56 protein-coding genes and 1 pseudogene (2 of these 57 cut by a window edge) are annotated in these 55,971 nt (G+C 62.2%); 20 read left to right on the top strand and 37 right to left on the bottom strand.

All coding sequences use genetic code 11. The annotated features are described in order from the left end of the window. The 5 genes from LB513_RS04690 to LB513_RS04670 all read right to left on the bottom strand — a co-directional run. A protein-coding gene (locus tag LB513_RS04690; RefSeq protein ID WP_224662300.1) for an ABC transporter permease crosses the window boundary here: on the bottom strand, positions 1 to 479 show its 5' portion. 460 nt of this gene lie to the left of the window's left edge; 479 of the gene's 939 nt are visible here — the first part of the coding sequence; the start codon lies at positions 477 to 479; the stop codon falls past the left edge of the window. Further along, complete coding sequence (locus tag LB513_RS04685) at positions 476 to 1,345, bottom strand: ABC transporter permease (RefSeq protein WP_411962682.1); 870 nt, start codon at positions 1,343 to 1,345, stop codon at positions 476 to 478. The genes LB513_RS04690 and LB513_RS04685 overlap by 4 nt, the downstream gene beginning before the upstream one ends. Before the next feature lie 97 nt (positions 1,346 to 1,442). Further along, positions 1,443 to 2,933, bottom strand: coding sequence for a sugar ABC transporter ATP-binding protein (locus LB513_RS04680; RefSeq protein ID WP_224662298.1), 1,491 nt, complete (start codon positions 2,931 to 2,933; stop codon positions 1,443 to 1,445). 13 nt (positions 2,934 to 2,946) lie between these two features. Next, positions 2,947 to 4,035 (bottom strand): ABC transporter substrate-binding protein, encoded by a 1,089-nt coding sequence (locus LB513_RS04675; protein WP_224662297.1) that lies wholly within the window; start codon positions 4,033 to 4,035, stop codon positions 2,947 to 2,949. 57 nt (positions 4,036 to 4,092) lie between these two features. Further along, entirely contained in the window at positions 4,093 to 5,340 is a 1,248-nt protein-coding gene (locus LB513_RS04670; protein ID WP_224662296.1) for an enolase C-terminal domain-like protein, read from the bottom strand. Positions 5,341 to 5,481: 141 nt separating this feature from the next. On the opposite strand from LB513_RS04670, the gene LB513_RS04665 reads away from it, so the two are divergent. Further along, positions 5,482 to 6,243, top strand: coding sequence for a GntR family transcriptional regulator (locus tag LB513_RS04665; protein WP_224662295.1), 762 nt, complete (start codon positions 5,482 to 5,484; stop codon positions 6,241 to 6,243). A gap of 70 nt (positions 6,244 to 6,313) precedes the next feature. On the opposite strand, the gene LB513_RS04660 is transcribed toward LB513_RS04665, so the two are convergent. Next, positions 6,314 to 6,901 carry a TetR/AcrR family transcriptional regulator gene (locus LB513_RS04660; RefSeq protein ID WP_224662294.1) on the bottom strand — a complete coding sequence of 196 codons (588 nt, stop codon included), beginning with the start codon at positions 6,899 to 6,901 and terminating at the stop codon, positions 6,314 to 6,316. A 100-nt stretch (positions 6,902 to 7,001) separates the two neighbouring features. On the opposite strand from LB513_RS04660, the gene LB513_RS04655 reads away from it, so the two are divergent. Together LB513_RS04655 and LB513_RS04650 are read left to right on the top strand one after the other, a co-directional pair. Continuing rightward, entirely contained in the window at positions 7,002 to 7,913 is a 912-nt protein-coding gene (locus LB513_RS04655) for an alpha/beta fold hydrolase (RefSeq protein WP_224662293.1), read from the top strand. A 112-nt stretch (positions 7,914 to 8,025) separates the two neighbouring features. Further along, positions 8,026 to 9,030 (top strand): aldo/keto reductase, encoded by a 1,005-nt coding sequence (locus tag LB513_RS04650; RefSeq protein ID WP_224662292.1) that lies wholly within the window; start codon positions 8,026 to 8,028, stop codon positions 9,028 to 9,030. 90 nt (positions 9,031 to 9,120) lie between these two features. Here LB513_RS04650 and LB513_RS04645 read toward each other — a convergent pair whose 3' ends face one another. The 7 genes from LB513_RS04645 to LB513_RS04615 all read right to left on the bottom strand — a co-directional run bounded on the left by LB513_RS04645 (position 9,121) and on the right by LB513_RS04615 (position 17,584). Next, positions 9,121 to 10,110 (bottom strand): substrate-binding domain-containing protein, encoded by a 990-nt coding sequence (locus tag LB513_RS04645; protein WP_224662291.1) that lies wholly within the window; start codon positions 10,108 to 10,110, stop codon positions 9,121 to 9,123. 68 nt (positions 10,111 to 10,178) lie between these two features. Further along, positions 10,179 to 11,228, bottom strand: coding sequence for an ABC transporter permease (locus LB513_RS04640; RefSeq protein ID WP_224662290.1), 1,050 nt, complete (start codon positions 11,226 to 11,228; stop codon positions 10,179 to 10,181). Continuing rightward, the gene (locus tag LB513_RS04635; protein WP_224662289.1) at positions 11,228 to 12,745 is read right to left on the bottom strand and encodes a sugar ABC transporter ATP-binding protein; all 1,518 of its coding nucleotides are present in this window, start codon (positions 12,743 to 12,745) and stop codon (positions 11,228 to 11,230) included. The genes LB513_RS04640 and LB513_RS04635 overlap by 1 nt, the downstream gene beginning before the upstream one ends. After that, positions 12,742 to 13,785 (bottom strand): LacI family DNA-binding transcriptional regulator, encoded by a 1,044-nt coding sequence (locus LB513_RS04630; protein ID WP_224662288.1) that lies wholly within the window; start codon positions 13,783 to 13,785, stop codon positions 12,742 to 12,744. The genes LB513_RS04635 and LB513_RS04630 overlap by 4 nt, the downstream gene beginning before the upstream one ends. 196 nt (positions 13,786 to 13,981) lie before the next feature. Further along, the gene (locus LB513_RS04625; protein ID WP_224662287.1) at positions 13,982 to 15,127 is read right to left on the bottom strand and encodes an alanine racemase; all 1,146 of its coding nucleotides are present in this window, start codon (positions 15,125 to 15,127) and stop codon (positions 13,982 to 13,984) included. Further along, on the bottom strand, positions 15,124 to 16,404 hold the full coding sequence (locus LB513_RS04620; protein ID WP_224662286.1) for a D-arabinono-1,4-lactone oxidase: 1,281 nt from the start codon (positions 16,402 to 16,404) through the stop codon (positions 15,124 to 15,126). Before LB513_RS04620 ends, LB513_RS04625 begins: the two co-directional genes overlap by 4 nt. 10 nt (positions 16,405 to 16,414) lie before the next feature. Next, positions 16,415 to 17,584, bottom strand: coding sequence for an MFS transporter (locus LB513_RS04615; RefSeq protein ID WP_224662285.1), 1,170 nt, complete (start codon positions 17,582 to 17,584; stop codon positions 16,415 to 16,417). A 139-nt stretch (positions 17,585 to 17,723) separates the two neighbouring features. Here LB513_RS04615 and LB513_RS04610 point away from each other — a divergent pair, with 139 nt between their 5' ends. Next, positions 17,724 to 18,350 (top strand): TetR/AcrR family transcriptional regulator, encoded by a 627-nt coding sequence (locus tag LB513_RS04610; RefSeq protein ID WP_224662284.1) that lies wholly within the window; start codon positions 17,724 to 17,726, stop codon positions 18,348 to 18,350. A 1-nt stretch (position 18,351) separates the two neighbouring features. Here the strand turns inward: LB513_RS04610 and LB513_RS04605 are convergent, their stop codons facing one another. After that, positions 18,352 to 19,119 carry a hypothetical protein gene (locus LB513_RS04605; RefSeq protein WP_224662283.1) on the bottom strand — a complete coding sequence of 256 codons (768 nt, stop codon included), beginning with the start codon at positions 19,117 to 19,119 and terminating at the stop codon, positions 18,352 to 18,354. 73 nt (positions 19,120 to 19,192) lie between these two features. Between LB513_RS04605 and LB513_RS04600 the strand changes: the two genes are divergently transcribed. The 4 genes from LB513_RS04600 (at position 19,193) to groL (ending at position 23,586) form a co-directional block, all read left to right on the top strand. After that, positions 19,193 to 20,086, top strand: coding sequence for a class I SAM-dependent methyltransferase (locus LB513_RS04600; protein WP_224662282.1), 894 nt, complete (start codon positions 19,193 to 19,195; stop codon positions 20,084 to 20,086). A gap of 330 nt (positions 20,087 to 20,416) precedes the next feature. Further along, positions 20,417 to 21,340 carry a hypothetical protein gene (locus LB513_RS04595; RefSeq protein ID WP_224662281.1) on the top strand — a complete coding sequence of 308 codons (924 nt, stop codon included), beginning with the start codon at positions 20,417 to 20,419 and terminating at the stop codon, positions 21,338 to 21,340. Between the two features lie 231 nt (positions 21,341 to 21,571). Beyond that, complete coding sequence (groES, locus tag LB513_RS04590; protein ID WP_224662280.1) at positions 21,572 to 21,868, top strand: co-chaperone GroES; 297 nt, start codon at positions 21,572 to 21,574, stop codon at positions 21,866 to 21,868. Positions 21,869 to 21,930: 62 nt separating this feature from the next. Then, entirely contained in the window at positions 21,931 to 23,586 is a 1,656-nt protein-coding gene (gene groL / locus LB513_RS04585) for a chaperonin GroEL (protein WP_224662279.1), read from the top strand. 123 nt (positions 23,587 to 23,709) lie between these two features. Here the strand turns inward: groL and LB513_RS04580 are convergent, their stop codons facing one another. From LB513_RS04580 to LB513_RS04545, 8 genes are all read right to left on the bottom strand, one after another. Beyond that, positions 23,710 to 24,321 carry a LysE family translocator gene (locus tag LB513_RS04580; protein WP_224662278.1) on the bottom strand — a complete coding sequence of 204 codons (612 nt, stop codon included), beginning with the start codon at positions 24,319 to 24,321 and terminating at the stop codon, positions 23,710 to 23,712. Positions 24,322 to 24,396: 75 nt separating this feature from the next. Beyond that, entirely contained in the window at positions 24,397 to 24,756 is a 360-nt protein-coding gene (locus LB513_RS04575; RefSeq protein WP_411962679.1) for a YkgJ family cysteine cluster protein, read from the bottom strand. A 4-nt stretch (positions 24,757 to 24,760) separates the two neighbouring features. Beyond that, a complete protein-coding gene (locus tag LB513_RS04570; protein ID WP_224662277.1) occupies positions 24,761 to 24,928 on the bottom strand; it encodes a hypothetical protein in 168 nt (55 codons plus the stop codon). Position 24,929: 1 nt separating this feature from the next. After that, positions 24,930 to 25,337: a hypothetical protein gene (locus LB513_RS04565; RefSeq protein WP_224662276.1), complete on the bottom strand. Its 408-nt coding sequence runs from the start codon at positions 25,335 to 25,337 to the stop codon at positions 24,930 to 24,932. Further along, complete coding sequence (locus tag LB513_RS04560) at positions 25,337 to 25,564, bottom strand: hypothetical protein (RefSeq protein ID WP_224662275.1); 228 nt, start codon at positions 25,562 to 25,564, stop codon at positions 25,337 to 25,339. The genes LB513_RS04565 and LB513_RS04560 overlap by 1 nt, the downstream gene beginning before the upstream one ends. Positions 25,565 to 25,893: 329 nt before the next feature. Continuing rightward, a complete protein-coding gene (locus LB513_RS04555) occupies positions 25,894 to 26,103 on the bottom strand; it encodes a cold-shock protein (RefSeq protein ID WP_010915421.1) in 210 nt (69 codons plus the stop codon). Between the two features lie 342 nt (positions 26,104 to 26,445). Next, positions 26,446 to 27,099 carry a glutathione S-transferase family protein gene (locus LB513_RS04550; protein WP_224662274.1) on the bottom strand — a complete coding sequence of 218 codons (654 nt, stop codon included), beginning with the start codon at positions 27,097 to 27,099 and terminating at the stop codon, positions 26,446 to 26,448. Between the two features lie 126 nt (positions 27,100 to 27,225). Further along, positions 27,226 to 28,356, bottom strand: a complete 1,131-nt coding sequence (locus LB513_RS04545; protein ID WP_224662273.1) for a metallophosphoesterase — start codon at positions 28,354 to 28,356, stop codon at positions 27,226 to 27,228. A gap of 136 nt (positions 28,357 to 28,492) precedes the next feature. Here LB513_RS04545 and LB513_RS04540 point away from each other — a divergent pair, with 136 nt between their 5' ends. Further along, positions 28,493 to 29,083, top strand: a complete 591-nt coding sequence (locus LB513_RS04540; protein WP_224662272.1) for a hypothetical protein — start codon at positions 28,493 to 28,495, stop codon at positions 29,081 to 29,083. Positions 29,084 to 29,173: 90 nt separating this feature from the next. On the opposite strand, the gene LB513_RS04535 is transcribed toward LB513_RS04540, so the two are convergent. Beyond that, positions 29,174 to 30,124: a glycosyl transferase family 90 gene (locus LB513_RS04535; RefSeq protein WP_224662271.1), complete on the bottom strand. Its 951-nt coding sequence runs from the start codon at positions 30,122 to 30,124 to the stop codon at positions 29,174 to 29,176. A gap of 232 nt (positions 30,125 to 30,356) precedes the next feature. Between LB513_RS04535 and LB513_RS04530 the strand changes: the two genes are divergently transcribed. Then, positions 30,357 to 31,130 carry an SDR family NAD(P)-dependent oxidoreductase gene (locus tag LB513_RS04530; protein WP_224662270.1) on the top strand — a complete coding sequence of 258 codons (774 nt, stop codon included), beginning with the start codon at positions 30,357 to 30,359 and terminating at the stop codon, positions 31,128 to 31,130. A 95-nt stretch (positions 31,131 to 31,225) separates the two neighbouring features. Next, positions 31,226 to 32,206, top strand: a complete 981-nt coding sequence (locus tag LB513_RS04525; protein ID WP_224662269.1) for a glycosyltransferase family 10 domain-containing protein — start codon at positions 31,226 to 31,228, stop codon at positions 32,204 to 32,206. Positions 32,207 to 32,224: 18 nt separating this feature from the next. Here LB513_RS04525 and LB513_RS25230 read toward each other — a convergent pair whose 3' ends face one another. Both LB513_RS25230 and LB513_RS25225 read right to left on the bottom strand, forming a co-directional pair. Further along, the gene (locus LB513_RS25230; RefSeq protein ID WP_318011172.1) at positions 32,225 to 32,989 is read right to left on the bottom strand and encodes a HAMP domain-containing sensor histidine kinase; all 765 of its coding nucleotides are present in this window, start codon (positions 32,987 to 32,989) and stop codon (positions 32,225 to 32,227) included. Between the two features lie 18 nt (positions 32,990 to 33,007). Beyond that, positions 33,008 to 33,313: pseudogene (locus LB513_RS25225) on the bottom strand (GAF domain-containing protein); the annotation flags it as partial. A gap of 289 nt (positions 33,314 to 33,602) precedes the next feature. Between LB513_RS25225 and fumC the strand changes: the two are divergent. The 3 genes from fumC to LB513_RS04505 all read left to right on the top strand — a co-directional run bounded on the left by fumC (position 33,603) and on the right by LB513_RS04505 (position 36,056). After that, positions 33,603 to 35,000: a class II fumarate hydratase gene (gene fumC, locus LB513_RS04515; protein WP_224662267.1), complete on the top strand. Its 1,398-nt coding sequence runs from the start codon at positions 33,603 to 33,605 to the stop codon at positions 34,998 to 35,000. Positions 35,001 to 35,138: 138 nt separating this feature from the next. Further along, positions 35,139 to 35,555 carry a DoxX family protein gene (locus tag LB513_RS04510; RefSeq protein ID WP_224662266.1) on the top strand — a complete coding sequence of 139 codons (417 nt, stop codon included), beginning with the start codon at positions 35,139 to 35,141 and terminating at the stop codon, positions 35,553 to 35,555. 96 nt (positions 35,556 to 35,651) lie between these two features. After that, positions 35,652 to 36,056, top strand: coding sequence for a DoxX family protein (locus tag LB513_RS04505; RefSeq protein WP_224662265.1), 405 nt, complete (start codon positions 35,652 to 35,654; stop codon positions 36,054 to 36,056). A 2-nt stretch (positions 36,057 to 36,058) separates the two neighbouring features. On the opposite strand, the gene ppx is transcribed toward LB513_RS04505, so the two are convergent. Together ppx and LB513_RS04495 are read right to left on the bottom strand one after the other, a co-directional pair. Then, a complete protein-coding gene (ppx, locus tag LB513_RS04500; protein ID WP_224662264.1) occupies positions 36,059 to 37,594 on the bottom strand; it encodes an exopolyphosphatase in 1,536 nt (511 codons plus the stop codon). Continuing rightward, complete coding sequence (locus LB513_RS04495; RefSeq protein ID WP_224662263.1) at positions 37,594 to 39,795, bottom strand: RNA degradosome polyphosphate kinase; 2,202 nt, start codon at positions 39,793 to 39,795, stop codon at positions 37,594 to 37,596. The genes ppx and LB513_RS04495 overlap by 1 nt, the downstream gene beginning before the upstream one ends. 144 nt (positions 39,796 to 39,939) lie before the next feature. Between LB513_RS04495 and LB513_RS04490 the strand changes: the two genes are divergently transcribed. Both LB513_RS04490 and LB513_RS04485 read left to right on the top strand, forming a co-directional pair. After that, entirely contained in the window at positions 39,940 to 40,185 is a 246-nt protein-coding gene (locus LB513_RS04490) for a zinc-finger domain-containing protein (protein WP_015318409.1), read from the top strand. 16 nt (positions 40,186 to 40,201) lie between these two features. Next, the gene (locus LB513_RS04485; protein ID WP_224662262.1) at positions 40,202 to 41,422 is read left to right on the top strand and encodes an FAD-dependent monooxygenase; all 1,221 of its coding nucleotides are present in this window, start codon (positions 40,202 to 40,204) and stop codon (positions 41,420 to 41,422) included. 42 nt (positions 41,423 to 41,464) lie between these two features. Here LB513_RS04485 and LB513_RS04480 read toward each other — a convergent pair whose 3' ends face one another. From LB513_RS04480 to LB513_RS04460, 5 genes are all read right to left on the bottom strand, one after another. Further along, entirely contained in the window at positions 41,465 to 42,133 is a 669-nt protein-coding gene (locus tag LB513_RS04480) for a TIGR02117 family protein (protein ID WP_224662261.1), read from the bottom strand. A 123-nt stretch (positions 42,134 to 42,256) separates the two neighbouring features. After that, positions 42,257 to 43,006 (bottom strand): amino acid ABC transporter ATP-binding protein, encoded by a 750-nt coding sequence (locus tag LB513_RS04475; protein ID WP_031213892.1) that lies wholly within the window; start codon positions 43,004 to 43,006, stop codon positions 42,257 to 42,259. 137 nt (positions 43,007 to 43,143) lie between these two features. Then, complete coding sequence (locus LB513_RS04470) at positions 43,144 to 44,301, bottom strand: amino acid ABC transporter permease (RefSeq protein WP_224662260.1); 1,158 nt, start codon at positions 44,299 to 44,301, stop codon at positions 43,144 to 43,146. A gap of 4 nt (positions 44,302 to 44,305) precedes the next feature. Then, the gene (locus LB513_RS04465) at positions 44,306 to 45,493 is read right to left on the bottom strand and encodes an amino acid ABC transporter permease (protein ID WP_224662259.1); all 1,188 of its coding nucleotides are present in this window, start codon (positions 45,491 to 45,493) and stop codon (positions 44,306 to 44,308) included. A 58-nt stretch (positions 45,494 to 45,551) separates the two neighbouring features. Next, positions 45,552 to 46,580 carry an amino acid ABC transporter substrate-binding protein gene (locus LB513_RS04460; protein ID WP_224662258.1) on the bottom strand — a complete coding sequence of 343 codons (1,029 nt, stop codon included), beginning with the start codon at positions 46,578 to 46,580 and terminating at the stop codon, positions 45,552 to 45,554. Positions 46,581 to 47,167: 587 nt separating this feature from the next. On the opposite strand from LB513_RS04460, the gene LB513_RS04455 reads away from it, so the two are divergent. The 3 genes from LB513_RS04455 (at position 47,168) to LB513_RS04445 (ending at position 50,504) form a co-directional block, all read left to right on the top strand. Continuing rightward, positions 47,168 to 47,914 carry a sulfite exporter TauE/SafE family protein gene (locus LB513_RS04455; protein ID WP_224662257.1) on the top strand — a complete coding sequence of 249 codons (747 nt, stop codon included), beginning with the start codon at positions 47,168 to 47,170 and terminating at the stop codon, positions 47,912 to 47,914. 137 nt (positions 47,915 to 48,051) lie between these two features. After that, positions 48,052 to 49,236 (top strand): cystathionine beta-lyase, encoded by a 1,185-nt coding sequence (locus tag LB513_RS04450; protein WP_224662256.1) that lies wholly within the window; start codon positions 48,052 to 48,054, stop codon positions 49,234 to 49,236. 203 nt (positions 49,237 to 49,439) lie between these two features. Further along, the gene (locus tag LB513_RS04445) at positions 49,440 to 50,504 is read left to right on the top strand and encodes an HPP family protein (RefSeq protein ID WP_224662255.1); all 1,065 of its coding nucleotides are present in this window, start codon (positions 49,440 to 49,442) and stop codon (positions 50,502 to 50,504) included. A gap of 24 nt (positions 50,505 to 50,528) precedes the next feature. Here LB513_RS04445 and LB513_RS04440 read toward each other — a convergent pair whose 3' ends face one another. Further along, entirely contained in the window at positions 50,529 to 51,398 is an 870-nt protein-coding gene (locus LB513_RS04440) for a crotonase/enoyl-CoA hydratase family protein (protein ID WP_224662254.1), read from the bottom strand. Positions 51,399 to 51,478: 80 nt separating this feature from the next. On the opposite strand from LB513_RS04440, the gene LB513_RS04435 reads away from it, so the two are divergent. After that, positions 51,479 to 52,063, top strand: coding sequence for a TetR/AcrR family transcriptional regulator (locus LB513_RS04435; protein ID WP_224662253.1), 585 nt, complete (start codon positions 51,479 to 51,481; stop codon positions 52,061 to 52,063). Positions 52,064 to 52,098: 35 nt separating this feature from the next. Here LB513_RS04435 and LB513_RS04430 read toward each other — a convergent pair whose 3' ends face one another. From LB513_RS04430 to LB513_RS04415, 4 genes are all read right to left on the bottom strand, one after another. Next, on the bottom strand, positions 52,099 to 53,325 hold the full coding sequence (locus LB513_RS04430; RefSeq protein WP_224662252.1) for an anion transporter: 1,227 nt from the start codon (positions 53,323 to 53,325) through the stop codon (positions 52,099 to 52,101). 187 nt (positions 53,326 to 53,512) lie between these two features. Then, on the bottom strand, positions 53,513 to 54,301 hold the full coding sequence (locus LB513_RS04425) for a GGDEF domain-containing protein (protein WP_263481968.1): 789 nt from the start codon (positions 54,299 to 54,301) through the stop codon (positions 53,513 to 53,515). 144 nt (positions 54,302 to 54,445) lie between these two features. Beyond that, entirely contained in the window at positions 54,446 to 55,858 is a 1,413-nt protein-coding gene (locus LB513_RS04420) for a sensor histidine kinase (RefSeq protein WP_224662250.1), read from the bottom strand. Further along, positions 55,855 to 55,971 carry the 3' end of a response regulator transcription factor gene (locus LB513_RS04415; RefSeq protein WP_224662249.1) on the bottom strand. Its footprint extends 549 nt past the window's final position, so the window shows 117 of its 666 coding nt (coding positions 550-666); the start codon falls outside the window, past its right edge; the stop codon is at positions 55,855 to 55,857. Before LB513_RS04415 ends, LB513_RS04420 begins: the two co-directional genes overlap by 4 nt.

The following is a 55,971-nucleotide window of genomic DNA, read 5'->3' as shown; positions in this document are numbered from 1 at the left end:
CCGCCGAGGCTCATCGCGGTGAAGCGGGACAGGCCCGCCGGCGGCTTGAGGGTCGCTTGGCCGCCGAGATTGTACGCAAGCGACTGAAAGACGAAGCTCCAGGCAAGCGTGGCGATGATCGGCGGCAGGCGCAACGCGACGATTGCGAGGAAGTTCGCAGCGCCGGCAACAGTTCCAACCGCCAGCGCGGCAGCGAGGCCTGGCAGCAGCATGCCGTCCGACCCTTGCATGACCGTCATCGACAAATAGGCGGCGAGTGTCAGCACGGACGGCACGGACAGATCGATATTGCCTGGACCGGATGCGACGACGAACATCTGCCCGGTTCCAACAAGAACGCTGAAGGCGCCGAAGGCCAGTGCCCCCGAAAGAGTGGCGCCGGCGCTGCCGAAGCCCGAATACGCCGTCGTCGCCGCCCACATTGCGAGCGCCACGATGAAGCCATAGGTCCACGGCGCGAGGCTCAGTCGTCTTGTCATCGCGTCCGCTCCGACAAAAGCACGCGCCCGGCCAGCACCAGAAACAGGATCACGCCCTGGGCGCCGATCTGCCATGTCGGCGGCACCTGCAGGAACGACAGCAGCGAGCCCGCAAGCGACAGGGTCAGCGCACCGATCACCGTGCCGACCGGCGAGACGACGCCGCCGGTGAAAGAACCGCCACCAAGGATGACCGCACCGACGCCGAGCAGCGTATAGGCAGGAGCGACATTGGCGTCGCCCGACGTGGTGAGGCCGGTCAGCGTCAGCCCGGCCAGACAGGCGAGCACGCCGGCGGCGGCATAGACCGCGACGCGGATGCCGATGACAGACCATCCGGCGCGCTCGACAGCGCGCGGATTGCCACCTGCCCCGCGCAGCACGGCGCCGTAGGAAGAACGCGAGATGACGAGATGGCCCGCGAGGGCTGCCAACAGGGCCAGCCAGATCGAAAGCGGCATCAAAGGGGGCTGCCAACTCATGAACGCGGCAAGCCAGGCCGGTGCGGATCCACCCGGCGCCGGCAGCAGGATGACGGCCATGCCGAGCCAGATGAAGGACATGCCCAGCGTCACGATGATCGACGGCAATTGCCGCGAATGGATGAGCAGACCGAAGCCGGCATAGGCGGCGACGAGCACCAGATAGCACAGCACGGCGAAGGCCGGCGCATCGCTGAGATAGAGGGCGGTGACACAGGTGATCAGCCCGACAAAGGCGCCATTCGACAGGTCGATGTCGCCCAGCATGATCACCATCATCTGCGCCAGCGCCGCGAAGACCAACGGCACCGAGAGCTTGAACAGCAGATGGACGCCAAAATAGCTCATCGCAGCCGGGCGAATGCTGAAGATGATGGCAAGCATGACCAGAAGCGCGATCGCCGGCAGGCCGACCTGCAGGACATTGAGCAAGGCAGGCCGCGCCTGTGAGGAGAAACGGGCCGGAACACGGGCAGCCGCGTCAGACATTCTCGCCTCCGAACGACGCCTGCAGGATGCGGCCGGTATCGATGGCGTCGCCTACCAAACTGGTCGCGGCGCGCCCCTCGCGGAAGACATAGATACGCTCGCAGTTGGTCAGTTCTTCGAGCTCGGTGCTGTACCACACGAAGGAACGGCCCCTCTCGGCCTCCGCACGGATCAGCCGGTAGACCTCCTGCTTTGTCCCGACGTCGACGCCACGCATCGGGTCGTCGAGGAAAATGATCTGCGCGTCGGAGGCCAGTGCGCGGGCAAACAGCACTTTCTGCTGGTTGCCACCCGAAAGCGAGAGGATGGGCGTATCGATCGAAGGCGCCTTGACCTTCAGCTTGTCTGACCAGCTGCCGGCCAGCTTACGGGCCGCGGCGCTCGAAATCATGCCGCCGCGGGTCAGCGCATTGAGGCTGCGGATGGTCAAATTGTCGGCAATCGACCAAAGCGCGAACACGCCCTCCGAGCCCCGGTCGCCCGCGACATAGGCGCCCGGCAGGGCTTGGCGTTGGCCACGCGCGGCATGGAACATGGCTCGCAGCCGCTCTCGCTGGCCGTGGCCGTCGAGCCCGGCGAAGCCGATGATCTCGCCCTTGCGGACCTCGATCGTCAGATCTGCTGCGTCACGGCCGGCATGCCGCATGACCGGAGCCGCCACGGATGCAATCTTGCCGGCCGTCCGCTCGCGCGGCCGTTCGATACTGCCCATCAGCTCGACCAGTGCCGACCGAGAAAGGCCGGCAGTTTGCCGCTCGGCGACGACCTTGCCGTCGACCATGACCACGGTACGGTCGCAGACGGCGAGGATCTCGTTCAGGCGATGGGTGATCAGGATGCAGGCGATGCCGCGTCCGGCCGCGCGGCGGATATGGGCGAGCAATTGTTCCGTCGCCTCGTGGCCGAGCGCCGATGTCGGCTCATCGAGGATGACGCAGCGCAGCCCGATATCGGTCTGGGTGAAGGCGCGGGCGATTTCGACCATCTGTCGTTCGCCGATTGGCAGGTCGGCGACCTTCCTGTCGAGATCGATGCCATGGCCGGGGAATATCTCGTCCAACACTGGGCCGATCATATGACGCGCGCGCCGACGCCAGCCTATGCCGCGCAGCGGCCTGTGCACGATCCGGGTATTTTCGGCCGCCGTCAGGTTGGTGCAGAGCGACAGCTCCTGAAAGATGCAGCGTAGTCCAGCCTGCTGTGCAAGGGCAGCGCTCCAAGGCCCAATCGGATGCCCGCCGAGGTTGAAGTCGCCGCTGCTGCGTTCGACCGTGCCGGCAAGCACGTTCATCAGCGTCGACTTGCCCGCTCCATTGTGGCCCACCAGCCCAACCACCTCGCCGGGCTTGAGATGAAAATCCACGCCGCCCAAGGCATGCACGGCATCATAGCTTTTGCGGACATCGCGCACCTCGATAAAGGCGATGTCGCTATCGGCTCTCGGTGCTGCGTCCGTGCCGGGCGGCGTGGGATTATTCATCATTCGGCCATGCTGCTCATTTCGGCGCGGGAACGCCCGGCAGAGGCTCCTTCTTTACGTTGGCGTCGATGATCTTGGCCACCAGTTCCTGCGGATACTCCGCATTGACCACGCCGCCCTCGGGAACGGTTTTAAGCCAAGCGTCAAGGTCGGGCTGGTTGATCTGGAGCAGCGGCACCTCAACGAATTTCGGCACCTGCTTGCCGGCCAGAATCTGCTGCGCCACCCAGAATGCGACCTGCGAGACGCTGGGCGTCGCGCCGAGCGAGAAGGTCTGGTAGCCGCTTGCGTCGTGCTCCTGCTTCCATAGCGCCAGCTCGTCCTGGCGGTTGCCCATGATGATGATCGGAAGCGGCCTGTTGGCGGCCTTGAATGCCTGCGCCGCGCCATAGCCGTCGCCGCCCTGCGTCAGCACCGCATCGACTTGCGGCAGCGATGGCAGGATGCCCGACACTTCCTTCTGCGCCACCGTCGCCGTCCATTGTCCGTAGACCTCGCCGACAGGCTTGTAGCTGGGATGGTCTTTCATCGCCTTGACGAAGCCCTCATGCAGGCGTTTGTCGAAACCGTCGCCTGCCATGCCACGGATTTCGAGGACGTTGGCCGGCTTGTCGCCCAGCTTGCCCGAGATGAAATCGAGCTCGGCCTTGGCGTAGGAATCGAGGTTGTAGTCGACGACATAGGCGCAGGGCTCGGTGACGCCGCTTGCAAAGGCCACGACCGTGATGCCGGCATTGCAGGCATCCTTGATGGCGCCGTTGAGCGCGGTGTCGGATCCGGCAAGCACGATGATGGCGTCATAACCCTGCAGGATCAGGTTCTCGATCTGCGACGCCTGCTCGGTCACCGAATTGTTGGAGCTGACAACGGCGGTGGCGGCGACCTGCTTGTCGGCCACGGCCTTGGCGCCCATCTCCTCGAAACTCTTGATCATCACCTGGCGGAAAGAATTGCCGGCGTAGGAATTGCTGAAGGCGATTTTCTTGCCCGACGTATCGCCCTTGGCGACGCCGTCGTCGGCCTGCGCGCCTGTCGTGGCAAAGGCCGTGCAAGAAAGCAGCGCCGCGGTAAGCCAGGCCCTGCCAGTCATTCTGGTTCTGCTCATGTCGTTCTCCTCCTGTTGAAAGTCATAGCGTCCTCCCGTCAGCCATTCGAACGAAAATCACCCGAGCCCGAGGTCGGGCACGGCGGCGTCTCGATGGTCGGCGAAATTCGTGTTGGGCAAGAGCGGATACCAGCCCGGACGGCCGGGATCGCGGTCATAGGGATAGCCGCCGAGCGAGCGATAGAGCTCGGCATATTCCTGCAGCTTGTCGCGGTCGAGTTCGACGCCGAGGCCCGGCGCCTCCGGCACGGCGATGGCACCGTTCTCGTATCGCATCTTACCGCCGACGATTATGTCGTCGGCGAGATGGTGATAGTGCGCGTCGGCCGTGAAGACGAGATTGGGCAGGACGGCGCCAAGATGCAGCATGGTGGCGAGCTGGATGCCGAGTTCGCCCGAGGAATGCACCGCAATGCCGAGGCCGAATGTGTCGCAGATCTGTGCGGCCCGCACGCAGGCGCGGATGCCTCCCCAGAAGGTGGTGTCGAGCAGGATCACATCGACGGCAGGATCGCGCACATTGGTGGCGAGCTGTTCGAAATCGATGACGATGGTGTTGGTGGCCAGCGGGATCGACAGCTTCTCGCGCAACCGGCGCATGCCGGCCAAGCCCCAGGTCGGGTCCTCGAAATAATCGTTCCTGAGATCGGAGACGGCCTGGCCGAAGCGTAGCGCCTCTTCGACCGACAGGGCAGCGTTCGGATCGTAGCGCAGCGTGTCAGCAGGGAATTCAGCCGCGAGCGCCCTGAAACACTCCAGTTCATAGTCGGGATGGAACACGCCGGCCTTGAGCTTGTGGGCTGAAAAGCCGTGCGATGCCTTGAGCGCGCGGGCATGGTCGAGCAATTGCTCGATGGTGCGAACCTCGCCCTTGCCGGTGCGACGGTCGGCATAGCGGAAGAAGAGATAGGAGGCGAAGCCGATCCGGTCGCGCACGCGCCCGCCGAGCAATTGGTAAACCGGCACGCCGAGCTTCTTGCCGATGATATCGAGGCAAGCGAATTCGAGCGCCGCGTGCAACTGCGTGCGGTTGTTGTAAAGGGAGGCCGTCGGATTGCAAATGGCATAGCGCATGCGGTTGAGATCGAACGGGTCGTGCCCGACGAGGTAGGACTTCAAGCCGGCGAAAGCCAATTCGGCGCCGGCGCCGCCGCCACCCATTTCGCCGAGGCCGACAATCCCCTCATCCGTCTCGACCTCGACCACGGTCCGGACAAAGCGCCCCCAATGCGTGCCGTTGCTGTGCCGCAATGCTGCTTCCAGCGGGACGGTAACAGTGGTGGCCTTGATGTCCGTGATTTTCATGCGGCTCCTCTCCCCTAGCCAAGAGCGTTCTACACACTACCATGGTAGTATGTCAACGCTCCGTTGCCTTGACGCTTGAGTTGCGGACTGGGCGGTGTCATGACCGGAGCCGTGGACTGACATCACAGCAGCGGGTTCGTCATGGCGACCAAAATTTCAGGAGAGCCGAGCTCTCCAACCAATGCTCCGAAGCCGAGGGCTGAAGGTCAGCGCGGACCGGCGCGGGCGCTGGAGCCGGTCAACAACCGCATGCCGATCTCACCGCAGATCTACGAGCGGTTGCGCCGCGCCATTACGACCCTGACGATGCTGCCGTCCGAAGCCTTGAGCGAACAGGACCTGGCCAAGCAACTTGGTGTCAGCCGTACGCCGGTGCGTGAAGCGCTGATCCGGCTTGCCGACGAGGGCCTGATCGACATCCTGCCGCAACGCGGCAGCTTCGTTGCGCCTATCCGGCTGAGCGACGTCGAGGAAGCGCAGTTCATTCGCGAGGCGCTCGAGGTGTCGGTTGTGCAAAAGCTTGCCGGACACGGCTCGCAGGAGTTTCTAGCCACTGCCAGAGCCAATCTCGCAAGGCAGGCGAAAGCTGTGGCGGAAGGTGACCGCGAGTTGTTCCTCGAACTCGACGAGGCGTTCCACCGCAGCCTGAGCGAGGAAGCGGGCCTGCCGAAAAGCTGGCGGGTCATCCAGGTGGTCAAGCTGCAGATGGACCGCGTGCGCTATCTCAGCCTGCCCGAGCCCGGCCATCTCGAGACGCTGCTGGCCCAGCACGTGGCGATCTTCGAGGCAGTGGAGGCCGGCGAGGCCAAGCAGGCCGGCGCACGCATGACAGCGCATCTGCGCGAAGTCTTGCGCACGGTACAGCGCCTGAGCGTAGCGCGACCTGACCTTTTCGGGCGATGACCCGGCGAGGCCGGTGACTTATGCCAGGGTCCACGGTCGACGATATTTCAGGCGATGAGCCGAAGATCCCTTAGCCCGGCCAGGCCGCCATCGCCACGGTTGCGATGCCTTTGAGGTCGGCCGGACTAGCGCCGCTGGCGGCCTCGACCGCCATCCCCCGTAAGACCGCGACCAGGTATCCCGCAAGTGCAGCAGGATCCGTGCTCTGTGGCAAGTCGCCTTCAGTCTGCGCCTGCTTGAGACGCTGGGTTATTCGGTCCTTCAGGCCGCCGCGCCGGAGGCTGGTTTCCTTTCGCATTGCAACGCTTTCATCGCTACCCACCAACGCGCCATGCACCATCAAACAGCCTGCCGGGTTGTGCTTGTCTGAATGGAAGGCGCAGGCTCCAAAGACCAATCCTTCGGCCACCGAGCGCGCGCTGGGTGCATCGAGGGCTGCCTGGATGAAGGAAGACGTCTCACGGTCGTACCTGTCCAGTACTTTGAGAAACAACTCCTCCTTGTTCCCAAAGGCCGCATAGAGGCTGGGGCGGGTAATGTTCATTTCATCCGTCAGGTCGGACAGCGACGTCCCCTCATAGCCTTTGCGCCAGAAGAGCCGCATCGCCTTGGTAAGGGCCGCTTCCGTGTCGAACTCTCGAGGTCTGCCCAGTGTCATCTTTGCCTCCATAATTTACCGGTCGGTATATTATTCCTTGACGATCTCTTCGGCCTGTAGCTTTATATACCGATTGATACACAATAGGGAACATAATTCGATGTTGATGCGAATAATCGCCTGTGCGGCAGTTTTGATCGCGACGCAGTCGGCCGGCGCCGCGGTCAAGCCCTTCCCGCCGTCCTTTGAGATGAGAGAAGTGCAGACTAGTGACGGGACGATCCACGTCCGTGTCGCAGGCACGGGTCCCGCCGTTCTGATGCTTCATGGCTATGGCGAGACCGGCGACATGTGGGAACCGCTCGCGGTTGAAATGGTGAAGCATCACACAGTCATCGTGCCGGATCTTCGGGGTATGGGTCTGTCGTCTCATCCTGCGGGCGGTTATGACAAGAAAAACCAGGCCGGTGACGTCGAAACGGTTCTGCGAAGCCTCAACGTCGGGAGTGTGGACCTTGTCACCCACGACATCGGCAACATGGTCGGTTTCGCGTTCGCGGCTCAACATCCCGAGCAAGTGTCCAGGTTTGTCATAATTGATGCCCCGGCGCCGGGCGTCGGCCCATGGGAAGAAATTCTGAAGAACCCTCTGCTTTGGCATTTCAGGTTTGGCGGACCGGATATGGAGCGGCTGGTTGCCGGCCGCGAGAGGATATATCTCGATCGCTTCTGGAACGAGTTTTCGGCCGATCCGTCGCGATTCGACGAAGCGTCACGGGAACACTACGCGGCTCTCTATGCGCTGCCAGGTGCAATGCACTCGGGCTTTGCGCAGTTTGCGGCCTTCGATCAGGATGCAATCGACAACAAGGCGTTTCTAGAAACCTCGGGAAAGCTGAAGATGCCTGTCCTGGCCCTGGGAGGTGAGAAGTCGTTCGGTCTGCAGATGGCGGCGGTTATGCGCTTTGCCGCTGACAATGTGGCGGAGGGCGTGATCCCCCATTCCGGTCATTGGATCATGGAGGAAAACCCCGAAGCGACCGTGAAGGCCGTCACCACCTTTCTGAAATAGATGCCGGTTGCGGACAGAGCCTTCGCATAATCATTCGCGGGGTCTGGACTGCAAGCGCCAATCCTGACAGCGTTGGACGTACAATCGTGCAGGTCGGGACAAAGATATTGCGATGAGCATCAAGGATATATTGCCGAGCAAGCTCGGCTTCGGCGCGGCGCCGCTGGGAAACATGTTCCGCGACATTCCGCAACAGGAGGCGCTTGCGACTGTTCAAGCCGCCTGGGATGACGGCATTCGCTATTTCGACAACGCGCCCTTCTATGGCGCGGGTCTGGCGGAGCTTCGTATGGGTGAGGCGCTTGCCGGAAAGCCGCGCGGCGAATACGTCATTAGCACGAAAGTCGGGCGGGTCATCCTCGACGAGATCGAAGAGGTTTCGCCCGCCGGCAGGGGCGAGGTCTTCAAGCACGGCCGTCCCAACAAGGTGGTCAATGACTATTCGTCCGACGCGACCCTGCGTTCAATCGAAGACAGCCTCAAGCGGCTGAGAACCGATCACATCGAGATCGCCTTCGTCCATGACCTCGCGCAGGATTTCTGGGGCGATCAATGGCTGGGAAAATTCGAGGAAGCGCGCACGGGCGCCTTCAAGGTGTTGGACCGCTTGCGAGACGAAGGCGTCATCAAGGGATGGGGCCTCGGGGTGAATCGGGTCGAGCCGATCGAACTCCTTCTGGAGCTGGACGAACCTCGCCCAGACGTCTTTCTGCTTGCTGGGCGCTATACGCTGCTGGACCACGAGCATGCTCTACAGCGGGTCATGCCCATGGTTGCCGAGCGTGGTCTTGGTATCGTCGTCGGCGGTCCTTACAGCTCCGGCGCCTTGGTCGGCGGCCCGAATTTCGACTACGCGCCAATCACGCCTGCGATCCGTGACAAGGTCGCCCATATCAAATCCATCGCCGATCGATTTGGGGTCTCCATGAAAGCCGCTGGGCTGCAGTTTTCCTTGGCGAACCCGGCCGTTGCAGCTGTCATACCTGGTGCCAGTCAACCCAGCCGCATTGCGGAAGATCGCGCCGCGCTCACCGAGACCGTATCCCCCGACTTCTGGAACGAGTTACGCGAGGCAGGCCTTGTCAGCCCCGCTGCGCCATTGCCCGGCATTTCATAAGGTTCGCTCACGGACGCCGCCCCCTAACACGAACAAGGCCCCTTCCCGGGGCCTTGCCGTATAAACCTCAGGAGCGTGCTAGCTTGCCCGTCACTTCCCCATCATCTGTTTGGCATTCTCCGGCGTGATCGCTGTCGTATCCACGGTCACGGTCTTGTCCACGGAGGTTGCACAATCGAGCAGGATTTTCTTCGACATCTCGATCGCTTCCTTCGCGCCCGTCGGGTAGGTGAAGGTCGCCGCCCAGTCGCCCTTGGCAACCGCCTCGATACCGCCAGCCGGGCCTGGCAGGCCATCGGTGCCGATGATCTTGACGTCCTTGCCGGCGCCCTTGGCGGCGAGCAACGCGCCGGCGGCCATCATGTCATTGGAAGCATAGAGCACCTTGATGTCCGGATGCGCCTGCAGCATGGCCGAGAAGGCCGTCTGGGCTTTGTCCGGCACCCAGTCGGCGGCCTGCTCGGCGACAACCTGGATCTTGGTGTTCTCCTTGACGCCATCCTTAAAGCCATTCAGCCGCTCGACGGCCGGGGTCGAGCTCGGCAAGCCCTCCAGAACGGCCGCTTCGCCGCCGTCGGGCATCAGGGTCTTGGCGGTGTACTTGCCGGCCTCGAGTGCGATCTTGTAATTGTCGCCGCCGATGAACGCCGTGTAGTCCTTGCCGGGATCGCCAACGGTCTTGCGGTCGAGTTCGATGACCGGGATGCCGGCATCCATGGCACGCTTCACCGCCGGCGTCAGCGGTGCCGCCTCGAAGGGGGAGATCAGCAGGAGGTCGACCTTCTGGGTGATGAAGTTGTCGACCTGCGAGGTCTGCGTGTTGACGTTGCCCGCACCGTCGGCGATCTGCAATGTGAAGCCGGGCACCTCCTTCACAGCTGCCTCAAGCTCGTCATTGACGTGCTGACGGTAGGGCTCGGCGTTGTTGGCCTGCGAAAAGCCGATGACGAACTGGCCGTCCTTGGCGCAGGCCTTGACCAAGGGCTCGGCGGCCTGGGCGGTTCCCGCTACGCACAGGCCGGCGCCTGCCAGAAGCGCGGCATTCAGCGCGCGCCTCGTTGCTTGTCTCATGGTGATCATAACTACTCTCCTCCTTGTCGGGCCGTGGGCCTGACCTTGGTTTAAGTCTAGCGTTTGCCGCCTTCCTCCTAACGACCCAAACCCTCGCGGCGGCGAACAAGGGATTGAAGCACCGCCGCCAGGACGATGATCGCCGCTGTGGCGAGCAATTGCATGGCGGGCGTGATGTTGTTGAGCTGCAGGATGTTGGCGAGCGCGCCCAACATGATGGTGCCGGCAACGGTTCCGACCATCGAGCCAGCGCCGCCGAACAGGCTGGTGCCGCCGATGACCACGGCGGCGATCGCCGTCAACTCATAGCCCATGCCGTCATTGGCGCTGCCGAAATTGAACTGACCGGCATGCACGATCCCGGCAAGCGCGGCAGCGAACCCCGTGATGGCGTAGACCGAAATCTTGACCATCGATACCGGCACGCCGGAAATGCGTGCAGCGCGTTCATTGCCGCCGACAGCAAAGACATAGCGGCCGAAGCGCGTGGTGTTGAGCACGATCGTCGCAATTGCCGCGAAAACGATGAAGACGATGGTCGCCACCGGCACGGTGTTATTGAACAGGCGCTCGCCCAGCACAGCGAACACCGGCGGCGCCAGGCCGGGCCCCTCACCATAGGAAATGTTGATGTACTGGTTGCCCGAAACCACCAGAGCCAGTCCGCGGGCCGCCTGCAGGCCGGCCAGCGTGACGATGAACGGCTCCAGGCGGAAACGGGTCGAGATGGTGCCCTGGATGGCGCCGAAGACAATGCCCATCACCAGCACGGCAAGGATGGTCGGGATCAAACCGAAGCCGCCCGAGATCATCATCGAAGCGGTGACGACGCTGGACAGACCGAGCACCGCACCGACCGAAAGATCGATGCCGGCCGTTATGATGACGAAAGTCATGCCGATGGCGATGATGCCGGTTTCCGAGACGGCGCGTACGATGTTGGCGATGTTGTCTGGATCAAGGAACAGGATCTGGCCATGACGGCGCGGCGAGAAGATGATGCCGCCGATCGCCACGACGACCAGGCCGATCAGGCTTTGGAAGCGCACCACCAGGGCCAGCGGATCGCGATGCACGGGCGCTGCGGCCACCGGGCCGCCTGCCTCCGAAACCTTCTCTCCAGACATCAGGCCTCCCTGCCATTTGCCGCGGCAAGCACTGTGTGCTCGTCGACGCCGCCGGTGAATTCCGCCACATTGCGCCCCTGGCGCAGCACCACGATCCGGTCGCATAGGCCGATCAGTTCGGGCATCTCGCTTGAAGCGACGAGGATGCCGAGCCCCTGCGCTGCCAGCTGGCGCAGCCTTGCGTAGATTTCACCCTTGGCGCCGACATCGACGCCACGCGTCGGCTCGTCGAGCAGCAGCAGACGCGGATTGCCGAGGATTTCCTTGGCCAGCACAACCTTCTGCTGGTTCCCGCCTGACAGCGCGCCGACCGCGATGTTAGGATTCTTCGGCCTGATGTCGAACTGCCCGAAAGACTGCTTGATCGCGTCGGCCTGCCGGCGCGCCGACATCAGCCCGAAGGGCGATATGCGGCGGATCACCGACATCACCAGGTTCAGGCCAACCGCCATTCTGAGCATCAAGCCGCTGCCGCGCCGGTCGTCGGTGACGAAGGCGATGCCGGCTGCGCGGGCCGCATTGATCGAGTCCAGCTTCACCGGGCGGCCGTCGACAGCGACCTCGCCCTCCCAGCGGCCGGACAGGCCGGTGCCATAGAGCGCGCTCAGGAGCTCGGTCCGCCCTGCTCCCATGATGCCGGCCAGCCCGACGATCTCGCCGGCCTTGACGTCGAGGGAGATGCCGGCTGGCGGCTGCCACCCAGCGCTTTCATGGGCAAGCCTGAACCGCGCATCGCGCAGGCTGAGCAGGGTCTTGCCGGGGGCCTTGGCGCGTTCGGGATAAAGCTCGTCCAGCGGCCGTCCAACCAGCAGCCGGACCAGTTCGGCCTGCGGTGCGTGCGGCTCGGTCACGCCGGCGACCCGGCCGTCGCGCATCACCGTCACCCGGTCTGCGATCTGCGGCACCTCTTCCAGCCGATGCGAGATATAAACGATGCCAACGCCGGTGGCGGCGAGCTTGCGCATAATGTCGAACAGCCGGTCCACCTCGCCCACCGTGAGGGCCGCCGTCGGCTCGTCCATGATCAGCACACGCGAGGCGTAAGAGAGCGCCTTGACGATCGCCACCACCTGGCGCTGGCCGATCGACAGGTTCGAAACCATGCTCGCCGGATCGATGGCAAGCTCGATGGCCTCGAGCCGCTTCCTTGCCTCGTTGCGCATTGCCGGCACATCGAGGAAGCCGCCCGGCCGCATCAGTTCGCGGCCAAGGAACAGGTTGGCCGCCACATCGAGGGTCGGCACAAGATCCAGCTCCTGGAATATGGTTGCGATGCCGGCGGCTTGCGCTTCGCGCGGGTTGTTAAATTGGACCGGCTTGCCGTCGATCTGAATGGTGCCCTCGTCGGGCGTGTAGACGCCGGACAACAGGTTCATCAAAGTCGACTTGCCAGCGCCGTTTTCGCCGAGCAGCGCGTGGATTTCGCCGGGCTTGAGATCGAAGTCGACGCCACGCAGCGCCTGGACGCCGCCGAAGCGCTTGACGGCGCCGGTGACGACGAGCAGCGGCGCGCTCATGCCAGCCTCACTGGGGCCAGCCGCACCGTGGTAGACCTCTTTGAGGCCGGCCTCGCGCAGGATTCTCGCACCTGCAGTGCGGCCTGCAGGCGCACCGCCTGCGGCTCCAGGCCGGCAGAAGCAATGCGGGCGCACAGCAACGAAGCGGCCTGGCGGCCGATCTCCGTGCAAGGCTGCGCTACGAGCGTCAGCCGGGGTTCGAAGCAATCGGCCCATTCGAAATCATCGAAGCCGGCGAGCGAGATGTCGCCAGGGATCGACAGTCCTCGTTCGCGGATCGCCCTCACCGCTCCGATCGTCGTCATGTTGTTGCCGGTGATCAGGGCCGTGGGCGGTGAAGGCTGGGCGAGAATGGCGTGGGTTGCAGCCGTCGCGCTCGCCGTATCGATGTTCTCGGGCGATATATGCTGCGGCAGCAGGGCCAATCCGTGGCCCGCCACCGCACTGTGAAATGCCTCGATGCGTTCGCGTGTAGTCGCCAGGCCCGGCTGACCCGCAACATAGCCGATGCGCTTGTGGCCGAAGGACACGACGTGATCGATCAACGCCCGCATCGACGACTGGTTCTCGACGCCGATCTGGTCGAAGCGCGCATCGGCGAAGCGGTCGATCAGGACGCAGGGCAGTTTCTTTTCGGCGAGATAGTCGACTGCGCGCTGCGGCGCCCCGGAAGGCGCCAATATGACGCCATCGACCCGCCGTTGATGGAAAGCCCGCACGACCGAGAGCTCGCGGTCGGGATCTTCCTGGGTATCGGAGAGAAACACCATGAGGCCGAGGCGCGCGCATTCCGCTTCCACCGCACAGATGATGTCAGTGAAATAGGGATTGGAGATGGCCGAGATCGCCAGGCCGACACTGTTTGTGGAAGCCACTTTCAGCGACCGGGCCAGCTCGTTGGTCTGATAGCCCATTGCGGCGATCGCGTCATTGATCAGGCGCGCCTTCTCCGGCGAGACGAAGCGGGTGCGGTTGATGACATGCGAAACGGTCGAAACCGACACGCCGGCGCGGCGCGCGACCTCAGCCATTGTGGGCATGGTGGCTCGAACAGAGTGCTGGCAAGCGCTCCTCCCTGATGATGCGTTTCCGGTCCGCTCTCTCTTTGTTTCGGCGGATTTCAATGAAAGCCTAATGCCATCGAAACGTTTGCGCAATCGCTTCGATGGCCGTTTTCCAGAAAATTCAAATCCTAGCAGGGCTGCGGAATTGATGCGCTGTCGGCGGGAGTGCCGCTCAGGCCATCGGCAATGCCGGCCAACGCTCGACGATCCTGCCGCCGGAAAACACGGCGATCGAACCGAACTGCTGCAGGACGGCCTCACTCTGCGTCGGCCGCAGGAAAGCGTAGTCGCCGGGCTTCACCCTTGCGTTGCCCGGGAGACCCATGAATTGCTGGTTCGACGATAGGCCGAGAAGGCCGCTGGCCTTCATACCGGCGGGGAACACCGGCTCGGCCATCCACTTGCCGCCATAGAGATAGCAGCCCTTGCGCGGAAACCGGCCGAGCGCCCGCAGCACGCGGGAGATGTAAGGTGGGCCGGGCAGCATCGGCTCGACCACTTTCAGGATCGGCGTAGCAATGAAGGCGGCCGGCTGGAAGCCCTCGAGACCGGGCGTGTCGAAATCTCCCGGCAGCAGGAAGGCCGAGCCGATAGACACTTCATTGGCCACCCCGAAACGATGGAGCAGCGCAGTCTTGCTGCCGCCAATGTTCAGGATGCGGCGCTGATCCACCCCGAGACAGGCGATGAAGGCAGCAGCCAGCGCCGATGCCCTTGCCAGCGCTTTCCCGGGCCCGCCGAACAGGGTGGGGATGTGGGGCGCATGCGCCTCATAGGCCATGACGCCTTCGCATTTCAGCCGCTTGTGCACCGCCAGCACGCGTAACGCACGGGACAAGGCCTCCGGATCAGCCAATCCGCCGCGATGCAGGCCGACATCGATCTCGAAAGCAATGCGCAGCTCGATGCCGACTTCGTCGGCAAGCGCGCCATAGGCCGCCAGCCTCTCCTCGCTGTCGATCAGCCAACACACGCGCGACATGGTCGCATCGCCCTTGGAGAGCATGGCCCTCGCCGCTTCCACCGGCATCGGCTTGCCATAGAGAAGATCAGCATCGGGAAACGCGGTCAGAACCGCCTGAGTGATTGGTGGATGGAAGGTCATGACGCGAACCGTGTCGAGCGCCTTGCCGATATGCGAAAGCAGCGGCAGACAGGGGAGCGACTTGTCGACCAGCCGTACGGCCAATCCCGGATCGAGCCTTGCCTTAACCAGGGCGATGTTACGATCCAGGCGGTCAAGATCGAGCAGCAGGCAGGGCTGGAAGATCCCAGCCTGCCTCAGTGCCCCCGAGAGCTTTTCGAAATAGGCGCTCATTGCTCGATGCCGAACAACTCGGCCATGTAGGGCGAGACAAGCCGGTTTTGCGGATCGAGGTCGCGGCGCACCGCCATGGCGTCGTCCCAGCGCGGATAGAGCTTCTTCAGCTCCGCCGCCCTCAGGCTGTGCATCTTGCCCCAGTGCGGCCGCCCGCCATATCTACGAAAGATCGGTTCGGCCGCGCGCATAAAGGGCAGCGGATCGTTCGCAGCGTCATGATGGATGGCGATTGAGCAGGTTAGCCTGTTGTGGAATGGCGACAGCCAAAATTGATCGGGCGCGACCGAGCGCACTTCCATCGGAAAATAGACTTCCGGAAAGTGCCTCTCGGTCAACTCAATAACCTCGGCCAGCGCCTTTGGCCCTTCCTCAAACGGCAAATGGTATTCCATCTCGTTGAACCGGGTCTGGCGATCGCTGGCATAGACATTCAGCCAATCCTGAACATAGTCTTCGGCCGGCACCTTCGCGACGGCGCCGCGGATCAGCCGCCGCCGCAGCGCGGGCAGCCAGGCTAGACCGGTCCGCAGGCTTCGCAAGGTCCGCAAGCCTGCCTCGTCCTCTTCCAGTGGCCGCGCGGTGGGCGTGGCATCACTCAAATCGCTGGCGATGAACTGCGCGTGGCCGGAAAACGGAATGTAATAGAATTCGGCCGAGCGATGCGCGCTCATCATCGTTTCGAAGTTCCGCAGCATGTCGGCCCACGGCAGTACCCATTTGCGGCGACGCAGCCGGTAAGACGCGATGTTGTTCAGGGTTACTTCGCTCAAGATGCCAAAGGCGCCAAGCGCGACGCCGATGGCATGTATCGCGTCCTGGTCCCCTGCCCGGCTGAACTCGCGCGACTTGCCGAGCCCGTCGACAAGCCGCACCGCTTCCAATTGCGTATGATAGGCGCCAAGCGTCGGGCCTGAGCCGTGGGTGGCGGTTCCCAGTGCGCCGCCGATCGCCTGGCGGTCGATATCGCCCATGTTGGGCAGACCCTGCCCGATGTTCTGAAGGATGTGCATCAACGGGCCAAGCCGCGTGCCGGCCCGGACACGTGCCTGGCGCTTCTCCGCGTCGTGCGAGACGAGCCCTTCCATTTTGTCCAGCGATACGATCGTGCCCTGTGATTTTACCAGCGGCGTGAACGAATGCCCGGCACCGGAGACCCGCACCGGGCCGGGCGCCGTCTGGATCAGATCGCTCAGTTCGCCGACATCGGCTGGGCTTGCAACTAGCCGGGGCGCTGCGGTGACATAGCCGGACCAATTGCTCCAGGTGCCAGACATATCGCGCCGCTCACGCATTGGCGCCACGTCGCCGCGCCGCGAGAATGAAGAGGCCAAGCAGCACGAGGCTGGCAACGGCGCTGGCGGCGGCGAATTCAGGGACCGGGCGGAAATCCTTGCCGTCGATCAGCAGCGAGGCTGCGATCGGCCCGAGCGCCAGGCCGAAAAGCTGCGCCGCCGGCACCAACAGCACCGTCGTGCGGGTCTCGTCGGCAGTGATTGCCAGGCGGATTTGGTAAGGCACGATGAACAGCAGGATGAAGCCCATGACCAGGGCGGCGACCCAGAAAATGGCCAGGCCGGGCCCACTTGCCAGAACGAGACAACTCACGATCGCGACCGCACCGATCGCGGTGATGGCGATGCGATAGTCGATGCGCGCTTCGAACAGGGTCGCCGTCATTGCGCCCAGGACCTGCGCTGCCAGACTTGTCGAGACAATCAAGCCTACGGTAAGCCCGTCAATGCCGAACTGCCCGCCGAGCGGCTCCAGGAAAGCCCAGACCGCGCCGAAGAACATGAAATAGCAGAAGATGCATGACAGTGCCGTGATCGAGGTCGCTGTCAGGACATCGGCAAAATTCTCCTGCTTCGGCAGATCGGCATATCGGTCGGGGACGATACAGGCGACTGCCAGCGACACCACGCAGACGATGGCGAGAAGGTTGAAGCCGCCTGCTGATCCTGCAGCAGGGATGACATAAAGTGCCGCCAGCAGCGCCAAGGCACATTGCGCCAAGGTCTGCATGGTGACGAAATAGCCGCCGATGCGCTCGGCGCGCCGCGAGCGCGCTATCAGTTCGGTGGCGATCGCCACAAGACCGCCCTCCGCCAATCCGGCCAGAGTGCGCGCGGCGATAAGCGTTCCGGCGCTCAGGGCACGGGCGGTCCATACATTGGCTACCGCCAGCAGAACGAGAAGGACGGCACTTTTCCAGCGCATGTTGCGCGCCGACAGCAGCATCGCGACGACAGCCGAACCAATCGCGATCGCCATCATCTCAGCCGTGGCCACCAGCGCGAGTTCATCGCCGCTGACGTGGCCCTCCGTGTAGAGCGCGCCGAGCAGGACGGGCTGCAATCCGAGAATCAGAAGGCCGACCGAACCGAGCCAGAGGGCCGCCGCAAGCTCGAGGCCGGAGGGGCTGCCGACCAGCCAGTCGCCATTGCCCGGCTGCACGGTGTTTGTCGAAGTCAGAGGCGCCTCCCGACGTCCTTGCCGTGCTTCCGAAAAGCTGACAATCTATCAGCATTCAGAAGGTGATACTCGATTGAATTCTTGTCAATCTGATTTTGAAGACCGTCCGAAAGACCCGAGCATGCCGGAAATCAGGCGAACAGCGACCGAGCCCAGGCGCAAGCCCAAGCAGGAACGTAGCCGTGAGCGCATAGACGCCATTTTGTCGACGACCATGCGACTGATTGGCGAAAAGGGAATCGACGCCGTCACCATGAAGGAGGTCGGCATGCTGGCGGGCGGCCCCATTGCCACGGTTTACCATTACTTCCCCAACAAGTCGGCGATACTGGCAACGCTTTATGAGCGGCATTCGGAAGTCAGCCGTGCGCGGCTCGCTCTGATCGTCGCCGGGATCGGCGGGCTGGGAGACCTGATAGCGGCTGCCGACAGCCTGCTAGACGACTACCATGGCCGCGTCGCCGGCGACCCCGCGATCCAGGACCTGCTGAACGCCATTCAGGCCGACAAGGCGCTCAAGAATCTGGACATTGCCGAGACCCGTCGGCAGGCCAGTCTTTTTTGCGACCGGGTCGCTCCGTTGCTGAATCCGGACCAACGCGAATCCTTCGCGCGCCTTGTCTTCCTGATCTTCCAGTTGGCCGGGGGCGTCGTGCGCCTAGCGCTCACTCAAGGCGAGGTGGAAGGCCGACGGACAATCGAGGATTATCGGTCGATCATCCACACGCAGTTGAGGCAGTTTCTTTAGCCTATCCGGCCCGTCGGATCAGGCCTTCGAAACCGTCGGCAAGATCGGAAGCGCCTGCTGCGAACATCTTCATCAACTTGCTGGGACGGCCGGGGGTCTTGTTCGCGTCCAGCAGCACCGCCCTGCCCTCATGCATGACGAAATCGAATTTGCCGTAGTCGAAGCCGAGGCGCTGCCGCAAGACCCGCAGTTGATCTGGAACCGGGACAGCCTCGCGTCGGATCGTGTCCGACGCCTTGATCAGCTGCTTGGGCGACACATAGCGCGTGCAACGTTCGCGGTCTCCGCAGAACACCCAGAAGCGCGCCGCGTAGCCATCGGGCTCCGTCTCCGGAATGAACTTCTCTACGATCAGATCGCTACGATCAAAGATAGTTTGCGGAACATCGTCGATTGAACCGTGGACGGCATAAGGTTCCTGAACAGGCATGTCCGGAAATGGCTGAGGCTTGCCCGCACGTTGCGACTGCCGGTTTAGGAAGGCCTCCGGAATACCCTGATTGTTGAGATTGCTTTTGACGATCACCGGGCCTTGCCACGTGTCACCTTTGTCGACCAACGCACCGCTGATCCGCCGCTTGGATATGTCGGCCGCTCCGAGATTGAGACAGAACGCAAATCTTGACGCGTATTCGATATAATCCGCGGGCGTGGTCGTGGCGTCGACATGCAACACCGCTACGTCGGCGCTGACCCGCCTCGACAGACCTTGCTGTATCCGGACGGAATGGCCGCGCCTTCTCAATTCCGAAAGAATGTCGAAAAGCATGTATGGGCTGCTCCTGCGTAGCAGGATGTCTCGCTTGCCCAGGAATCGGTCGTACTCATGCGTTATCACGACGATGCGCGCCACTATTGGCCTCTTGGCTTATCCAACGACCTCTATTAAGCCCGGATGGAAATCTAAAGCTAGAAGCCCAGAGCACCAACCGGCTTGCATGACAGATCACTGGGATAATTATCATCGCCATTGGAAATTGCTGGACGCGCCGCTTCGACCAACAGCGGAAACCGTCGCTGTATTCGATCGCGAACTCGACCTCAAAAATGCCGATACGCTTCTGCTTGGGGTGACTCCCGAGCTGGCGATCCTGAGCAAATCGATGTTGGCGATCGATCAATCCGCGACCATGATTTCTGGCGTATGGGCCGGCAATAACGCCTCGCGAAGGGCAATCGCCGGCAACTGGCTCAGCCTCCCGGTGGATCAGGCAAGTGTCGATGCGGTCATCGGCGACGGATGCCTGTCCGCGGTCGACTCCAGAGCCGCCCGAGATGCGCTGTTCAGTGAAATAGCAAGGGTGTTGAAGCCCGGTGGACACGCAGCGATCCGCGTCTTCGCGCGGCCGGAAGTGGCCGACGACCTGCACAGCATCGAAGCCACGGTCCTGGCAGGCGGGGTCGAGAATTTTCACGCACTCAAATGGCGGATCGCGATGGCGTGTACCACGCGCGACCGTGACCAAAGCGTCAGCGTGCAAACAATCCGCGCGACATTCGACAGTCTGTTTCCGGATCGCGTGGCTCTAGCCCAGCGGACGGGTTGGACGATCGCGTCGATCGATACGATTGACGTCTATGCGGGTTCCGCCACCAAATATAGTTTCGCGACATTGGCCACGCTGATCGATGAGGCCAGGCCTTGGTTCAGCGACGTACGCGTCGTGGCGAGCGGCTCCTACCCGCTGGCGGAACGGTGCCCACTCTTGGTGCTTGGATCGCCGCGTCACCGGTAAGTTTGGGCAGCGGTCGGCGGATGATAGTGGCTGGCAAATACCTAGCGCATCGAAGTCTCGCGCTACCTGCTAACCAGCCCGTTCCTCGCGGTCGGTCCGATGTGCCAGGAGTAATGCCTTTACTTTGACAGGACGGAAACTAGACTTCCTGCGGCAGCTGGGCCATGCGCGGGGGATGCGTTGGGGATTCGCTTTCGATGCGTTGCACGCCTGATGGCAATTGCCTCGGCGCTTGCGGCTACATTGCCACCGGCCCAATCCGAAGACGAACTTTCTGCGACCGTGCCCCTGGTCAAGTTGGAGTACCCGGGAAGACCGAAGAATATTCGCATGCTTTACGTGACCGTCCTTTCGCTTGGCAAGCGCGCGGTCAACCAGCCGATCCTGCTTGATACAGGATCGAGCGGAATGACGATCGATTGCAAATCGGTGCTCCCAGCCGAGATCTGTTCGAATACAGGAATCAAGATCACAGACGATCTGGAGATAGATGGAATAAGGGTCAGTACCAAACGGGCTGTCATGAACTACGGAATCTACGATGTGTATGGCAACATCGCCTACGCTCCAGTGGCTTTCGGTTCGCCCGAATCCCGAGTCTCCACCGCCACCACAATCCCATTCCTCATCCGTTACAAACAAGTCAGGCGCAGTACTGGAGAGATTGTTGGAGGGCCGCTCTGGCCCAAGGGTATTTTCGGGATTTCTCCTGTTGGCGGAAGCGGCCCAGACCGGATGATCAAGTCTCCCCTCGCCTATGTGAACTCTGCGCCCGGCCTGCACAAAGGCTACTACCTCACTCCAATCGGCACCAAATGGAAGGTCTGCACGAATAATGACAGCAGCTGCCCCCAGGTAGAGGCACTCCACATCGGTGTGCCGCCAGACTTGAAAAAGGACTTCAGGATGGAGAGCTGGAAACAGCCAAGTTGGCGGTACAACTTTCCAACCATCGATGCCTGCATCTCGTGGGGATCTGAATCCACCTGTCGACCAACGCTTTACGACACAGGCAACTCCACGATCGTGGTCTTCACCGACGCCTCGGTGGGATACTCGTCATTGCGCGGCGGCACAAAGCTTCTGGTAAAAGCCGAGGGCCAGGAAGACTGGGAACTCAAAACTACCTACACTCCTGAGGTAGAGTTCGTCCCAGGTCTCGCGCACAACATCGTCGGAATCCGATATTTCGAGAAGAACAGCCTGTTGCTTGATTTCGAGACCCGGGAGATCGGCCTGCGCCTCGGACGCTGACCTTGGATGGATCTGCAGCGGCTGATCGGCATTCCGATGACTAAGCTTGTTGCCCCACAGCGCGGCGCACGAACAAAAATGGCTCCACAAGCGCTTGCGGTCGCCTTGACTCTCGCCCAACCACGGCCTATTTCAGCGCCACGTTAGCACTCGCCTTTGATGAGTGCTAACTAAGGTTCGGCGTCGCCGGACCGAGGACCTGTATTTACCGTTCTCATCGAGGAAGAAAAAATGGCACAGTCGAATTTCCGACCGCTTCATGACCGCGTGGTCGTTCGCCGGGTCGAATCAGAATCCAAGACCGCCGGCGGGATCATCATCCCCGATACGGCGAAGGAAAAGCCGCAGGAAGGCGAAATCATCGCCGTCGGCTCCGGTGCTCGCGACGAAGCCGGCAAGCTGGTGCCGCTGGACGTCAAGGCGGGCGACCGCATCCTGTTCGGCAAGTGGTCGGGCACCGAAGTCAAGCTCAATGGCGAAGACCTTCTGATCATGAAGGAATCCGACATTATGGGCATCATCGGCTGATTATCGGCCTTACCGTCAACTGAATTCCGGGCTTACTCCAAGCCCCTGCCAGGAGCTAAAAAATGGCTGCTAAAGACGTAAAATTCTCCCGTGATGCCCGTGAGCGCATGCTGCGTGGCGTCAACATCCTCGCCGACGCAGTGAAGGTCACGCTCGGCCCCAAGGGCCGCAACGTCGTCATCGACAAGTCGTTCGGCGCCCCGCGCATCACCAAGGACGGCGTCACCGTCGCCAAGGAAATCGAGCTTGAAGACAAGTTCGAGAACATGGGCGCGCAGATGGTCCGCGAAGTTGCTTCGAAGACCAACGACATCGCCGGCGACGGCACCACGACCGCGACCGTTCTTGCCCAGGCTATCGTCCAGGAAGGCCACAAGGCCGTTGCCGCCGGCATGAACCCGATGGACCTGAAGCGCGGCATCGATCTGGCCGTGACCGAAGTCGTCACCGCACTCGGCGGGGCTGCCAAGAAGATCAAGACTTCCGAGGAAGTTGCCCAGGTCGGCACGATCTCGGCCAATGGCGATGAGTCGGTCGGCAAGATGATCGCGGAAGCGATGCAGAAGGTCGGCAACGAAGGCGTCATCACGGTCGAGGAAGCCAAGACCGCCGAGACCGAACTCGAAGTCGTCGAAGGCATGCAGTTCGACCGCGGCTACCTGTCGCCCTACTTCGTCACCAATGCCGACAAGATGGTTGCCGAACTCGAGGACGTTTACATCCTCCTGCACGAGAAGAAGCTCTCCAACCTCCAGGCCATGCTGCCGGTTCTCGAAGCCGTCGTGCAGACGTCCAAGCCGTTGCTCATCATCTCGGAAGACGTCGAAGGCGAGGCTCTTGCCACGCTGGTCGTCAACAAGCTGCGTGGCGGCCTGAAGATCGCCGCCGTCAAGGCGCCGGGCTTTGGCGATCGCCGCAAGGCCATGCTGGAAGACATCGCCATCCTCACCGGTGGCCAGGTCATCTCCGAAGACCTCGGCATCAAGCTCGAGAATGTCGGCCTCAACATGCTGGGCCGCGCCAAGAAGGTGTCGATCTCCAAGGAGAACACCACCATCGTCGATGGTGCCGGCCGCAAGGAAGAGATCCAGGGCCGCGTGAGCCAGATCAAGCAGCAGATCGAAGAGACGACTTCGGACTACGACAAGGAAAAGCTGCAGGAACGTCTCGCCAAGCTGGCGGGCGGCGTTGCGGTGATCCGCGTCGGCGGTGCGACGGAAGTCGAAGTCAAGGAAAAGAAGGACCGCGTCGATGACGCCCTCAACGCGACCCGTGCGGCCGTCGAAGAAGGCATCGTTGCAGGCGGTGGCGTTGCCCTGTTGCGCGCTTCGGCCAACATCACGGCCACCGGCGTCAATGCCGACCAGGCTGCCGGCATCAACATCGTGCGTCGCGCACTGCAGGCTCCGGCCCGCCAGATCGCGTCGAACGCTGGTGCGGAAGCCTCGATCGTTGCCGGCAAGATCCTCGAGAATACCGGTTTGACCTTCGGCTACAATGCGCAGACGGGCGAGTATGGCGACATGATCGCCATGGGCATCGTCGACCCGGTCAAGGTCGTTCGCACGGCTCTCCAGGACGCGGCCTCGGTCGCCGGCCTGCTGGTCACCACCGAAGCCATGATTGCCGAGGCTCCCAAGAAGGAGTCGGCTGGCGGCGGCATGCCTGGCGGCATGGGCGGCGGCGGCATGGGCGGCATGGGCGGCATGGATTTCTAATCCAAGCCACTCCGGCTTATGCACAAGGAAAGGGCGGCAGAGATGCCGCCCTTTTCGTTGCCGGATTGCGGCTCACCATGACAAAGTCAGGCCGGCCCCGCCATCCCAACGTCTGTGCGGCGGCTATCGATCTGCCAATGCCAGCTTGGCGCCGAGCAGTACAAAAGCTCCGGCGAATGTGCGGCGCATCCAGGTCAGGATCATTGGGCGTGTCACGACATGGCTGCGGATCGAAGCAGCGAAGATGCCGTAAGCGACGAAGACCGCAAACGTCAAAAGCATGAAGACGGAGCTGAGTTCCAGCATCTTCGACAGCGCATTGGGTTCGGGGGTGCTGACGAATTGCGGCAGGAACGCAAAAAAGAAGATCGAGAGTTTCGGGTTCAGCACGTTGACGAGTATGCCCGTGGCGATCACCTTGCCGGCCGAACGCGGCGCGACATTGTCCTCGACGCTCAGGCCGCCTTTTTCCTTCAGTGTGTTCCAGGCCATGTAAAGCAGATAGGCGACGCCGAGATATTTCAGCGTCTCGAAAGCCACCGCGCTTGTGTGCAGCAGCGCCGCCAAACCTGTGATGGCGGCGATCATATGCGGGACAATGCCAAGGGTGCAGCCGAGCGCTGCGACGATGGCAGCCCGGGATCCGCGCGAGAGCCCGGCGCTCAGCGTATAAAGAACGCCGGTTCCCGGCGATGCGACGACAATCAAAGACGTCAACAGAAACTCGACGCTCAAGATGATCTCCTCCCCTTCCTCCTTTCACGAAGGTAGTCGGAACATCGAGCGCTCACAAGCGGTGGGGAATCGCTGCTAGAGGACGGAAAACCCGTGTGCCCGCCGGGCGATCAGGCACTCGTCATCGCCAGGCATGCAAGCCCGGCATACGTCGGGTCGAACCTGGTAGACGAGGCAGGCCGTCGACTTGCCAACTTCGCCCGACAGGGCCGAGCAGCGCTGGCCGTCACAGCGCATACCGGAGAGATCCGCCGCCACGTATTTTTCAGGAATTAGGTCGAGCTGCGCGTCGTCCTCGGTGGAAAAGCGCGGCCACTCCGGCGAGTAGGAACAACAGGCGCCGCAACTTTGGCAATCGAAAGGAAGCCGGCTTGCTGCAGCCGCCAAAGCAAGCTGCCCAGGCTCTCCGGGATGGCTGTCGGCTTCCCGCGGCAAGATGCTATTTCTTCTTGCCTGTCTTGCCCTTTGGCGAATCCGCCGGCGTCTTGAACAGATCGGTTGCCGTCTCAGTGGGCACGCCTGCCTTCGGTGCGGCGGCCGGCTTGGCCGTCTTTGCGGCGGCCGCCGGAACGGCCGGCTGTGCCTTCGAAGAGAATTTAATGGCCATGTCAGTCCTCGTCGACAAATCGCGATGATGGCGCGCGCGGATTGCGCAAGCGGCCGATCAGCGCCGAGACCGCCGTGATGTTCATTTCCTCGGGCGACCAGTTCTTTGCCGCCTCTATGTGATGCGGCGCCAGTTCGCGATGCGTGCTGCCGCTGTAGGCGGCGTCCTGGTACGTCACCCGCTCATGGGTCTTGGCGTCCTCGCGGACATATTCGATCAGGTAGTTCGGGCATTCGGCGCGTCCACGCACACCGAGCCGCACTTGGGCATCGCCGTGAGCACGCTTGCAGCGTTCCAGCTTTTCAAGCACCCGGCGCACGTATTCGACCGGCTTGTCGAGGCCATCGACGACGTCGGCGATGGTTGAGTCGGCTGCAATCGATTTCGGGGGGACGCGCTTGGTGGCCATCAACGTCTTCCGGCTCGTTTCGGCAAAGCGGCCAGCGCCGCCGCGGCGACGATGTCGTCTGCCTGCTTTTCCAGGCGCAATTCGCGCAGGCGCGCGGTCTTGGCTTCCCTCGCTTCGGTGACGGCGTCGCGCTCGGAAGTGATCCGGTTGAGGGACATCGACTGGGTCTGTGCTTTGCTGAAAAGCGATGCGGGCTGATCGGCCGCTGTCTTGGGACTCGTGGTCAAAATCTCTCTCCTGTCGGGAGCCTAGCGCCGAGAGCGGCCTGCCCGGCCCTTGGGTCGGGGCCACGCAAAGCAAACACGGCAACCGGAGCATCCCTTAGCACGTTCACGCCGGGGCGCAGCGCCTTTTCGGTTGAAACCGCGTAAAATGAAAAAGGCCAGGCACCGCCTGACCTCCCATGAGAGCGCCGTGCATCCACTGGACGCACGGAAACGCTCGCTTTATGCGCATGACATGCCTTGGAAACTCACGTCTCCGGAGCCATGCGCAGGAATTCGCCATTCACCGGTGCCAGTACATCCGTGGTCACCGGGAAGGCCGAATTCTTTCTTCAGGCCGCCTTCAACTGATCGGCGGACATCTTGCCCGACTTGTTGTCGCGGACCATCTCGTAGCCGAGCTTCTGGCCTTCGACGATGTCACGCATGCCGGCGCGCTCTACGGCCGAGATGTGTACGAAAACGTCGGCCGAACCGTCGTCAGGCTGAATAAAACCAAAACCCTTGGTGGCGTTGAACCATTTAACTGTGCCGGTGCTCATGACGAACCCTTTCCATGGCAAATATTCGTTCGCCGTCATGCGAGTGCACAACGCCGTTTGTCTCGATTTTGATGTGGGAAGTTCGTCAAAGTCGCGCTCGAAAGCGCGGATAACAAAAGTCAGTCAAACAAATATCGACAAACACCTTCTAGCTGTATTCCAGGCCCGTGTCAAATCTTAAGAAACGAGCATCGAACATCGCCTCTCAAGTTGCGATCCGGTCCCGTCGCATGACCGCGCTCGGCGCATGGACGCAAGGGGGCCGCCCTCCCCGCCCGTATGATTCACGCGACGCAATCAGCGCCCTGCCGGTAGCAGCCACGCCGCGTTGGTCTTACGTTGTTATTCGTCCGGGCCGGGCTCCGGCCACGTCTCCTTGGCTGCCTCCGCGTACCATTGGCGCATCGCCGGCGTCGCCAGGACAGCGTCGACATAGGCTCGCGTCACGGGCGCCAAGGTCCCTCCATAGGTGTCGAAGCGCGTGACGACCGGCGCATACATGGCGTCGGCGGCCGTGAAATGGCCGAACAGGAACGGTCCGCCTGCACCGTATTTCTCCCGGCACTCGGCCCACAACGCCTCGATGCGCGCGCGCTGTGCCTCGCCTTCGGCGTCGAGACGCACATGGCCCTGTGGCCTGCGCAAATTCATCGGCCAGCCATAACGGACCTCGCGAAAACCCGAGTGCATCTCGGTTGCCGCGCATCGCGCCAGAGCGCGGGCGCCAAGATCCGCCGGCCAGAGATGCTTTTCGGGAAATAGATCGGCGAGGTATTCAAGGATCGCGAGCGTCTCCCATACAACCCTGCCATTGTGGTTCAACACCGGCACCTGCCCTGTCGGTGAGACCTTGGCAAGGTTGGCAGCTGTTTCGGGCGTTCGCAGTCGCACGAAACCTTCTTCGAATGGAATTTCGAGATGCTTCATCGCCACCCATGGCCGCAACGACCATGATGAGAAGCACTTATTGCCGATGAAGAGCTTGAATTCAGACATTGTTCCCCCGTGCGCCCGATTGTTCAAAGTCCGTATGGGCGGCGCTGGCAGCAGCGTGGCCGACAGCGTTGCCACTGCCAGAGGTGATTGTCCAATCGCAAATGCGGCGCCGAGAGTTGGCCCCCTTCACAAGCTCCAGGCCTTGCTGAAGGCGTTGGTAAAGGCGACCTCGCCATGATCGCCGGTCGCCTCGCCCAATACAACATCCATGCCGTCGCCGGTTACCCTGGCAAGCGCGAAACCACCCATGTAGGCAGCCTTCGGCTTGAACAGGTCGAGCCCGGCCCGGCGGTAGATCAGTGGGGTTTCATGCTGGTGGCCGTGAAAGATGGCGACGACATTGTAACCCTTCAGCGCCGCCAGCAGTGCCTGCCGGTCCGCCTCTGCCCACCAGTGCGGGGGCCCGGTGCCGCTATCGTCGAACGTCGTCTTTGCTGGATCCCATCGCTCCGTCGAAAAGCTGTCCCAGCCATAATGCTGGAACAGGATGACCGGACGGCCGTCCGCCGCATAGGTGGCCAGATCCTGTTTCAGCCAAGCCAGGCCGCTGACCGCGCCGTGGCCGATGTCACCCGCAAAACGATGCGTCTGGACAAGATGAAGGCCGCCCCAGTCCCACGAATAACAGTCGGTATCGACATCGTAATCCGTGGCAGGCACGGGCGGCTTGAAGAACACGCCGGGGCGGTGATTGACCTCGACATAGTCGCGCAGCTCGCGCCGGTACCAGTCGACATGATGCGGCGGGCCGTTCTGGTCGAGATCGTGGTTTCCGAGCCCGACATAGACCGGGACATGCACGCGGTCGGGGCCCATCCCCTGCTGATAGCGCTGGCTGAACTGAAGAAGTTGCGTGCCTTCGCTGGGCTGGGTGATCTGGCCCCCGCCATCGTCCGTCATGTCGCCACCGATGACAAGGCCGAGCGGGATTCCGATGCGGCGACCGGCCGAGCGCAGGCCGGTGGCGGCGCCGTTGATCTCGGCCGGCCAGTCCTTGTCGCCAAGCCCATTCAGCGCAGCGACGTTGCGCAGCAGAGCCGCATCGGTCTTGCCTTCGCTCTGGCAGTTGGGGCTCAAACCGTTCGCCATGCGGCAGGCATGGACATCGGCGACGAACAGAAAGGTTGCGTCTATCGGCTGGATGCGTTGGCCGGTCTGGCCGTGGGCCGATCGCCAAATCATGCCGGCGGCAAAGCCCGCAGCACAAGTCAGGAAGCGGCGTCGCGATAACGATGCCTGCGAATAGTGATCGATCATATCCGGAAATTCAGCATGAGCGGCGCCCCCCGGTCCAGTTCGCCGATGTGACGACATGCATTGATCATCGGCATCTGGCTGGACCTTGTCGTTTCCACTAGCATAGAGTCTTTCGCTGCAAGCAACGGGGGACGTTATGAGGATTGCAGTTTTCGGCGTGGTCTTGGCTTTCCTATCGGCTGGCGTTGCGCAGGCCGGTCAGTGCATCGATGCCAAATCGGCCCGCAACGGGTTCGTTCTGGCAAGGCCCGGCATCCAAAGCGAATTTCGGCCGGCAGCGGGTGGAATGACGGCCGTCGCCAACATTTATGAGTCGCAATCGCCGCAAACGCAGTTCCTGTTCGCCGGATTGATCGAGGTGTTTCGCGACAGCGATACGGGAAGGGTGGCGATGATCCCGTTTGCCGATTTGCGAAAACTGTTCCCACTGAAGGCCGGGGCGAAGAGCACGATAGAGTTCGTCGAGTTGTCGCCGAACAAACAGCCCAAGAGCACCAAGACACTGACCCTGGTGGTGAAGGGCAAGGAGGCGTTCCGTCTGGGCACCTGCAAATACAATGTGCTGGCCGTCAACGAGACCTTCAAGAATGGCGCCGGCCAGACGCTGGATGCCTTCACCGCGCTATACGCGCCCGATCTGCAAGCCGTGCTTGCCCGACGCTATGATGAAGGCACGAGTGCGCAATCGGTCAATGGCTATGAGACGATCAAGCCGCTGGCCGAGTAAGATGCGAGCCGCCATCAGGTATTGGCTGAAGCTCAGACGCTTTGAAAATCGCCTTGGCGATAAACACCAGATTGCCGCTGGCATCCTTGGTCAGCCTGGCCAGCCCGTCACGCGCTTACGGTCCTGGAGGCCAGACTTCAGATTACCGCCGGCGTCCGCATGAGCCTTGAGAAGCCGAGCCCAAGCCGAGACCGCGGCGGCACGTGTCAGCCGGGTCCGTGCGAAATGCTGCGCTTCCCCTGATATTTCGGCCTCCCTTTTGGGATTGGCGCGCAGCCATTCAATACGCTCGACCAGATCGGACATATCGCGCGCCACCGGGACATAGTGCCGGAACGGCTCGATCTCGTCGAAGAACCATTCTCGCCAGGGCCGCTCCTGCAGCAGCACGACGCGCCTGGTGTGAAGCAGCATCTTGAACCGGCCACTGTAGCCGGCACCCTCGATGTCGATCATATACCGGTAGGTGGCGACCTGGTCTTCCATCGTCCGGAACCTGCTGGAATACCGATTGATCGCGATATCGTAGTTTGGCTCGGTATCGTATGCCTCGACGAGGTCGGGCCGCGCCGCAGCAGCCTGGACGACCCTTTTACGGCCGTTGTTCATACAACGCCCGGCCCAAAACAGCCTGTTGTCACGCGCGGGCTGTTCCGACGCGGCTGCCATTGCCCGTGTCTTTTGATCATAATCGTCGAACTTCGCGTCCGGCCAGCCACCGAAAACGAAATCGGGCGCAGCCACCTCGCCATAGCCGGCGGCTTGAGAGAATGCGAATCGTGTCGTGAAGTAGCGGTGCCGCCTGCGCGACGGCGTGTCTCCAAGAAGCATATAGAAGGGCGGCAGGTCGCGGACATCAAGCGACACCAATGCCTCGGCGATCAGGGCCAGCACCTGCTCGTGCCTTTCAAGCCAGGCGGCTCGTGACCGCACCTTGAGCTTTCCGCGATCAAAGCGGCAGTGGATTTCGCCACGGTTCAGGCCGGGCAGCAAGCGCCTCTCGACCTCGACAACATTGATGGGCAGGGGCGATTTCAGCATTCGCGCTTCCGGCAACACCATCGTCGTCAGGTGCTTGGGGACAAGTGGATCGGACCAAAGCCGCCGCGTTCAGCTTGAACCCGCACGGCTTGTTGATCAAGGCGGCTATCTTGTTCCCTGCTAAGATGCAAGTTGCCCTGGCTGGACTATTCATACGCTGGGATAGGCCGATGGCTTGACCAGAGCGTTGGATTCGCGGCGCTTTCGCCGGACGAGGATGCGGGAGCATGCGATGAAGCTTGGTGGCAAGCAGGCTTTGGTGACCGGAGGTTCCGAGGGCATCGGTTTTGCGATCGCCGAGGCTTTCCTGCGCGAGGGTGCCGACGTCGTGATCGTCGGTCGCGATGCCGGAAAACTGGCAAGCGCCAGCGACAATCTCGCAAGGGCTGGCAGGAATGGAAGTGTCAGGACGCTGTCGGCCGACCTTGCTGCCGATTCAGGCGTCGAAGCCGTCGTCGAGCACGTGAAGGTGTCGGGGCGACCGCTCGACATTCTTGTCAACAATGCCGGGATGGCTTTCCTTGTGTCCTTCGAGACAGTCAGCCGGGAGCAGTTTCAGCAATCTTTCGCGCTCAACGTGGCTGCGGTTTTCTTCCTCACCCAGGGCTTGCTGCCGCATCTAGGCGCCGGTGCCTCGGTGATCAACATCTCCTCCTACTTCGCCCATAAGATGATCCCGCGGCGGCCGTCGAGCCTCTATTCCCTGTCCAAGGGCGCGTTGAACTCACTGACCAAGTCGCTGGCATTCGAACTCGGTCCACGCGGCATACGTGTCAACGCCATCGCGCCCGGCACCGTGGACACTGCCATGCGGCGCAAGACAGTCGACAATCTGCCGGCCGAGGCCAAGGCCGAGTTGAGCGCCTATGTCGCGCGCAGCTATCCACTGGGCAGGATCGGTCGCCCCGAAGACCTTGCCGGGATCGCGGTTCACCTTGCCAGCGACGAGGCCGCCTGGACGAGCGGGGCCATTTTTGCAATCGATGGCGGATACACTGCAGGGTAGCAGGACTGCCCTGCTTCAGCACCAGCAATGCCTCGCCTTGACGGTCCGCCAATTCGGCGTCTCTTGCACCTGGAGAAGTCCCGGAAATCTGTGCCATGTCGTCAAGCGACCCGCTGATCCTTTTCTATACCTCCTTCTTCCGTAAGCCGGTCGACATCGAGGCGATCCGTGAGGAAGGGCGTTGGACTACGGACAAGGGCCGGCTTTCAGAAGCCGCGGCGGTGGTTTTTCACATTCCGGATTTCCAGGAAATCGGCGATGCCCGCAAATATCCCGGACAATATTGGGTAGCGTGGTCGATGGAGAGCCGTCAGAATTACTCACACGCGACGCGGCCCGAGGCCATGAAGCATTTCGATATAATCATGACGCATGAAGCGCATGCCGACGTCTGGACGCCCTACCTGCCCAAGGCTGGCGAGTGGCAAGACATGGTTGCCAAACCGATCGCTCGAAAGACCGAGCAAGCGCCGGTTGCGCTGTTCCAGTCCGCCCCTTTCAACCTCAGCGGCCGCGCTGATTTCACAGCGCAACTTTCGCGCCACATCAGAATCGATTCCTATGGCAGGCACTTTAACAACCGGACGGTCAGCGGGCCGGATCTGGGCAGAAAAACGAAGATAGAGACCATCGCCCGGCACAGGTTCTGCCTCGCGCTGGAAAACTCGATCGAGCCCGACTACGTCACGGAAAAGATATACGATGCGTTCGAGGCCGGCACAGTGCCGATCTATCTTGGCGCGCCGAACGTGAACGACTTCGTCCCCGGAAATTCCTATATCGACGCCAGCGCTTTCCCAGACGAGAAAACCCTGGCTGACTATCTTCGGCACGTTGTCGCAACGCCGGAGGAGTATGACGCCTACTTCGCCTGGCGATCGAAGCCGCTGCCAGACACCATCGTGAAACGTCTGCCAGTACTGGAAACCCCCCACTTCCGTCGCCTGACGAACCTTGTGCGTCGAAAGCTGGAGGCGCAGTCCACGATGCCGTCGGGGCGATCAACTCTCCCGTTCGGCCGTATGTCTTTCCTGCGCACGCGGCTACGCCGCTGGAGGAAAAGGATTCCCGGATGACAAACCTTCGATTGACGGTCAGGCGCCATCCAATGGCATGCGAAACACAAAGCGCGTCTCCTGCGGTGACGAAGCAGCCTCGACCTTGCCCGAATGCATCTTGGCAATCTCGGCGGCAATGAAAAGGCCAAGTCCCAAGCCCTGATCGTCCGCGGTCTTGCCGCGCACGAAGGGCTCGAACAAATTGGCCATCATTTCGGCTGCTATCGGCTTGCCGCTATTGGCAACCGAGAAAAAAAGTTCCCCGCCTGCAGTCGTGGCTTCCACCCTGACCGGCGCGCCGGAGGCGCCATGGTTGAGCGCGTTGCCGATCAGGTTCGAGAACAGCCTCGCAAGCCGCAGATGATCGGCGATGACAGGCGCCGGAACATCAAAGTCGGTTTCGATCACTCGGTCCGGATGAATGGAGCGAAATTCCGACACGACCTGCTCAAGTACCGGGCCCATCGGCTTGGGCTCGGTTGTCTTGCCCACCAGCCCGGCGCCCATCCGGCTTCGGGCAAAGTCGAGTACATTGTCGATCAGGCCACCCATGCGCGCCACGCTGCCTTCCATCAGGGCCAGAATCTGCGCGCGCTTTGGCTCGTCATCGGTGCGCTTGAGCATATTGACGCCGGAGGCGATCGAACCGAGCGGATTGCGCAGGTCGTGGCCAAGGACGGCGATGAACTGGTCGCGCAGTTCCTTGTTCTCACGCTCGAGCAGGATTTCGGCGCGGGCCGCGTCGAGCCGATCCGCGGAATCCAGATGGGCGGCTATCAGTTCCGCGAACAGCTTGAACATGCCCACGGTTTCGGGATTTTTCAACCGCGCCGGACGCGGATCGATCGCGCACAAGGTGCCGAAAAACCGACCGTCCTTTCGGAGGATCGGCATCGATATATAACTCTGGAAGCCATATTGCGCGGGCGTGTGGTGGTTGGAAAAGGCCTGATCATCGGCAACGCTGTCAATGACCACAGCTTCGTGGCTTGCACGGATCTCGTTGCAGATGGTGGTCTCGACCTTCAGCTCGCCGCCCGGCGCGAGACCGAAATCGATATTGTCGAGAACTTCGCAGACAATCCACCGATCTTCGGTGACCCGGGCGACCGCGGCAAAACCCATCCCGGTGGTGCGGCAGACGACATCAAGAATGGTCGGAACCGCGTCGATGCGCGCGATAAGGTCAATGTCCTGCTGAAAATCGTGTGCCACGTCTACCCTGGTCGGTCGTTTGCCCGGCACCCTATTTGATGGCTCGATCCATGTCATCACACTGAAGCGTCTAACCTGCATTGGGGAGGCGTCAATGTGCTGAACCGATTCGTATACTTTCCGTGCGCAATCTTGACTTGAAGGCCCTTGTGCAACGCGGTAGGCCGTTGCCAGATTCGGCACAGCGGAGAACGCGCCCGTGAGCACGTCAAAGACCAGAACCGAAACCGATACGTTCGGTCCCATCGAGGTCGACGCAGGCCGCTACTGGGGGGCGCAGGCACAGCGGTCGCTCGGCAACTTCAAGATCGGTTGGGAAAAGCAGCCCATCTCGATCGTGCGTGCGCTCGGCATCGTCAAGCGTGCGGCGGCCGAAGCCAATATGGAGCTGAAGCGGCTGGATCCCGTGATCGGCAAGGCGATCGTCAACGCCTCCCAAGAGGTCATCGACGGAAAGCTCAACGACCATTTCCCGCTCGCCGTGTGGCAAACCGGCTCCGGCACGCAGTCCAACATGAATGCGAACGAGGTGATCTCAAACCGGGCCATCGAGATGCTTGGCGGCGTCATGGGCACGAAGAAGCCGGTTCATCCCAATGACCACGTCAATATGAGCCAGTCGTCGAACGATACCTATCCGACGGCCATGCACATCGCCTGCGCCGAGCGCATCGTGCACGACCTTTTGCCGGCGCTGAAGCACCTGCATAAGGCGCTCGCGGCCAAGAGCCGGGAATTCAACCACATCATCAAGATCGGCCGTACCCACACCCAGGATGCGACCCCGCTGACCCTCGGCCAGGAATTCTCCGGCTACGCGGCACAGGTCGCTTCGTCGATCAAGCGCATCGAACTGACGCTGCCAGGCCTGCAGGAACTGGCGCAGGGCGGCACCGCCGTCGGCACAGGTCTCAATGCGCCGGTTGGCTTCGCCGAGCGCGTGGCCGATCGCATCGCCGCCATCACCGGCATCGCCTTCGTCACCGCGCCCAACAAGTTCGAGGCACTCGCCGCTCACGATTCCATGGTGTTCTCGCATGGCGCCATCAACGCGGCGGCGGCAGCGCTGTTCAAGGTCGCCAATGACATCCGCTTCCTCGGCTCCGGCCCGCGTTCAGGGCTTGGCGAATTGTCGCTGCCGGAAAACGAGCCCGGCTCGTCGATCATGCCAGGCAAGGTAAACCCGACGCAGTGCGAAGCGATGACTCAGGTCTGCGTGCAGGTGTTCGGCAACAACGCCGCCGTGACCTTCGCGGGCAGCCAGGGCCATTTCGAGCTCAATGTCTACAACCCGCTGATGGCGTACAACTTCCTGCAATCCGTGCAGTTGCTCGCCGACGCCTCGGTCTCCTTCACCGATAACTGCGTTGTTGGCATCGAGGCGCGTGAGGACAACATCAAAGCGGCGCTCGACCGCTCGCTGATGCTGGTGACGGCGCTGGCGCCGACCATCGGGTACGACAATGCCGCCAAGATCGCCAAGACGGCGCATAAGAACGGCACGACCTTGCGGGAGGAAGCGCTCGCGACCGGGCTGGTCAGCGAGGCCGACTATGACCGCCTGGTCCGGCCCGGAGACATGACCCATCCGGGGTAGGCAGTGTCTGAATTCGCGACCGTTGCGCGGCTCGCGAAGCGCGAGCATTGTGAACAATGTGTCGTCACATCGGCGGCTTTGGTGAACAGCCATCATGGGCTATTCCACGGATCATTCAAACCGTTCGGAGACACCGCAATGTCCATCAGCTCAGCCGGAACCGCCGCTGCTTCCAGCAGCTCCACCACCATCCTTCTCGGCCGCATTCTGCTCGCCGTCATATTCGTGCTGTCGGGCTTCAACAAACTCGCCGATATTGCTGGCACAGCCGGCTATTTCGGCTCGATGGGCCTTCCCGTCCCGACCGTCACGGCCGTGGTCGTCGGCCTGATCGAACTACTCGGTGGCCTCGCCATCGTCGTAGGCTTCCAGACACGCATCGTGGCCTGGGTGTTGGCTGCCTTCACAATCGCAACCGCTCTTGTCGCCCACACGGGTTGGGCCGACCAGAACCAGATGATCCATTTCCTCAAGAACGTCGCCATAGCCGGCGGCTTCCTGGTACTCGCCTCTTCCGGCGCCGGCGCCTACTCGATCGACGCCAAGCGCGGCTGATCGACGTCGAGCCTTCTGGAGAAGAGCGGCGCGGAATTTTCCGCGCCGCTTTTTCGTTGTCCGTCATTGCGCAAGCCACGGACAAGGGTGGTGACAGTGCCTCGTAACCTCGTGCTCCTGCTTTCCCGGCTGCTTTTCGCCGCCCTGTTCGTGCCGTCGGGATTCAACGCGATTTCCGGCATCTCCGGCACGACAAGCTATTTCGCCGGGCTTGGTCTGCCGCTACCGACGCTCGCCGCGTGGGGTACGGGCCTGTTCGAATTGATAGCGGGATTGCTCATCCTGGCCGGCTTCCAGACAAGGATCGTTGCCCTGGCGGTCGCCGTCTTCTGCATCGTGGCAGGCTTCATCGGTCATTATGGCCAAGGCGGGGATGACCCGACACTGGCTTTCCTGCACACGCAGATGCTGATGAAGGACATCGCAATCGCGGGCGGCTTTCTGGCGCTGGCCATTGCCGGCGCCGGCGCCTGGTCGATCGACGCGCGTGGTTCGGTGTAGGCCTACTTCACCGACATGCTCGGGCCGCCCTCGACCGAGAGCACCAGCCGGCGATTTGTGATGCGGGCCAGTTGCGCCAGGCGCCCGGCCGGCCGCTCGCCGTATAGATCGGCCAGCGACGCCGGCAACACCAGTGCCAGCACACCATTGGCGCGCTGCTCCCATTTCAGTCTCGGCATGATGCCGGGCATCGACGCCGTCAGCAGGTAGACGACGCGCATCATCGCCGCCAGCACCCGAGCCCGTTCGAGATAGCGCGGTGTTGCCAGTGCCTTGATCTCGGAGTCGATGGATTCGTTGAAGATGCCGTCGTGACGGTATGCATTGGCCAGTGCCAGGAACGCGCGACCAGGATGGTCGACACCGAAGAATGAGGCGTGCGCGATGATGTTCAGCGACTGCTTGCCGCGATATTCGGGATGCGCGCGCCAGCCAATATCGGCGAGCAATGCCGCGGCATGGCGATAGCGCGCTTCATCCTCCGTCTCGTCGATGCCGAAGGCGGCGAATGTCCGGGCGGTCCATTCGACCAGTTCGTGTGAGTGGGTGACGGAGCGCGACCGCAGCCGGGCAAGTTCCTCCGCCGCCGAAATCAGGGGATCGGCCTTTTGCTCGGCTTCGTCGAGCAGCGAATACAGAAAACCCTCGCGCACGCCGAGCGCCGAAACGATGATTTTGGACGGCTGCATCGCCGTCATGATCTCCTGCAACACGATGGCGCCATAGGGCAGCAGCGAGCGGCGGTTTTTCGAGACGCCTTCGATGCCCTTGACCTTCTCGATCTCGCCTTTCGCCACCTGCCTGAGGAAATTCGCGGCGCTCTCGATCCCGATCTCGTAGTGATGCATGACGCCGAGCGGATAGTTGGTCATTTCCATGTGCAGCCTGGCGAGATTTCGCCATGTGCCGCCAACGGCGTAGAAGGGCCTGCCCTGCCCGCCTTTGAGCAGCTTGGCCCGCGCCAGCTCGTCACGCGTGATCTTCGCCGCCTGGGCAAGCGAATTCTTCGCCATGTCCTGCAGTCGCAGGCCGCCTAACGGCAGGGTGATCCCGTCGCCGATGGCCTCGCCCGCGACATCGACCAGTTCGAGGCTGCCGCCGCCAAGGTCGCCGGCGATGCCGTCGGCCGGGTGAAAGCCGGAGATGACCCCGAGCGCCGAATAATGGGCCTCCTGGCGGCCGCTCAACACGCGGATTTCGGTCTTCAGTACATCCTGCGCCCGATGGATGAAGTCGGGGCCGTTGACGGCCTCGCGGGCGGCGGCCGTAGCCAGCACATAGATCTGGGCAGCGCCGGCCTGTTCGGACAGCGCACGGAAGCGGCGGAACTCTTCCATCGATCGCGTCACCGCTTCCGGATCGAGCTTGCCGGTCGACACGATGCCGCGGCCGAGGCCTGCCAGCATCTTTTCGTTGAACAGCATGGTCGGCGAGCGCGCCAGCCCCTCATAGACGACAAGACGGATCGAGTTCGACCCGATGTCGATGATGGACAGCGGTCGGCGGTCCTGCAGCCGGCCTTGGGATTCCGCCTGCATCAGCTGGACGCTGCTGCGTTCTTCTTGCGGCGCTTGAATTGCGCGATGCGCTTGGGCGCGTGCGACTTCAGCGCATCACCCCGTCCGGACAGGCTGGGATTGGTCATGAAATATTCCTGCGCGTTGAACGGTTCCTCGCCCTCCTCCAGCACCACGCGCCGGGAGGTTCCGTCTGCCAATACGTCGAAACTTTGCTGATTGTCCATGATGTTGCCGAGCATGATCTGCCCCAGGATCTGTTCGTGCACAGTCGGATTGGTGATCGGCACCATCGTCTCGACACGGCGATCGAGATTGCGCGGCATGAGATCGGCCGAGGAGATGTAGACGATCGCTTCGTCCGAGGGCAGCCCGTAGCCGTTGCCGAAACAATAGATTCGGCTGTGTTCGAGGAAGCGTCCAACGATCGACTTCACCCTGATGTTCTCCGACAGGCCGGGCACTTGCGGCCTCAGGCAACAGATGCCGCGCACGACGAGGTCGATCTCGACCCCCGCCCGGCTGGCGTCATAGAGCGCGTCGATGATGATCGGGTCGACGAGCGCGTTCATCTTCATCCAGATCCGCGCCGGTTTGCCCGCGTGCGCATAAGCGACTTCGTCGGAAATATGCTTGAGAATCCGGTTTCTGAGCGTGAACGGCGAGATAGCCAGCCGCATTTCATCCGTCGGCTCGGCATAGCCGGTGATGAAGTTGAAGAGCTGGGCTACGTCCCTGGCGATCGTCGGGTCGGTGGTGAAGAAGGACAGGTCGGTGTAGATGCGGGCGGTAACCGGGTGGTAATTGCCGGTGCCGAGATGCACGTAATTGCGCAGCTTGCCGTCCTCGCGGCGTACGACCAGCGACATTTTCGCGTGGGTCTTGAGCTCTAGGAAGCCGAAGACGACCTGCACGCCGGCGCGCTCCAGGTCGCGCGCCCAGCGGATATTGGCTTCCTCGTCGAAACGAGCCTTCAATTCCACCAGCGCCGTGACCGACTTGCCCGCCTCGGCGGCGTCGACCAGAGCGCGCACGATCGGGCTGTCGTTGGAGGTGCGGTACAGCGTCTGCTTGATCGCTACCACTTCCGGGTCGGCCATCGCCTGGCGCAGGAATTGCACAACGACGTCGAAGGATTCATACGGGTGGTGGACGACGATGTCCTTCTCCCGAATGGCCGCGAAACAGTCGCCGCCATGCTCGCGGATGCGCTCGGGAAAGCGCGGATTGTAGGGCGTGAACTTCAGATCGTCGCGTGGGACGGCGACGATCTCGGAAATCTGGCTGAGCGCCAGCGGACCGGTCAGCACGCTGATGCGGCTCGACGAGACGCCGAGCTCGCCGGCGACGAATTCGCGCAGTTCGCCCGGCATCAGCCTGTCGAATTCGATGCGGATGACCGAGCCGCGGCGCCGGCGCTTCAGGGCCGTTTCGAACAGGCGCACGAGGTCCTCGGACTCTTCCTCGACCTCGATATCGCTGTCGCGAATGATCCGGAACGTGCCCGAACCCTTGACCTCGTAGCCGGGAAACAGCTTGCCGATATAGAGGCCGACCGCCTCCTCAAGCGGGATGAACCGGACATGCTGCTTGCGGTCAGGCAGACGGATGAACCGCTTCAGGGCGACGGGCAGGCGAAGCAGCGCGCTCATTTCCTCGCCATTCTTGCGATGGCGCAGCTGCAATGCCATCGAGAAGCCGAGATTGGGAATGAACGGGAACGGATGCGCCGGGTCGATCGACAGCGGCGTCAACACCGGGAACACCTGCTCCTGGAAATGGTCCTCCAGCCAGATTTTCTCGTCCTTGCTCAGGGCGTCGCGGGTAATGGTCTCGATGCCTTCCTTGTTGAGCAGGACGGTGAGAGCCGAAAGGCTGTTCTGTTGGTCTTCCTGCAGCCGTTCGACTTCGCGCAGCAACTGCTCGAGCTGCTGCTCGGGAGTGCGTCCGTCCGGGCTCTTCAGCACGATGCCTTCGCGCACTTGGCCTGCGAGGCCGGCGACGCGCACCATGAAGAACTCGTCCAGGTTTCCGGCCGATATCGACAGGAAGCGGACGCGCTCCAGGAGCGGATGATTGAGATTGAGGGACTCTTCGAGGACGCGCCGGTTGAACTGCAGCCAGGAAAATTCACGATTGACGAAACGGTCGGGGTTGCCGCCTTCCGGGCTCGCGGCCTCGATATTGGTGAATTCGCTTTTGACAGGCTTCAGTTCATTCATAATTTCCGCTCTTCCCACCAGCTCTGCCGCTTAACCGGCTTAACTTATCCTCTGACAGGGTTTTGCGACAGTTTCATTTCATCGATCTTGCAAACAGGCCCGTTATGATCCAGATGCAGACGAGATTGCGTTAAGGAGACGACGATGGCAGGCGGTTCCATTCCCCATTTCCAGAACGATGCGGGCCATCCGGCGATCGACATCGGGGTCAAGGAATTCATGTGCACCGGCGCCAACCCGCCCTTCGACCACCCGCATGTGTTTCTCGACATGGGCGACGACAATGAGAAGGTCTGCCCCTATTGCTCGACGCTCTACCGCTACTCGCCCAAGCTGAAGGCGACGGAAACGCTGCCAGCCGGCTGCCTCTACATCGACCAGGCCGCCTGATGCTCTCGCACAGCTGATGGACGACAAGCGCCCCCCGCCAGTCGTCATCGCCGGGGCAGGTGTCGCCGGACTGACAGCGGCAATTGCTTTTGCCGAACGTGGCTACCGCGTGCACGTGTTCGAGCAGGCGGCACGCCTCGAGGCCGTGGGTGCCGGCCTCCAGCTTTCCCCTAACGCGACACGCATCCTGCGGGATCTTGGCGCCCTCGATAGGCTGCTGCCGGCGGCGGTGCGGCCGCAGGCCGTTGTACTCAAGGATGCGAGGACATTGCGCCAGTTGGCGCGCGTGCCGCTCGGCCAATCGGCGGAAAGCCGTTGGCGCGCGCCCTACCTCGTTGCGCATCGGGCCGACCTGCAAAGCGCTCTCATGGAGCGCGTCGCCGAGATGCCCGCCATCGATCTCACCCTTGGCGCACGCGTCCGGAGACTCGCAGTCGGCAGCCAGGGTGTTAGGGCGAACGTCGAAATCGGCGGCAGGACGACGGAGCAACAAGGCTCGTTGCTGGTTGGCGCCGATGGCGTCTGGTCATCGGTACGCGGGCTTGTCGATTCCGAAAAGATGGCCGCGGCCAGAAACCGCTTTTCGGGCGCGTTGGCCTGGCGCGCCACTGTCGGCACGGATAGTCCCGCCGGCCGCGCCTTCGCCGCCATCGGCGCGGCCGACTGTGTCACGACGTTTCTGCATCCGGGCTTCCACATGGTCGCCTACCCCGTGAGCAACGGCGACGCGTTCAACCTCGTCGCGATCACCAAGGGTGAGCGCATCGCTGAAGGTTGGTCGGGCCACGCCGACCCCGGCATCCTGGCCGATGCATCGCGAGGCTGTGCCCCCGGCCTGGCAAAGGTGATGGACCTGGTTGATCCATGGCTGACCTGGCCGCTCCATACGGTCGACCAGAGTCAGCCTTGGACCTTGCCAGGCGGCATTGCGCTGATCGGCGACGCGGCGCATGCGATGACCCCGTTCGCGGCGCAAGGCGCGGCGATGGCGATAGAGGACGCGGCAATGCTTGCCGATGCCGTGGCCGGCTCGCGGGCCGATCCGGCAGCCGGACTGAAAACCTGGGAGGCGCTGCGGAGGCCGCGCATAGCCAAGGCCGCCCGGCGCGGAGCCCTCAATCGCCTTGCCTGGCATGCCGCCGGGCCGGTGGCCATCGCGCGTAACCTATTTCTGAAAATGCGCGGCCCGGAAAAGCTCGCAGCCGATCTCGACTGGCTTTATGGATGGGAGCGGTAAAAATTGATCCGGAGCTGACGCCGGTTCGCTCTGGCCGCTTTCCTAATTGTAGAGCCGCATCGACAGGCCGAGCGAGACCGGCAGCGGGTTCCACCAGCCGGTGCGCAGTCCGGCAGTCCGCAGCGCCGCCGCGGTCCAGGTGTTGCATCCTACCAGTGCGTTGAAGTGCCCCTTGGCCTCGAAGAAACGATCATATCTGGAATAGGCCGCGTTCTCGATGACGACCGGGCCGCCCTCCCCTCGCTGAAAGCTCACGGCGATGAAATCGAGCAAGGCGGCGAAGCCATCCTCGCCGATATCAAAGCTCGCGACGTCCGGGCGCGGTTCGGCGATGTCGCCGGCGATATCCACATGCATGACCGAAGTGTCGAGGGTCAGCGCTTTCATAACCGGAACGGCCTTGAGTTGCGACCATGTCGGCGTTTCCAGATAAAAGGCGCGACCGCCCCAGCCAAAAACGATGTAGCGCACCCCGGCCATGTCGGTCGGCATGCCGGCATCGAGCAGGAAATGGAAACGACGAAGCACTGCATCGTCGACCGGAATGGCGATGTCCGTGTGGATCGGATTCCTGAGGACGAGGATATGGCGGGGGTTCGCGGGTTGGTCGCCGGCTGTTTGCAAAAGCGGTCGCGGCACCAATGCTCCCAGCGTCACGGCGAGAGCCGCCACGATCATCAGGCGGACCAGCATACGTCCAAGCTTCTTCATGATGACTGCCTTGCGAACGCTTGGGCGTGACACGAACGTGCGACACCTGCTCTCCATACGCAAAAGAGCCCGGCGCTGTTTCAGCCGAGCTCTCCTGGAGGTCGAAGACAGTTCGTCCAGGGGTCAGTGCAGGATCTGCGACAGGAACAATTTTGTGCGCTCATGGCGCGGATGGTCGAAGAATTCGGCCGGCGTGTTCTGCTCGACGATCTGGCCTTGATCCATGAAGATGACGCGGTTGGCGACCTTGCGCGCGAAGCCCATTTCGTGGGTGACGCACAGCATGGTCATGCCTTCCTCGGCCAGGCCGACCATCGTTTCCAGGACTTCCTTGATCATTTCCGGATCCAGCGCCGAGGTCGGCTCGTCGAACAGCATGATGCGCGGGTTCATGCACAAAGAACGCGCGATCGCCACGCGCTGCTGCTGGCCGCCGGATAGCTGACCCGGATATTTGTTGGCCTGCTCGGGAATCTTGACGCGCTTGAGGAAGTGCATGGCGATTTCCTCGGCCTGCTTTTTCGGTGTCTTGCGCACCCAGATCGGCGCCAGTGTGCAGTTTTCGAGGATGGTGAGATGCGGGAAGAGGTTGAAGTGCTGGAACACCATGCCCACCTCGCGGCGCACTTCGTCGATCTTCTTCAGGTCGTTGGTTAGTTCCTTGCCGTCGACGATGATCTTGCCCTTCTGGTGCTCCTCCAGCCGGTTGATGCAGCGGATCATCGTGGACTTGCCCGAGCCGGACGGGCCGCAGATGACGATGCGCTCGCCGCGCATCACCTTGAGATTGATGTCCTTCAGCACATGGAACTCGCCGTACCATTTGTGCATGGCGATGATGTCGATGGCGACATCGGTGGTCGAGATCTGCATCTTGGCCGCGTTGACCTTGATCTCTTCGGCGCTGACGGCGTTTTCGGTGGCCATGACAGGATCCCCTTGTCTTTTTATCTTTCATTATAATGCATGTCGTTATCCCAAAACCGCAACACACTTTTGGGCGACATGCATTAGCGTTTGTGGCCGGTATCGAGCCGGCGTTCTGTGTACATCGAATAGCGCGACATGCCGAAACAGAACAGCCAGAAGACGAAGGCGGCGAAGATCAGCCCTGACTTGGCCGTCTGCGCCGTTGCCCAGTTGGCGTCGGAGAAGTTCTGTTTGACGATGCCGAGCAGGTCGAACATCGAGATGATGGTCACCAGGCTGGTGTCCTTGAACATGCCGATGAACGTATTGACGATACCTGGAATGACGAGCTTGAGCGCCTGCGGCATGACGATGAAATACATCTTCTGCCAATAGCCGAGGCCGAGCGAATCGGCCCCCTCATATTGACCCTTGGGGATCGCCTGCAGGCCGCCGCGCACCACTTCGGCCATATAGGCGGCGGCAAAGAGCGACACGCCGATAAGCGCGCGCAAATATTTGTCAAAGGTAACGCCCGGCGGCAGGAACAGCGGGAGCATGACGCTCGCCATGAACAGAACGGTGATCAGCGGAATGCCGCGCACGGCTTCGATGAAGATGACGCAGAGCATCTTGACGACCGGCATCTTGGAACGCCTGCCAAGCGCCAGCACGATGCCGAGCGGCAGCGACACCACGATAGCCACGAAAGACAAGGACAGCGTCACCAGCAAGCCGCCCCAGCGGGCGGTTTCGACATGTTGCAGGCCGAAGGCGCCGCCCACCAGAAGGAAGAATGAAACGACGGGCAAACCGACAATGAGCAGCAGGGCGTTGAGCCCTTTGCGCGGCACGCTCGGCATCAGCATCGGCACCATGAGCACCACCAGCAGGATACCAACCAGGATCGGCCGCCAGCGTTCCTCGATCGGATAGGTTCCGAACATGAACTGGCCGAACTTCGCATTGACGAAAGCCCAGCAGGCGCCGGACCAGCCATCCGGCTGAATCCCGCCTTGTGTCACGGTGGCGCATACGGTGCGGTCAGGTCCCGTCCAGACAGCGTCGATGAAAGCCCAGTTGATGATCTGAGGCAGCGTCATGGCCACCAGGGCGATGCCGATTATGGTCATGATGGTGTCGCCAACCGATGCTATCAGGTTCCTTCGCACCCATGCGCCGAGGCCCGCGACGCCGGCTGGCGCCGGCTGCGCCAGCACCATCTCCGTGCGTACCCAGGACATGTCATGTTCTTGCATGTCCTTACCTCTCCACCAGTGCCATTTTGGCGTTGAACCAGTTCATCAGCAGCGAGGTCAGAACACTGATGGCCAGATAGATTACCATCATGATGACCACGCATTCGACCGCTTGGCCGGTCTGGTTCAGTACCGTGCCAGTGGTCGCCGTCAAATCGGGATAGCCGATGGCGATGGCGAGCGAGGAGTTCTTGGTCAGGTTGAGATACTGGCTGGCGAGCGGCGGGATAACGATGCGCATCGCCTGCGGCACGACCACAAGCCTCAGCGCCTGGCCCGACCGAAGGCCGAGCGCCGCCGAAGCCTCGCTCTGGCCCCGGGCCACGCCGCGAATGCCGGCGCGCACGATCTCGGCGATAAAGGCGGCGGTATAGAACGACAGCGCGAGATACAGCGAGAGAAACTCCGGCTTCACCACAAAGCCGCCGGTCAGGTTGAAGGTCGATTGCTTGGGGAGATCAAAAGTCAGGGGAAAGCCGCTCAGCACGTAGGCAAGTAGCGGTAGCCCGACAATGAGCGCCAGCGATGTCCAGAACACCGGAAATTGCTGGCCGGTTGCCATCTGCCGCAGATGCGCCTTGCGGGCGACGAACCATGCCATGGCGATGCCGACAAGCAGGCCGACCAGGATCAGCCAGGAGCCGTCGCCCCACACGGCGCGCGGGAAGTAGAAGCCGCGCTGGTTGAGGAACGAGCCAAATGGCAGGTGGACACTGTCGCGCGGCGCCGGGAGAACCGCCAGCACGCCCGAATACCAGAAGAAGATGACCAGGAGCGGCGGGATGTTACGGAACACCTCGACATAGACAGTGCAGATCTTCTGGATAAGCCAGTTTTTCGACAGCCGGCCAATGCCGACGATGAAGCCGATGATCGTGGCGGTGATGATGCCGGCAAAGGCGACGATCAACGTGTTGATCAGGCCGACGATGATGGCCCGGCCATAGGTGGAGTCCGATGTGTAGGCGATCGCCGTATCGGAAATGTCGAAGCCGGCGCGGCCCCTCAGAAAGGTGAAGCCGGAGGCAATGTGCAGGTTCGTGAGGTTCACGATGGTGTTGTGAACGATCCACCAGACACCCGCCACCAGCAAGGCAACGACCAGGCATTGATAGAGAATACCGCGGACTGTCGGATTGTTGATGAGAGAAGCGCGACTTGGCTCCTCGCGAAGAACTTCCTGCGATGCCATTCGACCGTCCCCTGGAAAGAGAAACCGGGAGGCAGATGCCCCCCGGATCACGTTTCGATCAGCGGATGGGCGGAGCGTATTGCAGGCCGCCCTTTGTCCACAGCGCATTGATGCCGCGGGCGATCTTCAGCGGGCTGCCCGACCCGACATTGCGCTCGAACAGCTCGCCATAGTTGCCGACGGCTTTGACGATGTTGACAACCCAGTCATTGGAAACGCCAAGGTCGGTGCCGATCTTGGTGTCGGCTTCCTGGCCCAGCACGCGCTTGATCTCAGGGCTGGCCGAGTTCTTCATCTCATCGACATTCGCCTTGGTGATGCCGAGCTCTTCCGCCTGCAACAGGGCAAAATAGGTCCATTTGACGATGTGGTACCACTGGTCGTCGCCCTGGCGCACTGCGGGTCCGAGCGGCTCCTTCGAGATGATCTCGGGCAGGACGACATGGTCCGCGGGCGATGCTAGCGTCAGCCTTATGCCATAAAGGCCCGACTGATCGGTGGTGTAGACATCGCAACGCCCGGCGTCATAGGCGGCGTTGACCTCTTCGAGCTTCTCGAAGACGACCGGGTTGTATTCCATCTTGTTCGCCTTGAAGTAGTCGGCGAGGTTGAGCTCGGTGGTGGTCCCGCTTTGGACGCATACGGCGGCGCCTGAAAGCTGAAGCGCCGAATTGACGCCAGGTAGCTTCTTGGCGTTGATCATGAAGCCCTGGCCATCATAATAGGTCACGCCGATGAAGTTCAGGCCGAGCGCGGTGTCGCGGTTGATGGTCCAGGTGGTGTTGCGCGACAGGATGTCGACCTCGCCCGACTGCAGGGCGGTGAAACGCTCCTTGGCGCTGAGCGGCGTGAACTTGACCTTGGTGCCGTCACCAAACACGGCCGCCGCGACAGCGCGGCAGAAATCCGCGTCGATGCCCTGCCAGTCGCCCTTGTCGTCCGGCGCCGAGAAGCCGGCCAGGCCGGTGGAGACACCGCACTGGATGAAGCCCTTCGCCTTGACCGTATCAAGCGTGGTCGCCGAGGCTGCAGACGCCATCAGACCAAGCGCGGCGGCAGTAAGAATGCCAATGGCAATATTTTTCATGACCCACAGACCCTTTTCTGTTTTTCAGGCAAACCCTGATCTTTTTCCGTGTGAACGCAGTTCCATTCCGGCCCCCTCCCCGGAACGCGCATCGTAACCGACGAGCCGCCTCCCATTCACAGATGTCATCGAAGGCGATAATTCCCGAGAGGTCAAGGGAAATGACCGAAACCGAAAGAGTTTGAAAACCAGTTGCCGCAAATGCCTGAATTGCCGCCAAACGGGCCCGCGATTTAGTCATCAGCGCAAATAAAGAAGGCACGACTCGTTCAACGCTAATGCAGGTCGAGGTCGCGAATCCATCCTTGTTATACCTTGGCGTTACTGACCGGCGCGGAGTGAGTTGGCGGGCTCAAATGTCATCGGCCATGTTCGGGCGGTTTCTGATCAACAACCCCCGGCAAAATGCGGCGGCCGTCCGTTCGCAAAGCGGGTAAGCGTTGCTGCCATGAACTGCTCCATCAGACAGACCCGCCCGATAATTGCGGCTGGTTGTACGTCCAAAGCCGCCGCAATATGGGTGGCGCTGATTCAAGGCGACGTCCAGTCGTACCATCGACGCACAATGCGGTAGGGAAAGACTGTCGATGGACCCGCATACATGGATTGTCATCCTGGGGGCCGTCGTCGCCGGTTTCGTCCAGGGACTGTCCGGTTTCGCTTTCGGATTGGTCGCCATGTCGATTTGGGCATGGACCTTGGAGCCGCAACTCGCCGCGGCGATGACCGTCTTTGGGGCGCTCACCGGCCAGATCATCGCCGCCGTTTCCGTGCGGCGGGGTTTCGATATCGGGCTCCTGCTGCCGTTCCTGATCGGCGGCCTGCTGGGCATTCCGATCGGCGTCATGATCCTGCCGTGGCTAAACGTGCATGTGTTCAAGCTGGTTCTCGGGTCCCTGCTGGTCGTGTGGTGTCCCTTGATGCTTTTTGCGCGTCACCTTCCGCGCATTACTGCGGGCGGGTCGTTCGCGGATGGCCTGATTGGTTTCATCGGAGGTGCCATGGGCGGTATCGGGGGCTTTACCGGGCCAATTCCGACATTGTGGTGCACATTGCGCCAATGGGAGAAAGACACGCAGCGCGCCGTTATCCAGAATTTCAACCTGGCGGCCCTTTCTGCAACGATGGCAGCCTACATCGCCACGGGCAAAATCGGCATCGGAATGCTTCCGACATTGGCCGTCGTGGCAACGGCAATGCTCGTCCCGACATTGCTCGGAGCGAAGCTCTACATCGGCATCAGCGAATCGACATTCCGCAAGATCATCCTCTCGCTGCTGACGGCATCGGGGTTTGGGCTGCTCGCCTCGGCGCTGCCGCATGTCGTCGGCTAGATTTAGAACCGGACCGTCGCTGCCGGATCCAGACCCGGAATTGGCACATTCGAAGTCGGTCCGCCGGCGGATCGTGGCTGTTGCGCGGTCCATGGCGTCGCACTAAGGCTAACGCCTTTCGAAAAAGGCGATGAAGAATGACGAAAGACGGCAGCGAGCAGGGTAGCGACAAGCTTGGCATCAACACGCGGCTGGCCCATTCGGGCAACAGCCCGCATGATTATTTCGGCTTCGTCAATCCGCCGGTGGTCCACGCCTCGACGGTGCTTTTTCGTAACGCGGCATCCATGGCGGCACGGGATCAGAAATACGTTTACGGCACGCGCGGCACACCGACGACTGACGCGCTCGCCCAAGCGATCGACGCGCTAGAGGGCTCGGCCGGCACGATCGTGGTGCCTTCCGGCCTCGCGGCGGTGACGGTGCCGCTGCTCGCCTTCCTATCGGCGGGCGACCACCTGTTGATCGTCGATTCCGTCTATAACCCGACCCGCAACTTCGCTGACACGATGCTGAAGCGGCTGGGTGTCGAGGTAGAGTACTACGCTCCCGATGTCGGTGCCGGCATCGCGGCGTTGATCAAGCCCAACACCAAGGTGGTGTTCACGGAATCGCCGGCTTCCAACACGTTCGAGGTGCAGGACATCCCGGCCATCGCAAGGGAGGCGCATGAAGCTGGAGCCATCGTCATGATGGACAACACCTGGGCAACGCCGCTCTATTTCCGCCCGCTCGACCATGGCGTCGACATCTCGATCCATGCGGCGACGAAATACCCGGCCGGCCATTCCGACCTACTGCTGGGCACGGTCTCTGCCAATGAGGGCCACTGGAAGCAGCTATACGAGAGCTTTTGCACGCTGGGCTGCTGCGCCGGGCCCGACGACGTCTACCAGGTGCTGCGCGGGCTGCGCACAATGGGGGTGCGCCTGGAGCACCATCAGCGCAGCGCGCTCACCATCGCCTCCTGGCTCGAGGGTCAGAAAGGGGTCGCGCGCGTGCTTCACCCGGCCCTTCCAAGCCATCCCAACCATGATCTGTGGAAACGCGACTTCTGCGGATCCAGTGGCGTCTTTTCCATCGTGCTTGCCGGCGGCGGCCAGAAACAACAGCACGCCTTCCTTGATGCCTTGCGGATCTTTGGCCTCGGCTACTCCTGGGGTGGCTACGAAAGCCTTGCGGTGCCGGTCTGGCTCGGCGACCGCGTCGTCGCCAAAACTCCCCATGGCGGCCCGCTGATCCGCCTGCAGATCGGTCTCGAGGACGTTGCGGACCTGAAAGCCGACCTCATGCGCGGCCTGGACGCCGCCGCGTCCGCCTGAACGACGACGGAGCGGAGTTGGAACCGCGCCAAGCACTTCCGAGGCAGGTGAACAAGCGCTGCCCTGCGCAACTCGAAGAGCCCCATGGAATTCCATTCCTTCAAGCCCGCGTTTACGGGATCGATTTGGCTTTCAAATTCGACGCCCTGGCGTCATTGCGGGCATCAGCACAGTTTTCGCCCTCCGGCAGAGTTACCGACTTCATGGCCTTTCGCCTCTTTGTTCCCATCCTTGCCGGCGCAACCCCGCGCGAACGTGTCATCGCCTGCATCGGCGCGATGGTCGGCATTGCGCTGACCGGCGTGCTCGGGGGCCTGGCGCTCGGCCACGGTGCGCATGTGCCGCTGCTGGTCGGGCCGATCGGGGCATCGGCGGTGCTGCTGTTCGCAGTCCCGGCAAGCCCATTGGCGCAGCCATGGCCCATCATCGGCGGCAACACCATATCGGCGCTTGTCGGCGTGATCGTCGCTCATTTCATCCAGGAACCGGCTTTTGCCGCAGGGATTGCGGTGGCGCTGGCAATCGCTGCCATGTCGCTTACCCGTTGCCTCCATCCTCCCGGCGGAGCCGCCGCCCTGACAGCGGTGCTCGGCGGTCCAATGGTCACCGCCTCGGGCTTTATGTTCCCTTTTGTCCCGGTGGCGCTGATCTCGATCGTGCTGGTCGCCCTAGGTTACGGCTTCCACAAGCTGTCGCGGCGAAATTACCCCCATGTGCCGGTTCAAGCGCCGGCAAACAGCCACGGCACGATCGATCCGCCGGCGCGGGTGCGCGTCGGATTTCGGCCGGAGGACATCGACGCCGCCCTGGAAGCGCTCGAGGAAACATTCGACATTGACCGCGGCGACCTCGACCGGTTGCTCTGGCAGGTTGAAATGCAGGCCTTGGCGCGGTCGCACGAGACCCTTTTGTGCGAAGACATCATGTCGCGCGACGTGATCTCGGTGCAGGAAGACACACAAGCCGAGACGGCACGCCAATTGCTGCTCCATCACAACATCCGCACCTTGCCGGTGGTTGATACGGACAGGCGGCTCGCCGGCACCGTCGGCTTACGGGAGTTGGTGCCGGGTCCCGGCACCGTTGGGGCAATGCTATCGAGCGCGGCGACCGCCTCCCCCGGTTCGGCGGCCATGGGATTGTTGCCGGTCCTGACCGACGGCCGCAGCCATGCCGTCATCGTCGTGGACGACGCGAGGCATCTACTGGGGCTGATCACGCAGACCGACCTGCTGGCAGCGGCGGCCCGGCTGCTTAAAACTGAGTAGCCCCACCCTTAAGCCATGACTATGTCAGTCGTGCGCCGAAGACATCGTCCGATCCAGCGCCAGGGACCTCCGCCTGGCCTCGTCCGGCCGCGCGATATGTGTCCATGACCCGTCATGGCCAGGCTTGGGCCGCCGAATCCAGGCGTCGAGCCCATCGCGCAAATCGGCGGTCGGTACCATGCGGGCGAACTGCTCGGCCTCGACCAGCAAACCGTCGGCGATGCTGAGGTGATGGCCGCGCGCTACGGCCGTGAGAATGCTGGCGACCGCCAGTCCCGAACGCCGTAAAATCCGCCTGGCCAGATCGAAGGCTGCCGGCATCAGGTCGCCATGCGGAACAACTTGATTGACGAGGCCAATTTCAAGCGCACGCGCCGCTGGAAACCAATCGCCGGTCAACAGCAGTTCGAGTGCACGCTTGCGTCCTGCCAACCTCGGCAGGCGCTGGGTTCCGCCAAAGGTCGGCGGCATTGCGAGGTTGATTTCCGGCTTGGCGAACATCGCGCGATCGCTGGCAATGGCGAGCGGCACGGCCTCGGTGATCTCGCATCCGCCGCCGAAGGCAATGCCATTGACGGCCGCGATCACCGGCTTGCGAAACGCTTCCAACCTCGACGTCAACCGCTGCCCGCGCATGACGAAGTCGCGCATCGCGATATCGGCGCCCAGCGCGACGCTGGCGGAGAACTCATGGATGTCGCCGCCCGCCGAAAAGGCGCGGTCCCCCGCGCCGGTCAAGATGACTGCCCGCACCCCGCCATCGACTTCGAGATGATCGAGGAGGCCCAACAGCCTGTCGATCATCGCATAGTTCAATGCGTTGAGCTTGTCGGGACGATTGAGAGTGAGGACGGCTACCTCGTCGCGGGTCTCGCTTAATACTAGATCGGTCATCGTTCTTCCTTTCCAGACACCGCTGAAAGGGATCATGCTTGCCATTGCTTGTATATTCACTAGTCGGTATACGTTTGCACATGCCTGAGCTCTCCACCCCTACCCGCGAACGGATTGTCGCAGCAGCGACGAAACTGTTTTATGCCGAGGGAATCGGCCGGGTCAGCGTCGATGCCATCGCCGAAAGAGCCGGGCTCACCAAGCGGACGCTCTACTATCACTTCAAGAGCAAGGACGATCTCATCGCTGCCTATCTCGATGGCCGCGATCAGCCCAATTTGAAGCAGATGGCCGGCTGGTTCGATGCAGCCGAAGGCGATGTGGAGCGCAAGGTCGAGGCGGTCTTCACCAATCTCGCGCGGGTAGCGCGCCACCCCAAATGGAAGGGATGTGGGTTCCTGCGCACGGCCGCCGAACTAGCGTCGATGCCAGGACATCCCGCTATCAAGGCCGGGTCGCGACACAAGTCCAATTTTGAAAATTGGCTTGCTGGAGAACTGTCGGATCGCGGGGTCGACGAGCCGCAAGTCATGGCGCGCGAGATCGTGCTGCTGCTCGACGGCGCCTTTTCGGTCATGCTGGTCCATCGCAATCCCGACTATATCGAGGCGGCCGGACGGGCCGCCGCGACGCTGGTGCGCGCTCGGCACCGGAAAGACGATTAGCTGTGGCTGCAGGACCAGACGGGCGCTGGAGCCTTCTAAAAGCCCAGCGCCAGCCATGCCGTACCGGCGAAGAGCGTGATCAGTGTCAATGGCAGGCCGACCTTGAAGAAGGCGGTGAAAGAGAGCGGCACGCCCGCCGTCTTGGCCTGCTCGGCGACGATCAGGTTTGCGACCGAACCGAGCAGCGTGAAATTGCCGGCCAGGGTCGAACTCATGGCGACGACCAGCCATGCGCGTTCGGGATTTTCGAGGCCGGGTATGAAGGGTCGGAGCGCCAGCACCGCCGGCACGTTGCTCATGATGTTCGAAAGCACCGCTGTAAAACCCGATAAGCGCCAGACATCGTCCAATCCAAGGCCCTTGGCCGAAGCGATCAGGTCCGGTGTGAGCAGCGTCTTCTCGGCGCCCGCGACAACCACAAACAGCCCCGCGAACATGAACAACAACGGCCCGTCGATCTCGCGGTAGATGCGTTGTGGCTTGATGGATCGGGTCAGAAGCAGGATGGCGCCGCCGATCAGCGCCGCCTTGGCGACGGGAACGCCGGCAAAGAACGCGACAGCCAGCGCCACGCAGACGATTACCGCCTTTAAAACCTGCCCTCGATGCATTCGGCCGCGCGAGATTTCGGGCTCAATCTGCGCGGTGCGGGTGAATTCGGCCGGGTAGGCGATGCGCACGATGACTATGACCGCGACAAGTCCGAACAGCGCAACCGGCGCCAGCGCCGCCGAGAAGGCCGGGTATGAAATGCCCGACAGCGCCCCGATGACCATGTTCTGCGGATTGCCCGTGATGGTGGCGACGCTGCCGCAATTGGACGCCGTGGCGGTGGCGATAAGGTAGGGGATCGGATTACGTTTGATGATCCGCGTGACGTGGACGACGATCGGCGCCATCACGAGGCAAATGGCGTCGTTGACCAGGAAGGCGGACAGCACGCCGGTCAGCAGCGTTACCATCACCAGCAACATGAAGGGCGCGTGCGCATGCTCGATGGCGACGGCGCCGAGCCCGCGAAATGCGCCGGAGACCTTCAGATGCGCCACTACGATCATCATGCCGAGCAGCAGAGTTATGGTGTCGAAATTGATCGCACGGTAGGCATCCTCCATGCTGAGCGCGCCGATGGCGATCATCGCCGCGCCGCCAAGCAGTGCGATCCCTGCGCGGTCTAGACGCAGCCCCGGTACGCGGCCGACCGCGACGCCGGCATAGGTAAGAACCAGGATCAGCAATGCCGCCACGCCCATCAGTGTCATGCGAAGGAGAGCCCTGCCCCGATCATCCAGCCCGTTGTGCGCCGGAGAATACCTTTAGCGTGATGTCATCAAAGCGAAACCTCTGTCGGCGCAACAATCTGGGCAAATCATCGTGTCCGGGCAGTCCGCTCTGGTTTGCAAGAGGCCGCACGCGATGGCGCCGGCGTTGCCGCCTCGACCGCTGCTTTCAATGCACCGTGCCGACGGTCGGCGGCGGCACTGGCACCATACCCGCTGGATCGATGCTGACCTGATCGCGCCCGTTCGCCTTGGCGGTGTAAAGCCTTCGGTCGGCGGCGGAGAATATCTTCTCATAGGTGGTCGAGCCGCTAAAGCTCGTGCCGCCGATGCTGACGGAAAGCGGGCAAGGCCTGCCGCCGGGAGAGAAATCCATCTCCCTGATGCGCCGCCGAATGCTTTCGGCGACCAGCCAGGACTGCGACGGATCCACACCGGGCATGAACACGCCGAATTCTTCGCCGCCGATTCGCCCGACGAGATCGACGCCACGCAGTTGCCCTTTGATCGCCTGCGCTATCAGTTTGAGCGCCTGGTCGCCGCTGTCATGGCCGAGGCGGTCGTTGATCGACTTGAAGTGGTCGGCATCGATGATCAGCAGCGCCCCGGAGCGGCTATTTTCCTCCTTGCTGGCCTGATCGAGATAGGCTTCGACCAGCATCGAAAAGGCGCCGCGGTTCAGCACCGCCGTCAGGCTGTCGGTCGCGGCGATGACGCTGAGATCACGCTGCGCGATGGCCAATTGGCGGATCTTCCACATGAGGAAAAACAGAAACGATCCGCCGAGCAGCAGAGGCAGAAACAGGTCTGTCATCTGGGCTCGCCACAGTGCCTCGGGCGAAAGATACAGGAAATTGAAAGAATCGACGAAGAACGCCACCGCAATAAAGAAAGCGGTGCCGATCAGGGTGACAGCGATTACCCTTCCCCAGCTCGTCGGGGATAGATCGAGCTTCATTCGTTCAACTCCATAGGCGGCCACCATGGCGTACCAACGCAAACAAATTGATAAGAGTTTCTCTCCAATGCGATATCGACTGGAATTGGGCGGTTCCGGCACGGCGTAGATCGAATCCGTCCAAAACTCCCCGAAAATGTTCGGTCAGCGGCTACGCGGCAGGACGACCCGGCAGAGCAAACCGCCTGATGCTCCGCGAGACAGATCCAGACTTCCGCCATAGAGTTCCGTAAGTTCGGCGGCGATCGGAAGGCCGAAGCCGTGGCCCGGCGTCGCCTCGTCGATTCGCCGGCCCGGTTGCATCACCTCAGGCATCGCGGCCGGATCGAGACCGGGACCATCGTCCTCGACGTCGATAATGACCCTGCCCAAATCGGCCACAGACGAAACGGTGACGCGCGAGTAGGCCCACTTGCAGGCATTGTCGAGCAGATTGCCGAGGATTTCGTCGAAATCCTGTGTCTCGGTGGCGACCGCGATATCGGCGGTTGCCAAGACATCGAAGGTCAAGCCTCGTTCGCGGTGCAGGCTGCCCATCATGCCGACGAGGTCGGTCACCCGTTCCGCGACATTGGTGCTCGCGCGCACCGGCCCGGCCAGGACCGCGGCGCGCGCGCGCGCCAGATGATGGCGGATCAGCCGCTCCATCAATTCCAGCTGTGTGCGTATGAAGGGTTCGCCGCCTTCGGTGGTCGCCCCTGATGTGGCCGCGCGACCGTCGAGCGCCAGGCCGAGCGTCGCCAGCGGCGTCTTCAGTCCGTGCGCCAGATTAGCGACATGGCGCCTGGCTCGCGCGAGCCCTTCGGCATTTTCGGCAAGCAGGCTGTTGACCTCCTCAACCAGCGGCAGGATTTCGCTCGGCTGGTCGGTGGAGATCGCATTGCGCCTGCCGGCGCGGATATCGGCCAAGCCGCTCCTGAGGGCGGAGAGCGGCAGCAACCCAAGCCGCACCTGCGCCAGCATGGCACCAACCAGCAACAGGCCCAACACCACCAGCGTCAGCACCAATGGCAGCAGCGCTTCGCGAAGCGGCCCATATATGGCGCGATAGGGCGCGGTGGCGGCCACCGTCACCGTCTGGACGCCGAATGGCGCTTCAAGGACGCGCCAATGCAGGAACTGGCCGTCGGGCCCCGTGCCATCGGCTGACCGTGGACGGCCGAGCGACTGAAAAGCTCCCAGCCATTCCGGCAATCCGGGGAGATTGTCGAACCGACCGGCATGGACTGGCGGCGGCTTCATGGCGGCATGCCCGGCCAGCGACGCAGATACCAACTCGCCATCCGGTCCGGTCACCTGCCACGACCAGCCGGAATTCGGACGGTCGAAGGGAGGCCCGTTCAATGCCGGCGCGACGTTCATCATGCCCTGCCCGCCCCGCTGCAGGGAAGCTGCGATCGCAAAGACCTGACCATCGAGCCGCTGGTCGATCTGGCCGATAACGAAGCGCTGCAGGATCAGGGCGATGGCGATGCTGGCAAGCAGGAGAGCCGCCACAATGGCAATGACAGCGGCCAACCGCAGCCTGCCCGCAAGAGAACGCGGGATCAGCCTCATGCCGCGCCCGCGGTCAGCCGGTAGCCAAGTCCCCGCACGGTCTCGATACGATGGTGGCCTATCTTGCGGCGCAGCCGGGCGACGATCACTTCCAGCGAATTGGAATCGACGTC

Origin of the sequence: Mesorhizobium sp. ES1-1 (genome assembly GCF_020164785.1) — a bacterium.
Classification (GTDB): domain Bacteria; phylum Pseudomonadota; class Alphaproteobacteria; order Rhizobiales; family Rhizobiaceae; genus Mesorhizobium.
This window is presented reverse-complemented; position numbering and strand designations above follow the sequence as displayed.

Coding starts and splice junctions, on each gene's coding strand:
- LB513_RS04685 (WP_411962682.1), bottom strand. CDS start 1,345: ATGCTTGCCATCATCTTCAGCATTCGCCCGGCTGCGATGAGCTATTTT.
- LB513_RS04680 (WP_224662298.1), bottom strand. CDS start 2,933: ATGATGAATAATCCCACGCCGCCCGGCACGGACGCAGCACCGAGAGCC.
- LB513_RS04675 (WP_224662297.1), bottom strand. CDS start 4,035: ATGAGCAGAACCAGAATGACTGGCAGGGCCTGGCTTACCGCGGCGCTG.
- LB513_RS04670 (WP_224662296.1), bottom strand. CDS start 5,340: ATGAAAATCACGGACATCAAGGCCACCACTGTTACCGTCCCGCTGGAA.
- LB513_RS04665 (WP_224662295.1), top strand. CDS start 5,482: ATGGCGACCAAAATTTCAGGAGAGCCGAGCTCTCCAACCAATGCTCCG.
- LB513_RS04660 (WP_224662294.1), bottom strand. CDS start 6,901: ATGACACTGGGCAGACCTCGAGAGTTCGACACGGAAGCGGCCCTTACC.
- LB513_RS04655 (WP_224662293.1), top strand. CDS start 7,002: ATGTTGATGCGAATAATCGCCTGTGCGGCAGTTTTGATCGCGACGCAG.
- LB513_RS04650 (WP_224662292.1), top strand. CDS start 8,026: ATGAGCATCAAGGATATATTGCCGAGCAAGCTCGGCTTCGGCGCGGCG.
- LB513_RS04645 (WP_224662291.1), bottom strand. CDS start 10,110: ATGATCACCATGAGACAAGCAACGAGGCGCGCGCTGAATGCCGCGCTT.
- LB513_RS04640 (WP_224662290.1), bottom strand. CDS start 11,228: ATGTCTGGAGAGAAGGTTTCGGAGGCAGGCGGCCCGGTGGCCGCAGCG.
- LB513_RS04635 (WP_224662289.1), bottom strand. CDS start 12,745: ATGAGCGCGCCGCTGCTCGTCGTCACCGGCGCCGTCAAGCGCTTCGGC.
- LB513_RS04630 (WP_224662288.1), bottom strand. CDS start 13,785: ATGCCCACAATGGCTGAGGTCGCGCGCCGCGCCGGCGTGTCGGTTTCG.
- LB513_RS04625 (WP_224662287.1), bottom strand. CDS start 15,127: ATGAGCGCCTATTTCGAAAAGCTCTCGGGGGCACTGAGGCAGGCTGGG.
- LB513_RS04620 (WP_224662286.1), bottom strand. CDS start 16,404: ATGTCTGGCACCTGGAGCAATTGGTCCGGCTATGTCACCGCAGCGCCC.
- LB513_RS04610 (WP_224662284.1), top strand. CDS start 17,724: ATGCCGGAAATCAGGCGAACAGCGACCGAGCCCAGGCGCAAGCCCAAG.
- LB513_RS04605 (WP_224662283.1), bottom strand. CDS start 19,119: ATGCTTTTCGACATTCTTTCGGAATTGAGAAGGCGCGGCCATTCCGTC.
- LB513_RS04600 (WP_224662282.1), top strand. CDS start 19,193: ATGCGCGCCACTATTGGCCTCTTGGCTTATCCAACGACCTCTATTAAG.
- LB513_RS04595 (WP_224662281.1), top strand. CDS start 20,417: ATGCTTTACGTGACCGTCCTTTCGCTTGGCAAGCGCGCGGTCAACCAG.
- groES (WP_224662280.1), top strand. CDS start 21,572: ATGGCACAGTCGAATTTCCGACCGCTTCATGACCGCGTGGTCGTTCGC.
- groL (WP_224662279.1), top strand. CDS start 21,931: ATGGCTGCTAAAGACGTAAAATTCTCCCGTGATGCCCGTGAGCGCATG.
- LB513_RS04570 (WP_224662277.1), bottom strand. CDS start 24,928: ATGGCCATTAAATTCTCTTCGAAGGCACAGCCGGCCGTTCCGGCGGCC.
- LB513_RS04565 (WP_224662276.1), bottom strand. CDS start 25,337: ATGGCCACCAAGCGCGTCCCCCCGAAATCGATTGCAGCCGACTCAACC.
- LB513_RS04555 (WP_010915421.1), bottom strand. CDS start 26,103: ATGAGCACCGGCACAGTTAAATGGTTCAACGCCACCAAGGGTTTTGGT.
- LB513_RS04550 (WP_224662274.1), bottom strand. CDS start 27,099: ATGTCTGAATTCAAGCTCTTCATCGGCAATAAGTGCTTCTCATCATGG.
- LB513_RS04545 (WP_224662273.1), bottom strand. CDS start 28,356: ATGATCGATCACTATTCGCAGGCATCGTTATCGCGACGCCGCTTCCTG.
- LB513_RS04540 (WP_224662272.1), top strand. CDS start 28,493: ATGAGGATTGCAGTTTTCGGCGTGGTCTTGGCTTTCCTATCGGCTGGC.
- LB513_RS04535 (WP_224662271.1), bottom strand. CDS start 30,124: ATGCTGAAATCGCCCCTGCCCATCAATGTTGTCGAGGTCGAGAGGCGC.
- LB513_RS04530 (WP_224662270.1), top strand. CDS start 30,357: ATGAAGCTTGGTGGCAAGCAGGCTTTGGTGACCGGAGGTTCCGAGGGC.
- LB513_RS04525 (WP_224662269.1), top strand. CDS start 31,226: ATGTCGTCAAGCGACCCGCTGATCCTTTTCTATACCTCCTTCTTCCGT.
- LB513_RS25230 (WP_318011172.1), bottom strand. CDS start 32,989: ATGTTCAAGCTGTTCGCGGAACTGATAGCCGCCCATCTGGATTCCGCG.
- LB513_RS04510 (WP_224662266.1), top strand. CDS start 35,139: ATGTCCATCAGCTCAGCCGGAACCGCCGCTGCTTCCAGCAGCTCCACC.
- ppx (WP_224662264.1), bottom strand. CDS start 37,594: ATGCAGGCGGAATCCCAAGGCCGGCTGCAGGACCGCCGACCGCTGTCC.
- LB513_RS04495 (WP_224662263.1), bottom strand. CDS start 39,795: ATGAATGAACTGAAGCCTGTCAAAAGCGAATTCACCAATATCGAGGCC.
- LB513_RS04490 (WP_015318409.1), top strand. CDS start 39,940: ATGGCAGGCGGTTCCATTCCCCATTTCCAGAACGATGCGGGCCATCCG.
- LB513_RS04485 (WP_224662262.1), top strand. CDS start 40,202: ATGGACGACAAGCGCCCCCCGCCAGTCGTCATCGCCGGGGCAGGTGTC.
- LB513_RS04480 (WP_224662261.1), bottom strand. CDS start 42,133: ATGAAGAAGCTTGGACGTATGCTGGTCCGCCTGATGATCGTGGCGGCT.
- LB513_RS04475 (WP_031213892.1), bottom strand. CDS start 43,006: ATGCAGATCTCGACCACCGATGTCGCCATCGACATCATCGCCATGCAC.
- LB513_RS04470 (WP_224662260.1), bottom strand. CDS start 44,301: ATGCAAGAACATGACATGTCCTGGGTACGCACGGAGATGGTGCTGGCG.
- LB513_RS04465 (WP_224662259.1), bottom strand. CDS start 45,493: ATGGCATCGCAGGAAGTTCTTCGCGAGGAGCCAAGTCGCGCTTCTCTC.
- LB513_RS04460 (WP_224662258.1), bottom strand. CDS start 46,580: ATGAAAAATATTGCCATTGGCATTCTTACTGCCGCCGCGCTTGGTCTG.
- LB513_RS04455 (WP_224662257.1), top strand. CDS start 47,168: ATGGACCCGCATACATGGATTGTCATCCTGGGGGCCGTCGTCGCCGGT.
- LB513_RS04450 (WP_224662256.1), top strand. CDS start 48,052: ATGACGAAAGACGGCAGCGAGCAGGGTAGCGACAAGCTTGGCATCAAC.
- LB513_RS04445 (WP_224662255.1), top strand. CDS start 49,440: ATGGCCTTTCGCCTCTTTGTTCCCATCCTTGCCGGCGCAACCCCGCGC.
- LB513_RS04440 (WP_224662254.1), bottom strand. CDS start 51,398: ATGACCGATCTAGTATTAAGCGAGACCCGCGACGAGGTAGCCGTCCTC.
- LB513_RS04435 (WP_224662253.1), top strand. CDS start 51,479: ATGCCTGAGCTCTCCACCCCTACCCGCGAACGGATTGTCGCAGCAGCG.
- LB513_RS04430 (WP_224662252.1), bottom strand. CDS start 53,325: ATGACACTGATGGGCGTGGCGGCATTGCTGATCCTGGTTCTTACCTAT.
- LB513_RS04425 (WP_263481968.1), bottom strand. CDS start 54,301: ATGAAGCTCGATCTATCCCCGACGAGCTGGGGAAGGGTAATCGCTGTC.
- LB513_RS04420 (WP_224662250.1), bottom strand. CDS start 55,858: ATGAGGCTGATCCCGCGTTCTCTTGCGGGCAGGCTGCGGTTGGCCGCT.